Raw genomic sequence first — 46,612 nt, forward strand, 5'->3', positions numbered from 1 at the left:
CGTGATGCGCGACGGCTCTAGCCTGCCTTGGTGGCAAACCTCCTCGCGTACATCGTCGACCCAAGCGTCTGGCAGCAGCGACGGCTGCGGAAGCTGCAGGCGCTTGGCAAGACTGAGTGCGGTTTGCGAGTCGTGGCGGGAAGCCAGGACGGCCTCAATGAGAAGTGGACTTGGGGGTTCGCCGTCCTGCATCCGGGTTCTCTTGAGTTCCTGCCGCGACTCGGCCAGACGCGGTTTCCACGCCCTGGTCAGTAGTGGCTGCGGATAACGGTGAGCGAGGCGAGCCGCGCCCATGAACGGACGAGCGAGGGCCGCGAGGCCTGGTCCGTGCCTCCCAGCCTCCGCATTGTCACGGTGCGAACCCCGGATGGGGAGTTGGAGTGTGCGCTTACGCCCCCGCAGCGGGACTGGGCGCTGGACCGCCTCAACGGAAGGTCCGACGTCAAGGGCGACGGATAGCGATGTTGTTCGGTGAGGCAATGTGGTGGAGTTCAGATTCAACGTTTGACTCAGCAACCAGGCACAGGAGGACACGTGGCGCACGTCGTGAATTTCGAACACGTCTCCACCGCCGGCTTGGAGTCCTCGCCGGTGGCCGAGGCGCTCGCCGGCCTGCGCGCCAACGAGGCGCGCTACTTCAAGAACAAGTACGACCACACCTTCGCCGTCGAGCCTGCGTCGAAAGCCAAGGACGTCGTCGCCTACGTCAATCGCGTCCTCAAGGAGGAGCGGGACATCGTCATCGGCTCCAAGCCGCTCGAGGTAACGTCCTTAGAGGTCGAGGGCATCCGCTGGACCTACGTCTTCTACGAGTCGGGCCTGTCCATCAACGTGCTCTACAGCCTTGCGGACAGCGGGAAGCGCGCCGTCGGCTTCAAGCTCTCCGACGGGATGGACGTCCCGGCCGAACTCGCCGACCGCTTCAAGTTCGCCCGCCAGAAGTCCAAGCTCGCCGGCACCATCCGCGGCTCGTACTTCGTCATCAAGGGCGAGTACTGATCGAGACCCGGGCTGCGAGCTGTCAGCTCCGTTTCAACGTTGGTCGCCAGTGGCCTCGAAGGTGACCAGCACGCGCAGGATCTCCGCCTGCCTGACCAGGAATGCACCCTCGTCGAGCTTCTTACGGCGCAGCCACGCGGTCACCTCGGTGTTGCACTTGCTGGCGTTGCACGAGCGGCAAGCGGGCACCACATTGGTCAGCGTGTAGCGGCCGCCGACGGAAATCGGCAGCGCGCAGTCCTTCTGCAGGTGCGCGTCGGCGGCGTGGCAGTAGGCGCACCCATCCCACGCGGCCTTGAGCGCCATCCACTGCGCCTCGGTCAGGTCATGCTCGACGCGCGCCATCCGCCGCTTGCGGCGGCGAGCGTAGACGGCGGTTCGGCTCCGGGAGACCACGTTGCGAGCGTATGGACGCCCGGGCGCCATTTCGCGGACCGACATGGCCCGTCGCGTACCTGTCAGGTCGTCGTCCGCCTGTTGATTGGGGATCGACGCCGTGTCCGGCTGGGGCGCCTGACCCGGCGCGGAGTCCCTAGGCAGCAGAATCTGCTTCGTGTCGAACGTGTCCGAACCGGTGGTCATCCACACCGACGGTGGCTGCACGCCGAACCCCGGCCCGGGCGGTTGGGGCGCGGTGCTGCGGTACGGCGAGCATGTCCGAGAGATCTGCGGCGGCGAGCCGGGGCTGACCACCAACAACCGGATGGAACTGACCGCGCCGATCATGGCGTTGGAAGCGCTGACCCGACCGGTCGCGGTGCACCTGTACACCGACAGCACCTACGTCCGGAACGGCATCACGAGATGGGTGCTTGGCTGGACGCGCAACGGGTGGCTGACCGCGGCGAAGCAGCCGGTGAAGAACGTGGACCTGTGGCAGCGCCTGCAGGCCGCGTGTGCACCGCACGAGGTCGTGTGGCACTGGGTGAAGGGCCACGACGGCGTGGCCGACAACGAACTGGCCGACCAACTCGCGACCCGCGGGATGGTGGCCGCGATGGCGGGCGCCGATGGGAACTGACTCGGGGCCGGATGCGCTGCGCCCTCAGGTTGCGGCTCGGTAGCTATCCGAGCGACCTGGTCCCCGGCTGCGCGACGGCCGGCACGTGCGAGGCTGATGCCATGTGCCAGGACGTGGGGACGGTCACCGAAGCGCGGGCGAGTGCGCCCCGACCGATTCGCGGTGCCGCCGTTGATCCGATCGCGCTGGAACCGGTCGACGAGGTCACCATCACGGTGCTCGTCGACAACGTCTATGACGGCCTGCTCACCAACGCCGGGCCGGCGAGACGAACGCCCTTGCCGCGTACTCCATCCATGCCCGCATCGGTGTTCGAGAGCGGCCGGGTGACGGCCGGGTTGATCGCCGAGCACGGGTTCTCCGCGCTGGTGCAGGTGCGGGTGGGGGAGCGGCAACACATGCTGCTGTTTGACACCGGCATCTCACCCACCGGCATGGCCGACAACATCGAACGGCTGGGCATCGACGTCGGCGGCATCACAGCGGTGGTGCTCAGTCACGGGCACTTCGATCACGCCGGTGGCCTGGAAGGGTTGGCCCGCCTGCGCGGGCGCAACGGGCTGCCGATAACTGTGCATCCCGAGGTGTGGACCCGGCGACGCATCCTGATGCCGGGCAACAACGAATGGCCGCTGCCCACGCTGTCCCGAGCCGCGCTGGAGGGCGAAGGCTTCGAGGTGATCGAGCGGCGGAGCCCGTCCTTGCTGCTCGACGGCGCGGTGCTGATCACCGGCGAGGTGGACCGCACCACCGAGTTCGAACACGGCATGCCGAACCACCAAGCGTTCCGCGACGGCGCGTGGTCACCGGACCCGCTGATCGTCGACGACCAGGCGCTGGTGGTGCACGTGCGCGGCCGCGGTCTGGTGGTGTTGACCGGCTGCGGTCACGCGGGCGCCATAAACATCGCCCGGCACGCCTGCCGGCTGACCGGTGTCGATCGCCTCGATGCGTTGCTCGGCGGCTTCCATCTCAGCGGCCCGGCATTCGAGCCGGTCATCGAACCCACCGTCGCCGCGCTGACCGAGATTGCGCCGTCGCTGCTGGTGCCCGCGCACTGCACCGGGTGGCGGGCTCAGCACCGGCTGGCCGCAGCCCTCCCGGACGCCTTCGTGCCCAACTCCGTCGGCACCAGCTACACCCTGCAGGCGGCTTGACGTTGCGTCTCAGCCGGGCAGGCCCGCTCCGCCCGCCGACGCGCTGCGCGCCACGCAGGCCTGTGCCTCGGCGACCCCATCGGCATCCGGCGTGACGCCCTGTTTGGTGGCCTCGCCCAGCGAGCTGTACTCCTGGGCGAAGCCGTCGACCGCCAAGGTCTGGCCCTTGCCGTTGAGCGAGTCGGTGGCGAACACGGCGTTGTAGTTCGTTCCGATGCCCTTACCGGTCAGCCGCACGGCCACCATGTAGACCTGATCGAAGTCCGCGGAGCGCACCGCGGCGAATTTGGTCCCCTTCACGCCTGGGGTCAGCAACGCGGTCAACGCTTTTTGCTCGGTCTTGCTGACCGAGACGCAGCGCGAAGCGGAAGCGGGCTTGGGGGTACCGGACGGCTTGGCCGTGGGTGCGGCGCTGGGGTCGGGCAGCGGGTCGTGCGCCGCGTACGCGCGCAGCCCACCGCATCCGGACAGCATGCCGACGCCGGCGATGGCCGCGACGGCGACAATGGTGCGTTTGATCATCAGTCCCCCGAGGGTGTTGGGACTGTGACGTTCCGCCCACCGTCGCCGGGGGCGTACTTACGGACAGTTCCGCATCCGACGTTCGGTTACTTGGCGTGCTTGCCCCGCCGGTGCTCCGCGACTTTTCCGTGGGTATGCCCGTTGCGGTCCGCCGCGTGCTTGGGTGCCCGGTGGCTGTGATGCGCCGCGCGAACACCGGCTCGATGCGGGACGCAGAGCAGGTTGGTGGTGCTCACCTGGCCTGGCCAGAAGCGGGAGACCAGATTCGCTGATGACTCCTCCCAGCGGGCGTAGGCCCAACCGAACGCGGAGACCTCCACCGCTTGGGCGGCCACCGTGACCGGGACGTGCTGCCAGTTGGGGACCTTCGCCAGGAGCACCCGGTAGAACTTCCGCGAGGCGTAGGCCGGGTCGGTCACCTGGCGGTAGCTGCCCCAACCGGCCGAGGGCCGCATCTGGAACAGCCCGGCGGAGTCCAAATCTCCGCCCCGCATGTTGTTCAGCTTCGATTCCTGCTCTGCCGCGGCGATCGCGATCACCGCGGCCCGCGGTGGCAGCTGCATGTCGCGGGCAACCGAGATGATCGTGCGGGCGTTGCGCACCTGGCCGGCGTTGTGGTCGGGATGGCGTTGCTGCCCCGGGTAGTACCCGCAGCCGCGCTGCAGGGCAACCAGGCGCGCCCGGGCGGCGGCCGCCTCCGCTCGGGCCACGGCAGCCGCTCTGGTCGCGGCCTTGGCCTCGATCGCCGCGATGCGTGCGGCGAGCAGATCCCGGGCAGTGCCGCGGGCTGCCCGTTCCGCCCGCAGCAGGTCGTCGGCCGGTGTGGTGTCGACCCGGGCCTTGGGTCCGGCCCGGTCCGCGGCGCTGATTGCCCGCGCCTGCAGCACCCCGTCACCGGCCTTGGCCGTGAGGCCGTTGGGCAGCACATGGTGGGAGACGCCCACGGTGGCAAACCCGGCCGTGGTGACCGCCGCGGCGACGGTGCCCACGAGCGCGGGTGAGACGGCCCGGGTGCGGACCGGGATCTCCTGCACTCGGGCATGTCGGGCCATGCCCGGAGGGTCACCGAACGTCGGGAAGGCACCAACCAAGCACTCGCGTGCATTGTGCAAGGACATGTGCCGACCTGCCGGACATGCCGCCCGGCCCGCTTGCAGCGGGGCGTACAAGCGTGACGTTTGTGCATGGTCCGACGGGGGACAATTGCTACATAGTTCACGCGGCGTTAAAGCTGGATACTCGCTGTGAGCCGTTCGTCGCTGCATGCGTACAGGTCGGCGCCCATAACTTCATGAATGCTTGACAACCTGGCTATCGTTTGGTTGTGGCGACCGCCCCACCCGGTCGCGACGGCAGCATTCGACTCCTTGGGCTGCCTTGGTGGAGTCAGGCACACCACGTGCGACGGTTCTCGACTTACCGCTGTTGTGGGGGCGCCTCTCGGCTCGGCCGGTCTCGGTCCGGCTTGCCTGACGCCACCGCGCCATCGTGCCGCGACGGCGAGCGCCGGTCACGGACGGGCGACCAGCTCGAATTCCTTCGCGTTCAGCCGGCGCACCGCCGTGCGGTACTGCGCCATGTAGCCGGGCCAGTTCGCGACGTTGCGGCCGCGGTCCAGGTACCAGGAATCGCAGCCCCCGGTCCACGCGGTGTTCGCGAACTTCGCCTGCAGCGCGCGGTCGCCGGCCGCCTCGACCTCGCGACGCACCTCGATGGCCGCGGCGCCGCGGGCCCGCACCAACTCCAGCGCCTGCCGCACGTAGCGGACCTGTTGCTCCAGGTACCAGATGATCGACCCGCCGGAGGTGTTGGTGTTCGGCCCGTAAAGCACGAACATCGACGGGAAGTCCGGCACGGTCATGCCCAGGTGCGCGTGCGCGCCGTCCTCCCACACCTCACGCAGGCTCAACCCGCCCCGACCGGAAATGGCCAACGGGAACATGAACTCGTTGGCGGCGAACCCGGTCGCCCAGATCAGGCAATCGGCCGCGTGCAGCTCACCGTCACCGGTACATACCCCGCCCGGTGCGAGGCCGGTGACGCGCTCGGTGACCAGCGAGACGTTCGGGCGCAGGAAGGTCGGCAGGAAGTGGCTGGAGAACAGCACCCGCTTGCAACCGAAGGGGTAGTCCGGGGTCAGCTTGGCGGCCAGTTCCGATGGGGCTTTGCGCAGCTGCCAACGCATGAACGCAGCGGACCGCGCTGCCGCCACCCGGCCCACCGTGCCGGGATTGCGGATCGCCGCGGTCAGCGTCTCGCTGTACTCGAACAGGAAGCCGCGCCGGAAGTCCTGCACGCCGGGCAGGCGTTGCACGCCGTCGCGGATCACCCGCGGATACGGCGTGTTCCGCCGCGGCATGAACCAGTTCGGCGTGCGCTGAAAGACCGTCAGATGTGCTGCCTGCTCAGCAACCGGGGGCACGAACTGGACGGCGCTGGCCCCGCTGCCGATCACTGCGACCCGCTTGCCGGTCAGGTCGTAGGAGTGGTCCCAGCGCGCGGAGTGGAAGATGTGGCCGGTGAAGGAGTCCAGGCCGGGTAGCTGCGGATTCCTCGGATTGCTGAGCTGGCCGGTGGCCACGATCAAGGCGTCGGCCGACCAGCGGCGTCCGTCCTGCGCCGTGATCGTCCATCGTGTCGTCTCGGCATCCCACGCGGCGTCGCAGACCCGGGTGTTGGCCTGCACCAGGCGGGCCACGTCGAACTCCCGGGCGACCCCCTGCAGGTAGGCCAGGATCTCCGAGCCGTACGCACACAGGTGCGCCCAGTCGTTGCGCTTGGCGAAGGAGTACGAATACAGCGGACTGGGCACATCGCAGGCCGCGCCGGGATAGGTGTTGAACAGCCAGGTACCACCGATGTCGGGGCCGGCCTCGAGGATCTCGACGTCGGAAAAGCCGTGCCGCATCAGCTCGATCGCGGCGCCGATACCCCCGAAGCCGGCGCCGATGATCACGATCCTCACGCGCCCAGCCTGCCACGCCTGTCGGAATCCCCCAGAAAGGACTGCGACGACTGTCAAAGAACGTCTTGACGCTCGTCCACTGGGCCGGATTGGCTGAACGCACCCGCTTGCCGAACGTGCCAAGGAGGCCCTTTCATGACCAATTCCACGCTGCTCGCCGGACGCCACGCGATGGTCACCGGAGGGGCCCAGGGCCTGGGTGCTGCCATGGCGCACGCGTTGGCCAAGGCGGGCGCCGCCGTGGTGATCGCCGACATCAACTCCGACCTCGGCAAGACGACCGCCCAGGAGATCCGCGACGCCGGCGGGACCGCGGAGTTCGTTGAGCTGAACGTGACCGACGAGGCCGCCTGGGAATCCGCGGTGGCGCAGACGATCTCGAGCATCGGCGGGCTCGACATCCTGGTCAACAACGCCGGCATCGAGCTCACCGGCCTGGTCATCGATATCAATCCCGATGACGTGCGCCGCATGTGCGACGTCAACATCGTGGGCACCGCGCTGGGCTGCAAGCACGCCTTCCGCGCGATGAAGCCCGGCGGCGCCGCGGGCAACGGCGGCGCGGTCATCAACGTCGCCTCGGTGGCCTCGCTGATCGCGTTCCCCAGCATCGCCGGTTACTCCTCCACCAAGTCCGCGGTGGATCGCTTCACCCGCGTCGCCGCGGTCGAGGCGGGCAAGCTCGGCCTGGGCATCCGGGTCAACTGCATCGCCCCCGGCCTGGTGCCCACCGCGATGGGCGCCAAGCTCGCCCAGGACATCGTCGACCTGGGCCTGGCCCCCGACGTGCCCGGCGCCATCCAGGGTGTCGTCGAGCAGACGCCGCTGGGCCGACTGGGCAGCCCCGAGGAGATGGCCGACGCGGTCGTGTTCCTCGCCTCCGATCAGGCGCGCTTCATCACCGGTGTCTCGCTACCCGTCGAAGGTGGCATGGGCACCTGATCTGACGCTACGTCACTTCCCACCGTCCTGACGAAAGGCAATGTCTATGAACAAGCCCGTGGTCGTTTACGGCGCTTCTGGCTACACCGGTCGACTGGTTTGTGAGTACCTGCGTGAGCTCAATCTGCCGTTCGTGGCCGCGGGCCGGGACAAGGGTCGGTTGCAGGTCGGGCTGGACACGGTGCCCGGTCTGGAGACCGCCGAGTACGAAATTGCCGAGGTCACGCACAGCGTCGAGGAGCTGACCAAGCTGCTGGCCGGGGCCAAGGTGCTGTGCAACACCGTCGGCCCGTTCATGGAGTTCGGCCCGGCCGCGGTAGAGGCCTGCTACAACGCCGGCGTCCACTACACCGACACCACCGGCGAGCAGGACTGGCTGATCTGGTGCAAGGAGAACTGGGGCGCCCGCTTCGCCGAGAAGGGCCTGCTGCTCACTCCCGGCATCGCGCAGATGTACACCGTCGGTGAGATCGCGGCGAACTACGTGCTGGAGACGCCGGGCATCGACTCACTGGACATGGCCGTGTTCTGGAAGGGCACCCCGACGGTTGCCTCCACCGCGACCATCGTGCAGAACGCGATCCTGTCCAAGGCCTACTTCCTCGAGGAGAACAAGCTCGTGGAGTGGCCGGTCGACGCCGGTCTGTACGAGCTGACCGTGCCCGGTCAGCACGAACTCGGTCTGGCGCTGCCCTGGGGCGGTACCTCGAGCCCGATCTGGTTCGCCGACGACCCGCGGGTGAGCAGCTGCAAGGTGCTCGGCGGCGTCATCAACCGGGCGCTGATGCTCGGCGTGCCGCAGATCATCGCGGCGCTGCTGCCCGCGGTGGAGGGTAAGTCGCTGGAGGAGACCCGGGCGATCCTGGCGCAGACGTCGGCCGGTATCCGCAGCGAATACCCGCCGCGGGAGAACCCGCGGATCAACATTTCCATCGACTCGGTGCACGGCACCGGCCCGTTGGCCCGCGCGCACTGTGTCATCTACGGCAACTGCAACTACAAGCAGACCGGTCTGCTGCAGGCCTACGCCGCCCGTCAGCTCATCGCCGGTGAGACCCGGAAGGTCGGCTTCGGCTCGGCCTGCCAGGCCTTCGGCCACCGCGAGCTGTTCGCCACCCTCAAGGCGTTCGGTCTGGTCTTCGACCCGGTGGTCACCGTCAACAGCTGAGTCACCAACGCCGCACGGGCGTCGGTCTGCCGGTCAGCACCGGTCGATCGGCGCCCGTCGCTGTTGCGGCAGGGTGACCCGCCGCGGCTCCTGCGCACTGCGCTGGGCGGGGATCTTCACCGGGGTGAGCAGCTTGATGATCGCGCGGCGCTCCAGGTAGTTGCGGGTGGCCCGCGCCGCGACGCCGAGTATCGCCAACAGGGCCAGCGCATGCAGCAACACGACCACCGCCAGGGCCACGAACGCCCAGTGATGCGACGCCGCGTAGTGCGCGGTCGCCGTAATGGCGATGAATGGGTCGACGTTGCCCATGTTTCCCCCTGACGACCGGGTCTGTCCCCGTGCACTCTTGGACGTCGGGGGGCCAGCGTGTCGGCTCGTCCGAGCGGGCAGAGCGACCCGGGCCGAACGGAGGATGCCGGATATGCGCCGGCCGGCAATCAGTCCAACGCCTTACCAAAACAGGTCGACCCGGCGTGATCGCGGTATACCCCGAACTTGTCGATGCGGGTGTAGCCGCTGGTCTCATAAAGCCTGATCGCCTCGGGCTGGGCGTGCCCGGTCTCCAAGCGCAGCCGGCGCAGCCCGGCCGCCCGCGCGGTGGCCTCCAGTTCGGCCAGCAACACTCGGGACAGGCCACGTCGGCGGTGCGCGTCCACCACGTACATGCGCTTGATCTCGCCCAGGCCTGGCTCCACCAACCGCCAGCCACCACAGACCACCGGTTCAGTGTCCAACCGACCGACCAGGAACAACCCGTGCGGCGGACTGAACTCGGCCGGGGTCACCGCAGTGATGTCGCGGCCGCCGTAACGGACCTCGTACTCCCGTTGCACAGCCTCGATCAACGCGGCCGCGACGGGGTCGTCATAGGCGGCCGCAGTGAGCTCCAGCCTCAATTCAGCCTGCGGCCGCGTCGATGCGTTTGGCGAGGTCGATGTCCAGCGAGGTGACGCCGCCGGCGGAGTGGGTGGACAGCCCGAAGGTCACGTCCCGCCACCGGATGTCGATGTCCGGGTGGTGGTTCATGTCCTCGGCCATCCGGGCCACCTCGACCACGAGGTCGATGCCGGCCGGAAAACTCGCGGCCTTGACGGTGCGACTGATGCCGCTGCTATCGCCGGACCACTCGGGTAGCTCGGCGAGTGCGGCGGACAATTCGGACGGATTCAGTGGTGCGACCATGATTCGACCGTGGCCCGCCGGGCCGGGCAATGTCAACTCACGGAGGTGTCGGTGTCCGGCCATCGCGTGGTGGTCGGCGCGGCGCTGCTGCGGAACGGTCGGGTGCTGGCCGCCCGACGACGCGCCCCGGAGGCGGTGGCCGGCGGGTGGGAGTTCCCCGGCGGCAAGGTCGAGGCGGGGGAGTCCGAGGCAGCCGCGGTGGTCCGCGAGTGCCGCGAGGAACTCGGGGTGGACGTGGTCTGCGGATCTCGGGTGCCCGGGGAGTGGCAGGTGAACGCGGTGCTGGTGCTGCGGCTGTTCCTCGCCGAGATTGTCCGGGGCGAGCCGCTGCCCGGTGCCGATCACGATCAGCTGCGCTGGTTGTCCGGCGCCGAGTTGTTCGACGTTGACTGGCTGCCCGCGGATCTGCCCGCGGCGATGTCACTGGCCGGGCTGCTGCCCACCTAACGTTTCTGATTGCCGGTCAACGTTTTGCGGCGCTCCCGCGTCGTGGCTCGACAGCTAATTACGTCCAGGGGATCACATGCACACGACGGTTCTGACGGTGGCTCTGCTGGCGATGCCGGCGGGCTGCGCCCAGGGTGGTACGGCTGGTGAGGCCCCCGTCGACGCCTTCCGGGCCTCCGCGGCCCAGCTCGGCTAGCGGGCCGTCACCGCGCACGCGCTCAGTTCGGCGGCCGTCAGGGGTATCCGGCCGGTTCGCATTCCCGGGATACTCCCAGCTACCTGATCAAGGTGGTAGCCGCGGGGTCCAGGCACTGTCCGCGGCCGAAAAACGTGAAGCACGGGTCGTGTCGATGATCTTTGCGTAGCCGGATTACGTACTTGTACGGCAGACGTCGCAGCGGCTGCACGCCTAATTTCAGAGCCATCCCGCCGGGTGCCGACCCGGTGGGCGCCGAGGAGGCGTGATGACCCATCAGTGGAGTCCCGAAGCCCATATCGACCGCCGCACCCTGTTCCGTGGCGCCGCCGGGTTGGGCCTAACCGCCGCTGCCGGAACGCTGCTGCCCGCCTGCGGCTCGGGGGGCCGCGACCAGATCGAGAGCCGGGCAGCCGGGACGACGCCCGTGACGCAGGCGGGGGCCGGACCGACGCTGGAGACGACCAGCGTCCGACTGCACGCCTCCGCCCCTGTCACTTGCGTCGCCGCCCAGTACATGGCGGAGCCGTTCCTGCGGGAGCAAGGATTCACCGACGTGCAGTACCCGCCGGGTCTTGCCAAAGACCTGCCTGAGCGCTTCCGCTCCGGGGATATCGACATCGGTCTGGGATACGCCGCCTTCTTCCTTCCGATGATCGAGGCCGGCGCGCCCCTGGTGCTGCTCGGCGGGGTCCACGTGGGCTGCTGGGAGATCATCGCTACCGGTGACATCAAGTCGTTGCGCGACTTCAAGGGCAAGACGGTGTCCATCGGCGGCCTTACCTTCACCGACGGCATCTTCATGGCGATGACCCTGGCCAGCATCGGCCTCGATCTGCACAAGGACGTCAAGGTGGTCAACTACCCACCGACTGAGCACGCCCGGCTCCTCTCCTCCGGTGAGGTCGACGCGGTGGTGGCCTTCCCGCCGCTGTCCAACGACCTGAAGGCCAAGAACATCGGCCACGTGGTGATCAACTCCATGACCGATGCGCCCTGGTCGAACTACTACTGCTGCACCGTGGCGGTGCAACGAAGCTGGATGGAGAAGAACCCGGTGGCCACCAAGGCCGCGCTGCGGGCGATCCTCAAGGGCGCCGACGTGGTCGCCAAGGACCCCGACGGGACCGCACAATCCATGGTCGCTCATGGCTACACCGCCAACGAGGCCTACGCCCGGCAATCTCTGCACGAGATGCCGTACGGCATCTGGCGGGACTTCGAGCCTGCCGACAGCGTGCGGTTCTACGCGCTGCGCCTCAAGGAGGCGGGACTCATCCACAGCACCCCGGAGCAGCTCATCAAGCGGGGAACGGACTTTTCCTACCTGGCGGAGCTGAAGCAAGAACTTGGCCCAGCGCCCCAAGGTGGCGGAACCCATGTCCACCACTCCTGAGCAGAGCTGGGTCAGCCGCCGCAACCTGCTGAAGCGGCAATTAGGTCCTGTGCCTTGACCAAGTCGGGCTCATCACCCGGGCTCGTCATTGTCATTGCGTACCTGCGGGCCGTATTTGTACGGCAGACAGCCGGACGGCTTCCCGCCTAGCTTCACCACCATCGATCACGACTTCTGCCGCTTCTCCCACCTCACGGAGCGAGGCACATGATGACGCAACAGTGGAATCCCGATGCCCGTCTCGACCGTCGCACCCTGCTCCGTGGCGCCGCCGGGTTCGGCCTGGCAGGTGCCGCCGCGACGCTGCTGCCCGGCTGCTCCTCGAACGGCAAGGACCAGGTTGCGAGCCGGGCGGCGGCGGTGATCCCGGGGAAGCAGTCGGCGGCCGGGCCGGCCCTGGAGACGACCAGCATCCGCCTGCACTCCATCCCGCCGGCCATCTGCATTGCCGCCGAGTACATGGCGGAGCCGTTCCTGCGGGAACAGGGGTTCACCGACGTGCAGTACACGCCGTATGCGTCCAAGGACCTGCTCGCGCACTTCGCCGCCGGGGACATCGACTTCGGCATCGGGTACGCCGCGGCCTTCATCCCCCAGATCGCCGCCGGCGCACCCCTGGTGATGCTCGGCGGGGTCCACGTGGGCTGCTGGGAGGTCTTTGCGACCGGCGACATCAAGTCGATGCGCGACTTCAAGGGCAAGACGGTTGCGATCACTGGCCCGACTTTTACCGACGGCATCTTCATGGCGATGACCCTGGCCAACGTCGGCCTCGACCTGCGCAAGGACGTCAAACTGGTCACCTACCCACCGACCGAGTTCGCCCGGCTTCTGTCCTCGGGTGAGGTCGACGCGGTGGTGGCCTTCCCGCCGACCTCCAACGACCTGACGGCCAAGGGCATCGGCCACGTGGTGCTCAACTCCATGACCGATGCGCCGTGGTCGGGCTACTACTGCTGCACCGCGGTGGTGCACCGAAGCTGGATGGAGAAGAACCCAGTCGCCACCGAGGCCGCGCTGCGGGCGGTGCTCAAGGGCGCCGACGCGGTCGCCAAGGATCCCAGCGCAGCTGCCCACACGTTGGTCGCCCACGGCTTTACCCCCAACGAAGGCTACGCCCACACGGCCCTCCACCAGATGCCGTACCACATCTGGCGGGACTTCGACCCTGAGGACAGCGTGCGGTTCTACACCCTGCGCCTCAAGGAGGCGGGAATCATCGACCGCACCCCCGCGCAGATCATCAAGCAGGCAACGAACTTCTCGTACCTGGCGCAGCTGAAGCTTGAGTTGGGGGGCTAGCCATCCGCGCTCGGGAAGGCCTTGAACGCTCGGCGCGAGGCGGCGCCCTGGTACGCCTCGTGGCGCGCGCGGCCGTTCCCATCCGCCGCAAGCTGCAGGTGGCCTTCGGGGCGGTAGTGGCGCTGCTCATCACTATCGGAGCCATCGGCCTGTACTCCCTGGGCCAGGCCAACCATCGCGCCGAAGGGCTGAGCGACCTGCAGGGCAAGGTCTCCATCTACCGCCAACTACAGAACGACATCAACATCAAGCTCTACGGCGGGGCCTCCGTGCTCTCCGATCCTGCCCCCGACGCCCTCGACGCCGCCCAACGCGCGCTCAACCAGTCCTACGACTTCAGCCGGCTCCAGTTCGTCGCCCAGGACGACGGTCAGCTGCTCACCCGGATCGAGGCCACCTACAACCAATTCGCGACGGTGATGACGAAGGGGATCAAGCTGGCGCGACAGGGAAAGCTGGCCCGGGGTCAGGAACTGCAGCGCGCCAGCGCCAAGCCTCTTGCCGACCAGCTCGAACGCCTGACCAACCAGCTGGTGAACAAGGCGGAGGCGGATATCGCCAACCTGGTCGAGGACAACCAGCAGGCCTACCGAAGCTCCCGGCAAGCCTTCATCGCCATCGCCCTCGGCGGCGTCGCCCTCGCCCTGCTGCTCGGCTTCGCCATCTCCTGGTCGATCATCGGGCCGATCAAGAAGATGGGCCTGCGCTTCGACGAGCTGGCCGCAGGCGACTTCTCCAGTCACGTCGACGTGGCCAACAGGGACGAGCTGGGCACGCTCGCCGCCAACCTCAACCGGATGAACGACGAGCTGGGCCGCCTCTACCACGACCTGGAGACGACCAGCCGGCACAAGTCGGAGTTCCTGGCCAACATGAGCCACGAGCTGCGCACGCCGCTCAACGCCATCATCGGCTTCTCCGAGGTTCTGGGCGAGCAACTGTTCGGGCCGCTGAACGAACGCCAGGCCGACTATGTCGCCGACATCGTTTCCTCCGGGCGCCACCTGCTGCTGCTGATCAACGACATCCTCGACCTGTCCAAGGTCGAGGCCGGGAAGATGGAACTGGAGCTGTCCACCTTCCGGTTGGGCGAAGTACTCGAGGTCGGCCTGACCATGGTGCGGGAGCGGGCGATGGCCCACGGCATCACCCTCGACCTGCACATCGGCGACGCGGTGGACGACATCGAGGCCGACGAGCGCAAGATCAAGCAGGTCGTGTTCAACCTGCTGTCCAACGCCGTCAAGTTCACCCCCGACGGCGGGACGGTGGAAGTGCTCGCCGCCCATGACGGCGATCGTGTCCAGGTGGCCGTGCGCGACACCGGGTTCGGCATCGCGCCCGCCGACCAGGCCCGGATCTTCGAGGAGTTCGAGCAGACGGGCCAGCGGGAAGGAACTGGGCTCGGGCTACCCCTGGCGCGCAGCTTCGTCGTCCTGCACGGCGGGGAACTGGAGGTCGAGAGCGAACCAGGCGTGGGCAGCACCTTCACGGTGACGTTGCCGGTTCGTCAGACGGGGCCGGCCAGGCCCACGGTGTCGGTGGCGAGCGCGGTGCTCGCTGCATCCGCGGACTCGGTCCCGGTCGCGGGGGAGTCGAACGGCGGCCGGGCCAATCGCACGACCGTGTTGGTGGTCGAGGACGACGAGCACTCCGCCGCGTTGCTCAGCCTCCACCTGGAACAGGCCGGCTTCGACGTGGTGGCGTGTGGGGACGCGGAAGCGGGGATCGAGGCTGCGCGGCGGTTGCGACCGACGGCCATCGTCCTGGACATCGTGCTCCCGCGGCTGTCCGGGTGGGATTTCCTGGCCCTCGCCAAGGGAGACGAGGCCATCGCCCACATCCCGGTGGTCATCGTCTCCTCGCTCGACGAGCGGGGTAAGGGATTCGCCCTCGGGGCGGCCGACTGGTTGGTCAAACCGGTGGACCGGGAGCACTTGCTGGCTACCCTGCGTCCGCTGGTCACCCTGCCGGGATCCGGGCCGTGCCGGGTGCTCGCCATCGACGACGACCCGATGGCCCTGCGGCTCATCGAGACGGTGCTGGCGCCGGAGGGGTTCACCGTAGTGGTGGCCGGCTCGGGGGAGGAGGGAGTGCGAACCGCCAAGGCAGAGCGCCCTGACCTCATCATCCTCGACCTGCTCATGCCGGGCATGGACGGTTTCGCCGTGGTGGAACAACTGCGGGCGGAGGAGTCCACGGCGGCGATTCCGGTGGTCATCCTGACGTCCAAGACGCTGGATGCGCGCGAGCGGGAGCGTCTCGCTGCCCAGTTGACCCACCTGGCCACCAAGGCGTCGTTCTCTCGGGCCGAGTTCGTGGCTCTGGTGCGCCGCACGTGCGAGCGCGGGGTGGAGGTGACGCGGTGAGCGAGATGGATACGACCGGTGCGCTGGTGCTCATCGTGGAGGACAACGTCAAGAACATGAAGCTGGCGCGTGACCTGCTCACCTACCACGGGTTCCGCACCCTGGCGGCCGGTAATGCAACCGACGGGATCGCGCTGGCCCGGGAGCACTGCCCCGACCTCGTGTTGATGGACATCCAACTCCCCGACATGGACGGCACGGCGGCGCTGAAGGAGCTGAGAGCGTCGCCCGTCACTGCCGGGTTGCGGGTGGTGGCCCTCACCGCCTTCGCCATGCGCGAGGATGAAGAGCGCCTCCGCTCCGCCGGCTTCGACGGCTACCTGGCCAAGCCGATCGACGTGCGTGAGTTCCCCGGCCAGATCCGCCGGTTCTGCGAACGGGGTCTGCCGACCCGAGACGAGGAGCAGAGATGAAGGCGATGTCCCGCATCCTGGTGGTCGACGACACCCCGGCGAACGTCAGGCTGTTGGAGGCCGTCCTGCTGCCTCGGGGGTACGACGTGCTCTGCGCCGGCTCTGGGGAGGAGGCACTCGAGTTGGTGGCCAAGGAACGACCCGACCTGGTGCTCCTCGACCTGCTGATGCCCGGCATGAACGGCCACGAGGTGTGCCGGCGGCTGCGGGAGGACCCGGCCACCGCCACCCTGCCGGTGGTCATGATCACGGCCAGCGGGGCCGGGGAGAAACTTCAGGCCCTCGAGTCTGGGGCCGACGACTTCGTCACCAAGCCTTTCGACCAGGCCGAGCTGCTGGCCCGGGTCCGCTCCCTGCTGCGGGTCAAGGAGTACCACGATCTGATCGAGGCTCAGGGTGTCGAACTGGCCGATCTGAACCGGACGTTGACCGCCCGGGTGGCCGATCAGGTGGGAGAACTCGAGCGCCTGGGCCGGCTGCGGCGCTACCTCTCGCCGCAGGTGGCCGAGCTGTTGGTGTCCTCGGCCGACGACACTGTGACCCGCAGCCCCCGCCGCGAGGTGGCGGTGCTCTTCTGCGACCTGCGGGGGTTCACCGCCTTCTCCGAGCAGTCCGAGCCCGAGGAGGTGATGGCCGTCCTGGCCGAGTTCCACGAGGCGGTCGGGCCGGTCATCAATAGCTTCGGTGCCACCGTCGGGTTCTTCGCGGGTGACGGGCTCATGGTGTTCTTCAACGACCCACTGCCCTGTCCGAACCCGTCCGAGGCGGCCGTGCGCCTTGCGCTGGCCATGCGCGAGGCGACCGCGGAACTGGTCCGGAGCTGGGATCGGCTCGGCCGCGAACTCGGCTTCGGCGTGGGCATCGCCTTCGGCTTCGCCACCCTCGGAGAGGTGGGTTTCGACGGTCGCTACGACTACACGGTCGTGGGCAACGTGGCCAACCTCGCCGCCCGACTCTGCGACGAGGCCGCCGCGGGCGAGATCCTGGTCAGTGGACGGGTCCAGCTGGCCGTGGGATCCCTCGCCCGGACCGAGCCGGCCGGCGACTTCACCCTGCGGGGCTTCCAGCGACCGGTGCCCGCCCACCGGGTGACGGGCCTGACCGAACCTGAGGGCACGGCGTCGGGCAAGGTCGGCGCTGCGACCGCGCCGGGTCTCGGGGCGCTCACCACCCGGGAGCGGGAGGTGGCCCGGCTGGCCGTCCAGGGCCGGACCGCCCCCGCCATCGCCCGCGAGCTGTTCATCGGCGAACGGACCGTGGAGAGCCACTTGGCCCGTACCTACGCCAAACTGGGCGTCGACTCCAAGCTGGACCTCATCCGGCGAGCTGTCGAACTGGGCCTCGCTGACTAGGCGTTAGCCGTTCCTCTTCTTCTTGCTCAGCCCGAGGGCCTTGAACACCGGGTCGTACTTGCGGTCGGCCACCCGCTCCTTGAGCGGGATGATGCCGTTGTCGGTGATCTTGATGTGCTCGGGGCAGACCTCGGTGCAGCACTTGGTGATGTTGCACATGCCCAGGCCGTGCTGCTCCTGGGAGATGGCCTGCCGGTCGTTGGTGTCCAACGGGTGCATGTCCAACTCGGCGAGCCGGATGAAGAACCGTGGGCCGGAGAAGGCCGGCTTGTTCTCCTCGTGGTCGCGGATGACGTGGCAGACGTTCTGGCACATCCAGCACTCGATGCACTTGCGGAATTCCTGACCGCGCTCGACATCGATCTGTGCCATGCGGTACTTGCCGTCGGGGTCCCGCGGCTGTGGTTTGAAGGCGAGGACCTCCTGCGCCTTCTTGTAGTTGAACGAGACGTCGGTAGCCAGGTCCTTGATTACCGGGAAGGTGCGCAGTGGGGTGACCACCACGGTCTCGCCCGGCGGCAGCGCGGACATCCGGGTCATGCACATCAGCCGCGGCTTGCCGTTGATCTCCGCCGAGCACGACCCGCACTTACCGGCCTTGCAGTTCCACCGCACGGCCAGGTCGTTGGCCTGCTCGGCCTGAATGCGGAAGATGATGTCGAGGACGACCTCGCCCTCGTTGACCTCGACGGTGTAGTCGCGCAGGTCGCCGCCGGAGGAGTCGCCGCGCCACACCTTGAACTGCGCGGTGTAACTCTTGGACTTGTCGACGCCCGGCTGGATGGCCTTCGGGTTGTTCGACGAAACAGTCGCGGTCACTTGGGCTCCTCGAACAGTTCCTTGAGTTCGTCCGGCATGACCGGCAGGGGCCGGTGGGAGAACGTCACGGTCCCGTCCTTCTCGGACAGGATGATGTTCTGCGAGCCCCAGAACGGATCGGCGGTCGGGTAGTCGTTGCGGGTGTGCCCGCCGCGGCTCTCCTTGCGCTCGATCGCGGCCACGGCGACCATCTCCGAGCAGAGCAGCATGTTCTGCAGGTCGATGGCCAGGTGCCAGCCGGGGTTGAACTGGCGGTTGCCTTCCACGGTCAGGTTCTGCGCGCGGGCCTTGAACTCCTGCAGCTTGGCCAACGCCTCGTTCATCTCATCGGCGTCGCGGATGATGCCGACGAGCTCGTTCATGGTCGCCTGCAGTTCCTGGTGCAGCTGATAGGGGTTCTCGCCGTTCTCCCGCTCGAACGGGGCGAGCGCATCCCTGGCGGCCACCTCGATCTGACCGTCGCCGACCTGCGGTCGATTGCCCGTAGCCACGTATTCCGCCGCGTACCTGCCGGCACGTTGGCCGAACACCAGTAGGTCGCCCAGGGAGTTCCCGCCCAGCCGGTTGGAGCCGTGCATGCCGCCGGCGACCTCGCCGGCCGCGTACAGCCCGGGCACCAGCGCCGCCTGCGTATCGGCGTCCACCTCGACGCCGCCCATGATGTAGTGGCAGGTCGGGCCGACCTCCATGGGCTCCTTGGTGATGTCCACGTCGGCCAAGTCCTTGAACTGGTGGTACATCGACGGCAGCCGCTTGTTGATGTACTCCGGCGTGCGCCGCGAGGCGATGTCCAGGTAGGCGCCGCCGGCGGGTGACCCGCGGCCGGCCTTCACCTCGGCGTTGATGGCCCGGGCGACCTCGTCGCGGGGCAGCAGCTCCGGTGGGCGGCGGTTGTTCTTCTTGTCCTCGTACCACCGGTCGGCCTCGGCCTCGGTGTCCGCGGTGTCGGCTTTGAAGAACTCCGGGATGTAGTCGAACATGAAGCGCTTGCCGTCTTTGTTCTTCAGGATGCCGCCGTCACCACGCACCGATTCGGTGACCAAGATGCCGCGCACCGACGGCGGCCAGACCATGCCGGTCGGGTGGAACTGGATGAACTCCATATTCAACAGCGTCGCGCCGACCCGGGCGGCCAGTGCGTGGCCGTCGCCGGAGTACTCCCAGGAGTTCGAGGTGACCTTGAAGCTCTTGCCGATGCCGCCGGTGGCCAGGATGACCGCGGGCGCCTCGAAGGCGACGAACCGCCCGGACTCCCGCCAGTAACCGAAGGCGCCCGCGACGGGACCCCTGTTGGTGCCGTGCGCGGCCCCCCCGGTGCCGTCGGTGAGCAGCCGGGTGATCGTGCACTCCATGTACACGTCGATACCCAGGGCCACCGCGCGCTGCTGAAGGGTGCGGATCATCTCCAGGCCGGTGCGGTCACCGACGTGCGCCAGGCGGGCGTAGCGGTGGCCGCCGAAGTCGCGTTGGGAGATCAGGCCGTCGGGGGTGCGGTCGAACAGCGCCCCCCACTCCTCCAGCTCCTGGACGCGCTCGGGGGCCTCCTGGGCGTGCAGCTGGGCCATCCGCCAGTTGTTCAGCATCTTGCCGCCGCGCATGGTGTCCCGGAAGTGGACCTGCCAGTTGTCATCCGGCCAGACGTTGCCCATCGCCGCGGCGATGCCGCCCTCGGCCATTACCGTGTGGGCCTTGCCCAGCAGGGACTTGCAGACCACCGCGGTGCGCGCGCCCGCCTCGTGCGCCGCGATCGCCGCGGACAGTCCGGCGCCGCCGGCGCCGATCACGAGAACGTCGTAGCTGTGCCTTTCCAGATCGGTCATCTACTCGGTCCTTTAGAAGAAGCGGGGGTCATGGAAGGCGCCGGATGCGACCAACGACACGTACGCGTCGGCCAATGCGACCCCGAACAACGAGACCCACGCGATCTGCATGTGACGGGTATTCAGCTTCGACACCTGCGTCCATGCCCAGTAGCGGATCGGGTGCTTGCTGAAGTGGTTCAGGCGCCCGCCCATCGCGTGCCGGCAGGAGTGGCAGGACAGGCTGTAGAGCCACAGCAGCGTCGCGTTGGTGAGCAGCACCAGCGAGCCCAGGCCCATGTGGCCCCAGCCCGCGCCGCCGTGCGCGTGCGCCAGTCCCGCCTCCTGCTTGAACGAATGAATCGCGTCCCAGGACAGGATCACGTTGAGGACCAAGCCCAGGTAGAAGAAGTACCGGTGGAGGTTCTGCCCGATCAGCGGGAGGCGGGTCTCGCCGGTGTACTTCGCGTGCGGCTCGGCCACCGCGCAGCCGGGCGGCGACTGCCAGAACGACCGGTAGTAGGCCTTCCGGTAGTAGTAACAGGTCAGCCGGAAGCCCAGCGGCACCACCAGGATGATCAGCGCCGGGGACAGTGCCCACCAGTGCCCGATCGGGGTCCCGAAGTCATCCGCGCCCGACCGGCAGCGCTCGACGACGCACGGCGAGTAGAACGGGGAGAGCAGGTGGCTCTTCTCCTGGACGTACGCCGTGTTGATGAACGCCCGAATGGTCGAGTAGATGACGACCGAGACCAGGACCACGACGGTGATCAGCGGCTGCAACCACCAGCGGTCCCGGCGTAGCGTCCGGGCGGCGATCTGCGCGCGTCCCGGCGAAAAGACTCCGGTACCAGCCATGAATTCGGCACTCCTGCGAAGGGATCCGGTCGGTGCACCCGATGCCGGTCGTGGCGGCATCATCCCGCACTTGATGACCCGCCAGTAAAGCGGGCTGTGTGCCAGTTGTCACATGGCGGCAACACGATTCCGAAACGTGCGGACACCGCCCCGTCGTGTGCGCAGCGTCACGGCGCCCGGACCCCCGAATTGCCTCCCTGGACCCCCTCCCGGACACTTGGTGGATGGGGAGTTCTCCAGCGATGGATGCCGGTCACGCGCAGCGGGTGGCCGCGCTGGTCGAGCAGTACGCCGCGATCCCGCCGGACGCCCCGGTGCGCCTTGCCAAGCGCACCTCGAACCTGTTCCGCGAGCGCGCCCGTAACGAAGGGCCGCGGCTGGACGTGCGGCCCTTCGAGCACGTGCTGGCGGTCGACCCGGCGACCCGCACGGCCTCGGTCGAGGGCATGGTCACCTACGAGGCGTTGGTGGACGCCACGCTGCCCCACGGGCTGATGCCCAAGGTGGTGCCGCAGCTGAAGACGATCACTCTCGGTGGCGCGGTAACCGGGCTGGGCATCGAGTCCAGCTCGTTCCGCAACGGCTGCCCGCACGAGTCGGTCCTCGAAATGGAGATCCTCACCGCCGACGGTCGGGTGATCATCGCGCGGCCCGATGGGGAGCACGCCGACCTGTTCCGCGCCTTCCCCAACTCCTACGGCACGCTGGGTTACGCGCTGCGGCTGGAGATCGAACTGGAGCCGGTCAAGCCCTACGTGAAGTTGCGCCACGTCCGCCATCGGGACGCGGCGACATTCTTCGCGGCGATGGATGAGGCGTGCCGCACCCGCAACCACGACGGTGAGGGGGTGGACTTCGTCGACGGCACGGTGTTCTCCGATACCGAGATGTACCTGACGCTAGGTCAGTTCGTCGACGAGGCACCGTTTCTCTCCGACTACACGTGGATGCACATCTACTACCGATCTCTCCAGACCTACGGCGAGGACTACCTGACCACGCGGGATTACCTGTGGCGCTGGGACACCGACTGGTTCTGGTGCTCGCGTGCGTTCGGGGTGCAGAAGCCGTGGGTGCGTCGGTTGATGGGCCGTCGCCTGCTGCGCTCGGACGTCTACTGGCGCATCGTCGCGCTGGAGCGGCGGACCCACCTCAACGCCCGCATCGAGCGCCTGCGCGGCAAGCCCGCGCGCGAGGAGGTTGTGCAGGACGTCGAGGTGCCGATCGGCCGGGCAGCGGAGTTCCTGGACTTCTTCCTGCGCGAGATCGCGATCGAACCGATCTGGGTGTGCCCGCTGCAGCAGAGCGCCCGGGATGTGGAGTGGCCGCTGTACACGTTCACTCCCGGCACGCTCTACGTGAACTTCGGCTTCTGGTCCGCGGTGGATCTGGAACCGGGCGAGCCGGACGGCACGCACAACCGGATGATCGAGGCCAAGGTCAGCGAGTTGGGCGGGCGCAAGTCGCTGTACTCCACCGCGTTCTATACCCCGGAGGAGTTCTGGCGGTTGTACAACGGCCCGGTCTATGAGGTCGTGAAGAAGAGCTACGACCCCGGTGGTCGGTTGCTCGATCTGTACGCCAAGTGCGTCGGCAGACAGTGAGGAGGCCGCTGTGGCCCGCACGGGCATAGCGTCGGTGTTCGCCCGGGTGCTGGACCCGAGAACGCCGGTCCGGGTGATCGCGTTCGACGGCTCCACCGCCGGGCCACCCGACGCCGAGGTCACCCTGGAGCTGTGCAACCCCACCGCGTTGAGCTACCTGCTGTCCTCACCCGGCGAATTGGGTCTGGCCCGCGCCTACGTCACCGGGCATCTGAAGGTGCACGGCGACCTGTACCTGGCGCTGACCGCGCTGTCCGCGGGCGGTGAGGCGCTCAGCCGCCGCGACCGCATCGACCTGCTGCGCGACTTCGGCCTGCGGCACCTGCGCCCGGTGCAAGCACCGCCCGAGGAGGTCATCAAGCGCCCGGCGCTGGACTGGGTCGGGCGGCACACGAAACTGCGTGACAGCAAGGCGATCAGCCACCACTACGACGTGTCCAACCGCTTCTATGAGTGGGTGCTCGGGCGGTCGATGTCCTACACCTGCGCCTGCTTCGGAAAGCCGGACTCCTCCTTGGAGGAGGCGCAGTGGAACAAGCACGATCTGGTTGCGCGCAAGCTCGGTCTGCAATCCAGCATGCGGTTGCTGGACGTGGGCTGCGGCTGGGGCGGCATGGTCATGCACGCGGCCAAGGAATACGGGGTGCAGGCGCTGGGCGTCACGCTGTCCGCCCAACAGGCTGCCTGGGCGCAGCGTGCCATCGCCGACCGCGGCCTGTCCGACCTGGCCGAGGTGCGCCATCTGGACTATCGCGATGTGCCCGAGGACAACTTCGACGCGATCTCCTCGATCGGACTCACCGAGCACATCGGCGCCAAGCAGCTGCCGGGCTACTTCACCTTCCTGCGCGGCAAACTGCGTCCACAGGGACGCATTCTCAACCACTGCATCACTCGCCCGGCGACGTCCTATCCGGCCAGGGCCGGCAAGTTCATCGACCGCTACGTGTTCCCGGACGGGGAGCTGGAGGCGGTCGGCGAGATCGTCTCGGCGATGCAGGGCAGCGGGCTCGAGGTGCGCCACGAGGAGAACCTGCGGGAGCACTACGCGATGACGCTGCGCGGCTGGTGCGACAACCTCGTCGACAACTGGGACGACGCGGTCGCCGAGGTCGGCGCCAACCGCGCCCGGGTGTGGCTGCTGTACATGGCCGCCTGCCGGGTCGGCTTCGACTCCCGGGTGATCGAACTGCACCAGGTCCTCGGCGTGCGCTGCGATGACACCGGCAATGCCAACATGCCCCTGCGCCCGGACTGGAGTAACTGAGTCCGGGCGCAGGGGTGGCGCTGCCCCGCGCCGCTCAGGTGGTGGCCGGCTCCAGGGCCTCGGCACGCCGGTGCCGAATTACGGCCGGTGCCGGCTCCTCGGCCTGACCGGGCCGTGCGGGCGCCGCGATCAGGTAGGGGATCGCGACGAGTACGGCGCCGCCCACGATGTTGCCGGGAACGGTCAGCAGGAGGTTGTGCCCGAGATCACTCCACTGCGCCGTGCCCTGGAAGATGGCCAGGGAGAAGATCGTGACATTCGCGATCGAGTGGTCGTAGCCGGTCGCGATGAACGCGAGCAGCGCCCAGAAGAGCACGATGCACTTGGCCGAGTCACTGGTCGCCCGCGAGGCCATCCACATGCCCAGGCAGACGAGCATGTTGCACAGCACCGCGCGCCAGAACAGCTGCCCGTCGGTGGCGGCGATCTTGCCGTGCGCGATGGTGTTGATCATGGCCGCGCCGGGTGCCGGCTTGCCGGGCTTGCTGCCCGCCGCGAGGGCCCCGGAGCCGTAGACCATCGCGGCGAAGCCGATGGAACCGGCGATGTTGCCGACCAGCGAGGCGACGTTCACGGCGATCGCGTCGAGGAGGCTGACGCGGCCGCGGAGCCAGCCGATGGTCATGATCATGTTGTTACCGGTGAACAGCTCCGCGCCGGCGAACACCACCAGCGTCAGCGCGATGCCGAAGACGGCACCGCCGGTCAATTTGGTGGCCGGTGAGTTCGCGGCGGCTAGGGGTCCGGCGGCAGCGGCGAGCAGGACCACCGCGACCCCGACGTAGGCACCGGCGAGCATCGCGCTGATCAGGTAGCGGGGCAGGTTGCGGGCCGCTACGGCCTTGTCTGCGGCCAGTTCGGCGGCGTCGTCGACAGATTGGGGGATGGGCTGAGGCACGAGGACGGTCCTCCCGGACGAGCGATAAAAGACTGGCTGGTCGTTTTACTGTGAGCTCGACCGTAGGCAGCCGGTGTTTCCGTCCCGCGGAATTGGCGTTACGAGGTTGCTACCGCGTTCTACCCGGATGGCGGGGCAGGGGTGCGGGAAGCCCGAAGGCCCCCCGCAACGCTGGTGCGGAGGGCCTTCGAGGTGGTGCAGGAACCGCTTACTTCCAGGTGTTCGCTTCGCTCAACCCTGTTCGATCGCTCTGCGCTCGGCTCACTTCCAGGTGTAGATAACGAACTGCTTGTCGTCCGGGGCGAATCCGTTCGGCGAACCATCGGGGTTCGACGTGGTGTTCGTGCCCGTGTACTTGTAGATGAATTCCCGGCCCTGGCCCATGTCGTGCGACCAGTTGTCACCGTTGCGCTCGGAGTTGGCGTAGGAGAAGCGCTGATCCAGCGAGGCATCGGCGGTGTAGACGTCACCGTTGTTCAGCTGGGCCATCAGTCGGTCACGGGTCAGGTTCGGACCCACTTCCTTGGCGGCGCGTTCGAAGATGTTCACGCCGACGTAGGAGGCCTGCACGATGTGGTGGTTGATGCCGCGGTTGCCCTTGGCGTACTTGTTCATCGTGGCGATGAACTCCGGGCCCCACAGCTTGTAGGTGGTGTTGGTCCAGTAACGACCCACCGGCCACTTGCCGAACAGCGAACCGAGCACCTCGGCCGCGAGGTGGTTCCCGGAGATACCCAGCGGCGGGTAGTAGCCCTGCTGGGCCGCCTCGACCATGAACTTCGCCATGGTCGCCGGGTTGATCACGTAGTGGATGATGTGATCCGGGTTAGCCGCGCGCATCGAGAGCACGTAGGCCGACATCGAGGTCTCCGAGATGGAGACGTCCGCGCGCTTGACCAGCTTCGAGCCCGCGGCGTCCATGATCTTGGTGACGTTGTCACAGGCCAGTTGCATCTCCGGCGAGGTCAGGCAGACCAGGCCGTAGGTCTTCGGCTGGATCACGTTGACCGCCCAGTGGGCGTTGGCCATCGCCTCGTGAATCATCGACATGTGCGTCGGGAACATGAACGGGTCCTGCCACTCGGTCTGGGAGTAGGCCCAGGTCCCGATCGCCGGCAGGTGATACTGCTTCAGATCGTCGTGCACCGAGGCGCTGCCCCAGCTGGAGACGCTGAGCAGGGAGAAGACGTGGTCGGAGCCGACCAGCTTCTTGATGCAGGCCTTGGTTCGGGCGACCTCACCGGGGCCGTCGTCGCAGTCGGTGAGTGAGACTCGGCGGCCCAGGATGCCGCCGCGGTCATCGATCGCCTCGATTGCGGCCTCGATGCCACGCACCAGGGGAGCGGCCAGCACGTTGCCCAGCGCCATGCCGTGCATGGTCACCGTGCCGAGCTTGATCTGGTCCTTGGTGACGCCGGCGTCGGTGGCGCCCGCCTTGTCGTCGTACGCCTTCTGGTTGGCGTCCGCATCCGCGGCGCTGTCGAGGGAGTGCAAGCCGCTGTCGCCGCCGGCTGCGCCGGCGACGGCCTTGGCCGTGGTTTTGCCACCCTTGGTCTTGGTGGCGGTCGCAGCCTCGGCCGGCTTGGCCGCCTTGGCCGCCTTCGCGGGTGCGGCGGCCGGAGCCGCGGGTACCGCGGCGGCAGCTGCCGCCCCCTGGGCAGGAGCAGCAGCCGCGGGGGCGTCTGCCGCCGGTGCGGCCGGTGCCGCCGCCGAGGTGTCCGAGGCCGGAGCAGCGGGCTGCTGCGCCACGGACGAGTTACTCGAACCGCCACCACAGGCCGCGAGCACCAGCGCCGCACTCGCGACGACTGGCACGGCCGTCATGGCTCTACGGGAGAACTTCACAAAACCTCCAAAATGCATTTCCAGGGACCGCGGGTGCGGTCAGTTGACCGCTCTCGTGCGGCCGCCCCAGTACTGCTTGCGGAGGGCGGGCTTGTCGTGTTTGCCCACCGCGGTAAGTGGAATCGAATCGACAAAGTCGACAGTTTTAGGGGTGTTGACCGATCCCTTCTGACCCTTCACCCAGGTGATGAGGTCGTCGGCCGAGACGGGCGCCGCCGGGTCAAGCACGACCACGGCCTTGACCGCTTCGCCCCATTTGTCGTCCGGGACGCCGATCACGCAAGCATCGCGCACAGCGGGGTGGGTGAAAAGGGCGGATTCGATCTCTTTCGGATACACGTTGTAACCGCCAGAAATGATCATGTCCTTCTTGCGATCCACGATGTACAGGAAGCCGCGCTCGTCCGCGCGGGCCACGTCACCGGTGCACAACCAGCCCTCGCGCAGCGCCGCGGCGGTTTCCTCGGGCCGATTCCAGTAACCGGTCATCACATGCGGGCCCTTGGCGCAGATCTCACCCTCCGCGCCCGGCGCGACCTCGTTCAGGTCGTCGTCCAGCAGCGCGACCTCGGCGATGGCCACCGGCCGGCCGCAGGAGGACAGCGGGGTCAGGTCGCCGGTGCGGATCGCCTCAGCGTGGTCGTCCTTACGCAGCGTGGTCAGCTGGTTGGGCGCCTCGGTCTGGCCGTAGAGCTGGGCGAACACCGGGCCGAACCGCTCCAGGCCCTCGACCAGCCGCTCGGTGCCCATCGGCGCCGCGCCGTAGACGATGGTCTGCAGCGAGGAGGTGTCCGCGGTCGTGGTGGCCGGGTCGTCCAGCAGGACGTAGATCATCGTGGGCACCAGCAGGGTGGCGGTGACCCGCTCCTTCGCGATCGAGGCCAGCAACTTGCTGGGGTCGAACCCGCCCATCACCACGTTGGTGCCGCCGCGCATCCAGACCGGCAACACGAAGCCGCCCGAGGCGTGCGTCAACGGTGCGCAGTGCGCGAACACGTCGGCCTCGCCCAGCCCCAGCTCGAGCAGTTCGCTGAACAATGCCGCGGAGAACGTGCGGTGGGTGTGCACCACGCCCTTGGGCCGTCCGGTGGTGCCGCCGGTGTAGTAGATGCCGAACATGTCATCGGGGCTGACTGCCGGACGGCCCGGTTCGGCACTCTGCGCCGCGGTGAGCTTGGCGAACGGGGTTCCACCGTCCAGCACGGCGTTGGTGTCCACGGACAGCCGGTGTTCGACCGCGGTGGCATCGATGATGCCGCTCAACCGCTCGGCGTAGGCGGCGTCGTGCACCACGGCCCGCGCGCCGGAATCGGACAGGATGTACTGCTGGTCCTCGGCCCCCAACCGCGCGTTGATCGGGACTGCACCCAGGCCCGCCCACAGCGCGCCGTAGAAGGCGTAGAGCACCTCGGGGCGGTCCGGCATGAGGATCGCCACCCGGTCGCCGGGGTTCAGCCCGGTGCCGAGCAGTGCCCGACCGGCCCGGCGGACCTCGGTGATCATCTCGGCATAGCTGATCCGCCGGTCCCCGGCGATGATCGCGGTACGCGGCGCGTAGGCACGCGCGGATCGCTCCAGCAGACTGCCGATGGTGGTCTCGAACAAGGCCGCACCGCCCTCAGTAAGCCGGCTAACCTCGGGATTGAATCAACATTACCCGCCAGTAGCCATGGTGATTTCGGCTCAATCGTCCGCAACAGGCTGGTGGAAACCCACTATTGCCCGAACGGGCGATTTCACATAGGCGTGGGTGGGCGCAGCGGTCCGAACAGTTGCGCCAGGCGGAGCGCAGCGAGGATCTCGGCGCGCCGGTCGGCCAGTCCGTCGGCCAGCACCTCCTCGGCGTACCGGATGCGCAGCCGAACGGTGTTCTCGTGCACACCGAGCCGCGTGGCGGCTCCCGCCTGGGAGCCGGTGGTGAGCCAGGCGAGCAATGTCTCCCGGGTGCGCACGGCGCGTTCGTCCGCGCCCGCTACCTCGCCGAGTTCATCGGCGACGAACTGCCGCGCGGTGGGTTCGTCGCTCAGCATGAGCAGTTCCAGCCGGACGTCGGAAAACCACAGCACGTCCCCGAGCCCGTCGAACCGGCGGCGCAGCCGGGTCGTGTCCAGGGCCTGCAGGCCGGTGCGGCGCAGCCCGGCCAGGCCCTCGCCCGGCGCGCCGACCGCCAGCGGGATCTCCGCTGCCCCGGCGACCTCGGCCACCGCCGCGCGCACCTTGCCGTCGGGGGTGGCCGGAAACCCCAGCCAGGCCAACCAGACGCCCGGTGCGTGCAGGGTCAACAGCGAGCCGACAGCCCCGGTACGGGTGAACAACTCGGCGCGCACCCGCTCGGCCCGGGCCCGCTGGTCGACCTCCATCGCCAGCGCGACATGCACGCCGCGCAGTCGATAGCCCAACGTGTTCTCCACGTCCTGGCCGCCCGTGGTGAGCCGGCCGTCCAGGATGTCGGCGAGCACCGCCCGGCGCCGGTCCTCCTGGTTGCGCAGGATCTCCGCGCGGGTGGCGTCATAGCGGCTGACCACGGCGCCGAGGATGTGAATGATGTATTCGAACAGCAGGTGGGTGGCCGGCCCGAGCAACTCGGCCAGGCTGCCCTCGGCGCCCGCCTCGCGGCGGGCCTCGGCGAACCACAATCGCCAGAACGACTGCACGCCTACCCAATAGCCGCTCTCCAGTTCGCTGACCGGAATGCCCAGTTCGGCGGTGAGGTCGGCGAAGCCGAACGCACCCTGCGGGTCGGTCTCGGCGATGATCAGCCGACCAGCGAACAGCGCGACGATGGCCCGCACGTTGTCGCGCACGGACAGGCGCAGCGCCTCCCGGAAATCCGGGTCGCGGGTGTGCACCGGCCAGACCCGCTCGGCGATGTCCGCGGTGACGATCTCCGCCATGGCATCGGCGTCGATGCGCGCGGCCAGCGACCGCATCGCGTCCATGTTGATGCCCTCGGGCGGAGGGAGCTCCACACGTCGATCCTAGGCGGGTGCGCAGACCCACCCGAAAACGCATGACGTGCGCAATCGATGGTGGTCAGCCCGCGGCGCCCGCCTCGCGCAGTGCGGCGCCCAGTTCCTCGCTGACCGGATGCTGCTCCGACCAGGCGGCGAACCGGGCCAGGTCGGTGAGGCTCGCCTCGGGCACGCCGAGTGGTAGCTGCCCGGCGTATACCCGGCCGGTGGCCCCGTCGACGGATAGCCACGTGCCCTCGTCGTACTTGGCGCCGTCGACGCCGAACACGCCGGCCCCGGGATCCACCTCCAGGCCGGTGCAGCCGCACACGCACGGCTTGTGCACGGAACGGCAGACGACGGCGGCATGTGAGGTGGCCCCGCCCCGGGCGGTGACCACAGCCCTGGAGACCAGCATGCCGGGCAAATCCTGCGGGCCGGTGGTGGGCCGGACCAGGATCACATCCTCGCCCGCGCCGGCCCGGGCCGCGGCCCGGTCGGCATCCAGCACGGCAATCCCGACGGCGTGCCCCGGCGCGGCGCCGATGCCGGTGAGCAACGCGCCGGCGGCCTCCGCCGCGGCCAGGCCGTCGGCGGTGAACACAGGCGTGAGCAGGGCACGGACGTGCTCGGCGGTGAGCCGGCGCAGCGCGGTCGCCGGGTCGATGAGGCCCTCGTCGACCAGATCCAGCGCGATGCGCACGGCCGCGGCCGCGGTGCGCTTGGCCGCGCGGACGCCGAGCAGGTACACCGCGTCGTCCTCGACGGTGAACTCGATGTCCAGGGCGTCGGTGTACTCCCGCTCCAGCCTGCGTCCGTGCGCCTCGAGCTCGGCGATGGTGGCCGCCCAATCGGGCCGCGAATCGGCCGGGAATTCGCCGCACAACACGTTGTTTCCGGTCTTCGGGTCGCGGGTGTGCGCGACGCCGCTGCCGGACGAACCGCCGGAGTCGATCACCATGGCCTGCACGACCACCGCGGTGCCCGGGTCGTCGGGGATGTCGTGCTGCCTGCGGTACGCCGTCGCGCGCCGGGAATCCCAGGAGGCGAACACTGCCCTTATCGCTGCGAGAAGGTGGTCGTGCGTATCCACCGTGTCCATCGTGCCGGGCATCGAGATCCCGGAGCGCACCGAGAGCAACAGCGGTCGGCCGTGGGCGGCGGCAAATGCCTTACCGGTGAGCGATTCCAGCCGCGCCACGGCCGCCCGCACGGCGTCGGCGAGGCCGTCCGGCAGCGCGCCGCCTTGGTGCCGGTAAACCCGGCAGGCCTCGGCGTCGACGACGAAGGCCGGGGACACCGGTAGCCCCAGGCGGTGCATGCGTGCCAGGTCCGCGCCCCGGTCACCGAGCAGGGTGGTGTCGGACGGGTCGAGGTCGCCGAGGTCGTGCACGTGTGCGTCGGCCATGGCTCAGTTCACCGCGGCACCGGCCAGGTGGCCGATGAAATAGGTCACCGCCAGGCCGATCGAACCGCCGATCAGCACCCGCACCATGGCCCGACCCGGCCGCCCGCCGCCCACCTGGGCGCCGGCCCAGCCGGTGATGGCCAACGCGACAAGCACCACGGCCACCGCGATCGCAACCCGCCGGTCCCGCGGCGGCAGCACGATGGCCAGCAGCGGGATCAGCGCACCCAGCGTGTAGGAGATCGCCGAGGCCACCGCCGCGCCCACCGGGTCGACCAGGTCGTCGGGGTCGATGTGCAACTCGACCTCGGCGTGCGCGGCCAGCGCGTCGCGGGCGGTGAGCTCCTCGGCTACCTTGCGGGCGGTCTCCTGGCTCAGCCCCTTCTCCCGGTAGAGCATGATCAGCTCGGTCAGTTCGCCGGCCGGGTCCTCGCGCAGTTCCAGGCGTTCCTTGGCCAGTTGGTCGCTCTCCGCGTCCCGCTGGCTGCTGACCGAAACGTATTCGCCCAGCGCCATGGACACCGCGCCGGCGGCCAGGCCGGCCACCCCAGCGGTGATCAGTGGGGCGCGGGCGGTGCTCGCCCCGGCCACCCCGATGACCAGGCCCGCCTCGGACACGATGCCGTCGTTGGCGCCGAGCACGGCCGCGCGCAGCCGGTTCAGCCGGGCGGCGAGCCTGGCCTCGTGGGCCTCGCCGGGGTGGGTGGGCGCCGTCATGCGCACATCGTGGCGTGTCCGCTGCCGGGTCGTTGGGTTAGGCACGCCTCACGTTGGTCCGGGGCACCCGCCACATGCGGGACAATGGGGTATCCCCGATTGACTGTCAGGAGTTCCGCCGTGCCCGTCCGTTCCGATCTGCGCAACGTGGCGATCGTCGCCCACGTCGACCACGGCAAGACCACGCTGGTCGACGCGATGCTGTGGCAGGCAGGCGCCTTTCGGGAGGGCCAGGACGTCAACAAGCGCGTCATGGATTCGATGGACCTGGAGCGGGAGAAGGGCATCACGATCCTGGCCAAGAACACGGCCGTGCAGTGGATCTCCGACGCCGGCGCCCCGATCACCATCAACATCATCGACACCCCGGGCCACGCCGACTTCGGCGGCGAGGTGGAGCGCGGCCTGGAGATGATCCACGGCGTCGTGTTGCTGGTCGACGCCTCCGAGGGTGCGCTGCCCGGCACCCGGTTCGTGCTGCGCAAGGCGTTGGAGAAGAAGCTGCCGGTAGTGCTGTGCATCAATAAGGTGGACCGCTCCGACGCCCGCATCGCCGAGGTCGTCGACGAGGTCTACGAGCTGTTCCTGGACCTTGATGCCGATGAGCACCAGATCGAGTTCCCGATCGTCTACGCGTGCGCCAAGGCGGGCCTGGCCTCGCTGATCCGCCCGGCCGACGGGACCATGCCCGAGGCCACCGATCTGCGCCCGTTGATGACCACGATCATGAACACCATCCCGGCGCCGGAGTACACCGAGGGCGCACCGCTGCAGGCGCACGTGACCAACCTGGACTCCTCGCCCTACCTGGGCCGCCTTGCGCTGTGCCGGGTCTACGAGGGGGAGATCCGCAAGGGTCAGCAGGTGGCCTGGTGCCGCACCGACGGCTCCGTCGAACGGGTCAAGATCACCGAGTTGTTCCTCACCGAGGCGTTGGAGCGGCTCCCGGCCGAGCGGGCCTGGGCCGGGGACATCATCGCCATCGCCGGCATCCCGGACATCACCATCGGGGAGACGCTGGCCGACCTGGAGCACCCGGTCCCGCTGCCGCTGATCACGGTGGACGAACCGTCGATCTCGATGACCATCGGTATCAACACCTCGCCGCTGGCCGGCCAGTCCGGCACGAAACTGACAGCCCGTCTGGTGAAGAACCGGCTCGAGGCCGAGCTGGTCGGCAACGTCTCCATCCGGATGCTGCCGACCGAACGGCCGGACACCTGGGAGGTGCAGGGTCGCGGTGAGCTGCAGTTGGCCATCCTCGTCGAGATCATGCGGCGGGAGGGTTACGAACTCACGGTGGGCAAGCCGCAGGTCGTCACCCGGGAGATCGACGGCAAGCTCTGCGAGCCGATGGAGCACATGACCATCGACGTGCCCGAGGACTACGTCGGCGTGGTCACCCAGCTGCTCGGCCTGCGCAAGGGCCGGATGGAGCAGATGGTCAACCACGGCACCGGGTGGGTGCGCATGGAGTACCGGGTGCCCGCGCGTGGCCTGATCGGCTTCCGCACCGAGTTCCTTACCGAGACCCGGGGCACCGGCCTGCTGCACCACGTCTTCGACCGCTACGAGCCCTGGCACGGCGAGCTGCGTACCCGCCCGTCCGGCTCCCTGGTCGCCGACCGCAAGGGCCCCGCCACCTCCTTCGCGCTGTTCAACCTGCAGGAGCGCGGCGTCATGTTCGTCGCCCCCGGCACCGAGGTGTACGAGGGCATGATCGTCGGCGAGAACGCGCGTTCGGACGACATGGACGTGAACATTTGCAAGGAGAAGAAGCTCACCAACATTCGCCAGTCCACCGGCGACGAACTCGAGCGACTGGTGCCGGCCCGCCAGCTCAACCTGGAGCAAGCGTTGGAGTTCTGCCGCGAGGACGAGTGCATCGAGGTCACCCCGGCCGCGGTGCGCATGCGCAAGGTGGAACTGGACGCCAAGATCCGCGAGCGGCTGCGCGGGCGCGCGGCCAAGGGAGGGTGACGGGAGCGGGGAGCGCCATTCATTTTGCTTGCAGAGATGGGAAATCCGCGAGATACTGAACGCATGTTCGAGTCGGGTGAGACCACGTGGTGTTCCGCGGAGGACATCGCCCGCTGGTGGTCACTGTGTTCGGACGAGGACATTGCCGCCGCCGAGCGCGACGACCCGGGTCCGGGGTATGTCGAGCCGGACCCGTTGGATCTGATCGCACGCGAGGAACGCAACCAAGCCATCGCGTTGGGCCACCAGATGCGGGCCATGGCCGCGCACATCGACCGGGTGGTGGCTACTGCTGGGCCGCGACGGTGCCGAACCCGCCCGGATGGCCGACGGCTCCCCCATCCCCGACGACCTCGCGCTGGCCATCGCCACCGACGCCCGCCGGCCATCGCCACCGACGCCCGCCGGCGTCTACTGCTCACCGACCCGCTGACCCGCCACCTGCTCGACGTCGGGGCCAACACCTACCAACCACGCAAGAGACTGGCCCGGTTCCTGCGCCTACGCGACCGGCGCTGCCGCTGGCCCGGCTGCGGCCAACCCGCGCGCCGCTGCGAGATCGACCACCAGATCAAATTCCGCTACGACGGACTGACCATCGCCATCAACACCGCCAACCTGTGCCGACGCCACCACCAGGTCAAGGACATGCCCGGCTGGTCAGCCATCCAAGACCCAGCCACCGCAGCGATCACCTTCACCACCCCACACGGTGACCGCTACACCACCCGACCACCCACCATCGACGGAGACACCCACCCCGTCGTCACCGTGCTCGACGCTGACCGCGCCGAGGCCGGCATCCCACCGTTCTGACGCGGTCCGGCATGCTACGGCGCCATGACCCGCTACTTGATGGTGACTGTCGACGGGGCGGGCAACCTGGTTCCGACCCTCGGCCTGGCGGCCCGACTCAGCGCGCTCGGGCACGACGTCCGGTTGCTCGGGCATCCCTCGATCCATGAGCGGTGCGGCATGCACGGCTGGCGTCCGGTCTCCTTCAGCCGGGCTGCCCCGTACGACAGCACCTGGCCGATCGATCAGGCCGAGGAGATGGCGAAGTTCGCGGAGCTGATCTTCTTCGACGCCGGCATCGGAATGGACACCCTCGCCGAACTCGAGCGTGAACCCGCAGACGTGCTCATCGTGGACTGCCTAGCCTGGGGTGCTGGCGCGGCGGGCGAGGTCGCCGGTATTCCCACTGCCCTGCTCATCCACACCCCGCCGTCGCTGTTCCGGCAGGGCCCGCTGGTCGAGATGATCGAACCGGCGCTGCCGCTCCTGCATCGCATGCGCGCCGAACTCGGGGCGCCGCCGGTGCAGAGCCTGGCCGAGGCCCACGACGCCTGCGCGCTGGGCCTGGCGACGCTGCCCGCGGAGTTCGACGTGCCGGTCCCGCTGCCGCCGCAGTACCGCTACGTCGGGCCGATCCTCGATGGCCCAGCGCTGGGCGAGTTCGAGCCCACCCCGGCGAGAACGGCGGATCCGCTGGTTCTGGTCAGCTTCAGCACCAGCTTTCAGGACCAGCGCGGCGCGCTGCAGTGGGCGATCGATGAACTCTCCGGCCTGCCCGTCCAGGTCGTGGTCACCACCGGGCACGCCGTCGACCCGGCCGACCTCGTCGCCGCCGACAACACCGTCGTGGCCCGCTTCCTCGCGCACAGCGAACTGTTGCCGCGGGCGACGGCGCTGGTGACGCACTGCGGGCTGGGCACGGTGTTGAACAGCTTGGCGCACGGCGTGCCCATGGTCTGCGTCCCGATGGGCCGGGACCAGATGTTCAACGCGGCGATGGTCGTTCGACTCGGCGCGGGACATCCGGCAGAACTGCTGAAGCCCGGCGCGATAAGCCGGGCTGTGGAGCACGTGATCTTCGATACCAGGACGCAGGGCGCCGCCACCTACATCGCCGGGGTCATCGCCGGCTACCGCGGCGCGGAGGCCGCGGTGGAAGCGCTGGAGGAGTTGGCGCGTTAGTCGAACTCCAGGCGCTTGTTCAGGGCCTGGCCCGCGGGCAGGGTGTCGATGAGGTTGTGCAGGAACGCGAGGACCGCGTCGGTCTCCAGGCCCTCGGTAGCAGCCTCGATCGAGGAGTAGAGAAACTCTTCGATCGCGGCGACCGCGGTGGCCAGACGCTCACCCTCGGGAGTGAGGCTCAGTTGGAGGTAGCGGCGATCGCCGGCATCGCTGCGGCGCTCGACCAGCCCCGCCGTGACGGCACGTTCGACCAGCCTGCTGGGGTTGGTGCCGCTCTCGCACACCAGAAGCTGTCCGAGGCCGTTGAGGCTCAAGGTGCCGTGCCGCTGGAGCAGGCGCAGCACCTCGGCCTGTGACGGGGTGATGCCGTGCGGTTTGAGCGCCCGGGTCAGCAGCCGGTTGCCTTCGCGTTGGGCTGCCAGGATGGCGAATCGCAGATGTTCGGCCTTACGCATCGGCGCATTCTGGGGTGGCCGGCGGAGCGACGGCGAGGAAGTCCTTGGCCGCGGCGGCGTAGGTGACCGGATGGGTGAAGCGGAACATGTGGCCGGTCCGCGGCAACACGACCTCCCTGGCGTCGGGGATGCCCGCGAGCATGATCGTGGAGGCGTTCTCGCCGATCAGCACGTCGTGCGAGGGGGTCAGGATCAGAGTCGGTACCTGGATCCGGCCGAGCACGTCGACGTAGTCGGCGGTGAGGACGGCCTGCACGCGCGCGCCGAAGGAGGCCGCCGGGGTGCTGGTGAGAAACAGCTCGCGGCTGCGCGCCTCGCTCCAGGGCACCTGTCCGTCGCCGTCGAAAGGGGAGGCGAGGCGGTGGGCATGGGCTCGCAGCGTCAGCTGCCGGTAGAACGGGCCGCGGGTTTTGCCGATCACCCGCATCAGGGCCCTCCACGGCTTCGAGTCGATCGGGTTCGCCGCGAATCCGCCGGACAGCACCAGGGCGCGTAGGCCCGGCGGGCGGCGGGTGGCGAGCGCGAGCGCGATGTTCGCGCCGAAGGAGTCGCCGACCAGCACGTAGTCCTGGAGGTCTGCGATCGCCTCCTCGACGAAGTCGGCGTAGCGCTCGATGTCGTTCACGCCCTCGGGCAGCCGCAGGGAGCGCTGGGGCGCCTCGCCGTAGGGCGCGAGTTGTTCGGCGCTCCACGGGGCGCCGGAGAAGCAGGGGATGAAGACCAGGGTCGGGTTCTTCTCGGTAGTGTCCATAGCAACATGTTACACAACATACATGTCGTATAACATGTTATCTGGCTCACACCAGTCTGCGTCGCATGGCCACGCCCGGCATGACCACCCCGTCCGGCATCACCAGGTCCTCCGGCTGCTCGCCGGAAAAGCCCCACGATCGGTACAGCGGCATGCCGGGCATGGTCGCCATCAACGACAGCTCGGAGAATCCCTCGACGCGGGCGGCTGCGGCGCAGGCGTCGAGGATGCAGCTGCCCAGCCCGCGGCGGGTCCAGTCGCCGTGTACGAACATGGCCCGGACCCGGGCAGGTTCCCGGGCCGGGTCGAGCAGGCGGGCCTCCCGGCCGCTGGGCGCCTCGCCGCTAAACAACTTGTCCCGCCGACTCCACCCCCCGCAAGCCGCGAGGCTGCCGTCCGGCGCGAGGACGACGAAGTAGGTGCCGTCCTCGATCAGCATCCGGTCCAGCGCGCCGATGTACCGCACGCCGCTCGCGGTCTGCGTCGCGTCGTAGAACGCCGGGAAAATCGCCTGCACCGACGCGGTCATCAACGCCTGGATCGCCGCGGCGTCAGCCATCGTCGCGACGCGCAACTCCATCGACGTCAGGGCCGCACCAGCTCCAACTTCGGCGAGTTCGCCAGGGTCTGCAGCACCACGCAGTACCGCTCGGTCAGCCGCAGCAGGGTGTCCACCTGGTCGGCGGGAGCGTCGGTGTCCAGGTCGACGTGCAGCCGGATCGCGGTGAAGCCCACGGACGCGTCCTTGGCCACGCCCAATGTGCCGCGGAAATCGAGGTCGCCCTCGGCGCGTAGGGTGCCGCCGCGGATCGGGACCTCCAGCGAAGTGGCGACCGCGCGCAAGGTGACACCGGCGCAGGCGACCAACGCCTGCAGCAGCATGTCGCCGGAGCACGCGAGCGCCCCGGTGCCGCCGGTGGCCGGATGCAGACCCGCCTCGACGAGCGCCTTGCCGGTCTGCACCGAACAGGCGATGCCGTCGTCCAGGGATCCCTGCGCGGACAGCGTGATCAGCGCCGCGTCGGGCTCGGTGCGGTATTGGTCCTTCAGCGGCGCCTGCAGCGCCTGCAACTCGGTCTTGTCCATGACCCGAACGCTAGGCCAGGCTGACCGCGTGCGTGAGGTGTGGGTGGAGGCTGCGGTCAACGGGCCGTGGACGCGGGCACGGCAACCGAAGATCCCGATCACGGTGGACGAGATCGTCGCCGACGGCATCGACTGCGTGCGGGCCGGCGCGGCGATCGTGCACGTGCACCCCTACGACCCGGTGACCGGACTGCAGCGCGAGGACCCGGACGTCTATCAGGCGATCATTGACGGCATCCGGGCCGAGGTGGACGCGATCGTCTACCCGACGTTGGCGCTGCTGGGCGACCCCAACGGCGAGCGCCCCATGTCGGCCGCGGAACGGTTCGCCGCTGTCGCGGAACTCTGTCGCCGCGGGGTGCTCGAGTGGACCGTGGTCGACCCTGGCTCCGCGCACATGACCCACGTCGAGACGCCGGGCGAGGGCTTCCTCTATCTCAACCCGGACGACCACATTCGCTACGGGCTCGACCTGGCCGCGGCCAACGGAGTGCGTCCGGCCTACGCCTGCTACGAACCCGGCATTACCCGCCTCGGCGCGCTGCTGGCCCGCGCCCGCCCCGGACTGCCCGAGCCTGTCTACCGGTTCATGTTCTCCGACGACCTGAGCTTCGGCTTCCCGCCGCGGGACTGGGCGCTGGACGCCCACGTCAAGTTATTGGCAGAGGTCGCGCCGGGCGGCGCGTGGATGGTCGCCGGCCTGTGCGTGGACATCTGCCCGTTGATCCCGCACGCCGTGACCCGCGGCGGTCACGTCCGAGTCGGCTTGGAGGACCAACCGTTCGGGTCGGGGCGGACCAACGTCGAATTGGTCACCGACGCGGTCAACCGCATCAGCGACGCCGGCGGGCGTCCGGCCACCGCGGCCGAGGTCCGCGCCGCGTTGGCCGGCCGCTAACCGACGCTCAGCGCCCGGCGCAGGAAGTCGAGCTGGAACAGCAGCAGGTTCTCCGCCACGACCTCCTGCGGCGTCATGTGGGTGACCCCGGACAGCGGCAACACCTGGTGCGGCCGACCGGCGGCGAGCAGCGCCGCGGACAACTGCAGGGTGTGCGCGGCCACCACGTTGTCGTCGGCCAGCCCGTGCACCAGCAGCAGCGGGCGTTCCAGCTTCTCGGCATCGGTGATCAGGGAGGTAGCGGCGTACACCTCCGGGTGCGAGGCCGGCGTGCCCAGGTACCGCTCGGTGTAATGGGTGTCGTACAACGCCCAGTCGGTCACCGGCGCCCCGGCGATCGCGGCATGGAACACGTCCGGGCGACGCAGCACCGCTAATGCGGCCAGGTACCCGCCGAACGACCAGCCCCGGATGCCCACCCGGCTCAGGTCCAGGTCCGGGCAGACGGCGGCGGCCGCGTGCAGCGCGTCCACCTGGTCGGCCAGCACCGGCGTGGCCAGATCCAGGTGCACCGCGCGCTCCCATTCCGAGCCGCGGCCCGGTGTGCCGCGACCGTCGGCGATGACCACCGCGAAGCCCTGGTCGGCCCACCACTGGGATTCCAGGAAGGCGTTGGCGGTGGCCAGTACCCGCTGCGCGTGCGGGCCGCCGTAGGGGTCCATCAACACCGGCAGCGAGGTGCCCGGCCGATGCCCGGTGGGTAGCAGCAGCGCGGTGCGGATCTCGCCGGGGCCGGCCAGCAGCATCCGCGGCTCCGGGCGCAGGCCGGGGTCATCGGCGGAGTCAGCCACGGCGCCCAGCGCCACCCCGTCCCGCAGCACCGTCGAGCGGCGGCCCGGCCGGGTAAGCACGGCCGAGGTGACCACCATGGTGGCGCCGGCCGCGGTGGCCGAGTGCACACCGGCGCCCTGGGACAGCTCCACCGGGCCGGCCGGATCGGTCCGGTACACCCGCACCTCGGTGGGCTCGTGCGCGGATGCGGTGAACAGCACCTCGGTCCGGTCATGGCCGGGCACCGTCCCGGCCACCGCGCGGACCTGCAGTTCGGCGGAGACCATGGCCTCCCCGACGAACAGCCGGCGCCGCCCGTCGGCGTCGGCCACCCGGACCAGCTCGCCGTCCGGGGTCCAGGCCGGCACCCCGTCGACCAACTCCACCCACGCCGGGTCGTGATCGGTGTGCAGCACGCCGGTGGCCCCGGTGAGCGGGTCCATGGTCAGCGTCTGCACCCGGCGCTGGTCCCGGCTCTGTACGGACAGCAGCGGCGGGCCGAATCGCGACCAGTGCACGGCGCACAGGTATTCGAAGGCCTGGCTGTCCCAGTGGGCGCGCACCGGGCCACCGCCGTGGAGCGGCAATACGTGCAGCTCGACCTCGGCGTTGGCCGAGCCGGCCGCGGGATAGGCGATCTCGTGCGGGGCGCGGCCGGGGTGCGCCGGGTCGGCGATCTGCCAGCGGGACACCGGTGAGGTGTCCACCCGGGTGGCCAGCAATGCCGAGGAATCCGGGGACCACCAGTATCCGCGGGAGCGGCCCATCTCCTCCGCGGCGATGAACTCGGCCAGTCCCCAGCTGACGTTCGGCGCTTGGTCCTGCCCCGGCACCGCTCGGTCGTTTCCGGTGGCGACGCCCACGAGGCGCAACATATTGTCGGCCACGTAGGCAATCTGACGGCCCGTCGGGTCCAGCCGGGGGTCGAACACCGGCCCGGCCACGGCCAGCTCGCGTACCCGCGGCTCACCGGTCAACTCCGCGACGTACAACCGCCCGGACAACACGAAGGTCGCGCGGCTGAGCGCGCGGTCGGTGGCGAACGAGACGATCCCGGCCGCCCCCTCCCGGGCCCGTTCCCGCCGCGCCCGCTCGGCGTCGGACAGCGTCTCGTCGTCCGCGGTCAACGTGTGCGGGTCGGCGATGACCCGTTCCCGAAGACCGCCGCCGGCCAGGTCGGCCACCCACAGCATGGTGCGTCGGTCGGTGCCCGACGGGGTGCGCAGGAACACGACGCGACTGCCGTCGGCGGAGACCACGAAGTTGCGCGGCAGCCCGAGGCTGAACCGCAGCGTCCGTGCGCTGCGCCGGGGGAAGCTCAGCTGTGGCTCCGTCATGGACGAATCCTGACACCGCGGCGACCGGCTTCGCTTATCGGCCGGGCGAAGTCCCGGGCAGGCGCCCGGCGTCGACTAGATTTCCCGTCATGTGCGCCGCCCCCGCCGCGTCGTCCGCCACCCACCGGATGGTCGTCGTGCACGCCCATCCGGATGACGAGGTGATCAACACCGGCGCCACCATGGCCATGTATGCCGCACAGGGCGCCGGGGTCACCCTGGTGACCTGCACGTTGGGCGAGGAGGGCGAGATCCTGGTGCCCGGGCTCGCCCACCTGGCCGCCGATCGGGAGGACGGCCTCGGGCGGCACCGCATTGGCGAACTTGCCGCGGCCATGGTGGCCCTGGGCGTCGGTGACCACCGATTCCTCGGCGGCCCCGGCCGTTACCGGGACTCCGGGATGATGGACACCCCGGCCAACCGGCGCGCCGATTGCTTCTGGCGGGCCGAGGTGGACACCGCGGCGGCCGACCTGGTCGCTGTGCTGCGCGAGGTCCGCCCGCAGGTGCTGATCAGTTACAACGAGAACGGCGGGTACGGCCACCCGGACCACATCCAGGCCAATCGGGTCATGCGCCGCGCCGCGGAGCTGTCCGCAGACCCCGCGTTCCGCCCGGATCTGGGCGCGGCGTGGGCAGTGGCCCGGATCTACTACACCGTGGTGCCCTACTCCTTCCTGCAAGCCGGCATCGACGCGCTCGCGGCAGCCGGGCAGAGCGAAATTTTCGGCAACGCCACCCGCGCAGAGGAGGTCGGCTTCGGGGTGCCCGACGAGCTGGTCTCGGTGATGATCCAGGCCGAGGAGTTCGTCGAGGCGAAGATGGCCGCGATGCGGGCGCACGCCACCCAGATCACCGTCGACGGCCCGTTCTTCGCGCTGTCCAACCACCTCGGGCAGAAGATCTGGGGCACGGAGTGCTTCCAGTTGGTGCACGGGGAACTCGAGTCCGTCCGCCCGGCGTCCGATCTGTTCGCCGGCCTGTGAAGCAGGGCAGGGGCACTGCCCGGCCCGGTGCGACGCCGCAACGGCGGCCGCCGCCCGGTCCGTCCGCCGTGAAACGACCGACCGCGACGCCGGCCGCCCCGGCCTGGCACGCGCTGTTCGCCAAATCCGAGGGTGTGGCCGATTGGGTGGCCCGTGCGGGTCTGCCCCGGGTGATCGCGGTGTCCGTCGGTGTGGCCCTGCTCGGCTTCGTCGTCGCGGTGGCCGGTGCGTTCGAGCACGCCGAGAAGGCGCCGGTGGGACTCCTCGTCTCGCTGCTCGCCGAAGGCTCGGTGGCCTTCGCCGCCGGGGTGCACACCCGCAGCCGGTTCGGTGCCGCACTGCCCGTGCTCGCCTGGGTGGCCGCCACCCTGCTCGGGGCCACCGAACGCCCGGAGGGTGACCTGGTCATCCCGGCCGATTCGCTCGGATATGCCTACCTGCTGGGCGGTTTGGTGCTGTTGGGACTGTTGACCCTGCTGCCATATGGCGGATCTCTCCTCCCCGACCGGTAGCAGTGCGCGTGGTTGCCCTGCGGGCGCGTGTTCGTTTGATGTACTGAGCGCGGAAGGATTCGGCGAGCTTGCGAGCCGATCAATGAGCGCCGCCGAAGGGGGACTGGGCGTGGCCGCACCGACGCCTCTGCCGCACCGGCGGGCGGTGCGACCCGGCATGGTCGCTGGGGTCGTGGGCGCCCCCGTCGTACTGCTGATCGGTCTTTACCTGATCGGCGTGGCGCTGACCGGGTCCAACGTGCCGCGGGGCACCGAGGTGTTCGGGGTGAACATCGGCGGGAACTCATCGGCCGCCGCGCAGGCGAAATTGGCCAGGGATCTGCCCGCTGTCATGCCTGCCACGTTCACGGTGAACGCCGGTGACAAGAGCTTCCCGTTGGAGGCCACCAATCTGGGGCTGTCCGCGGACCCGGCGGCCACGGTGACGGCGGCCCGGCATGGCGCGCACCGACCGTTGAGCGCCTACAAGTCCCTGCTCGGCATAAACCGCCGGATCGCCCCGGTGCTGGCCGTGGACACCCCGAAGCTCACCGACGTGCTCAACACCCTGTCCACCAACATCCACCAGGACCTGGTCGAGGGCAATCTGGTGTTCACCGACGGGGTGGCCTCGGCGGTGGAGCCGGTGCCCGGCCGGGTGCTGGACGTGCCCGGCACCATCGCCGCAGTGGAGCAGGCCTACCGGGTCGGCTTCGACCAGGTGCCCGCCGCGTTGACCCTCACCAAGCCGGCCGCCACCGCGGATGCTGTGCACCGGGCGTTGGTCGACTTCGGCGTCAAGGCCATGTCCGGCCCGATCACGGTCACCGTGGGCCCGGACTCGGTGGAGATCACCGCGCAGGAGTTGGGCAGCCACCTGTCGATGACGCCGGACGGTAACGGCGGCCTGCGCCCGGTGCTCGGCGGGGTCGGGCTGGCCGCGGACATCATGGCCAAGGCCCCGGACCTGGGCACCAAGGCACGCAACGCGACCTTCAAGATCGTCGATGACGAACCGGTGATCGTGCCCAGCCAGGCCGGTGCGGCCATCGACCCGGACAAGTTGGCCTCCGGCGTGCTGGACATGCTCGCCGGCACCGGACCCCGCGAGGTCACCGCCGCGGTCGCGCAGACGCAGGCCAAATTCACCACCGAGGACGCCCGGGCCCTGGGCATCGTGGAGAAGATGTCCACGTTCAAGACCTACTTCCCGATCGCTCCCTACCGGCTGACCAACATCGGGCGGGCGGCCAAGTTGATCAACGGCTCGATCGTGAAGCCGGGCCAGACGTGGAGCCTGAACAAGACGGTCGGCGAGCGCACCGAGGCCAACGGCTTCGTGAAGGGCTTCATCATCAAGGGCGACAAGTTCGCCGAAGACCTCGGCGGTGGCGTCTCCCAGTCCGCCACCACCACGTTCAACGCGGTGTTCTTCGCCGGTCTGCAGGACGTCGAGCACCACCCGCACAGCCTCTACATCTCGCGCTACCCGGCCGGTCGGGAGGCCACGGTGGCGTGGCCGGACAAGGACCTGCGCTGGAAGAACGACTCCGGGCACGGCGTCTACATGCAGGCCGTGATGAAGCCGGGCTGGATCTCGGTGACGCTGTGGGGCACCAAGTTCTGGGACAAGATCGAGTCGATCTCCGGCCCGCGGCACAACATCAAGCACCCGGGCGACCCGATCATCTCCACCGATCCGACGTGTCACGCCACCGAGCCGGTCGACGGCTTCGACATCGACGTGACCCGGGTGTTCTACCGGGACGGTGCCGAGGCCAATCGGGAGACCTTCCACACCCACTACGACCCCACCTTCAAGGTCATCTGCAAGCCGGCGCCGACCGCATCGCCCACGCCGGGTGCCACCGACAGCCCGGACCAGACATCGGCGCCGGATCCCGGTAGCCAACCGGACCCGGGCATGACTGCGGACTCCACGCCGGCCCCGACCTCCAAGCAGCACTGAGCCCGTGGACCCGCTCGACGCGCAGATCATTGCCGCGTTGCGGGTCGACGCCCGGACTTCTTACGCCGATATCGGTGAGGTCGTCGGCCTGTCCGCGCCCGCGGTGAAGCGTCGAGTGGACCGCCTGCGCACCAGCGGCGCCATCAAGGGGTTCACCGCGGTGGTCGATCCCGCCGCGTTGGGCTGGACCACCGAGGCGTTCGTGGAGTTGTACTGCGTGGACCGCACGACCCCGGCCACCATTCGGGCGGCGGTGTCCCGCTACCCGGAGGTGGTGGCCGCCTCCACGGTGACCGGCGAACCGGACGCCCTGCTGCATGTACTGGCCGCCGACATCGGCCATCTTGAACGGGTGGTCGAACAGATCGGCGCGGAACGCTTCGTGGCGCGTACCCGTTCGCACGTGGTGATGTCCGCGTTGCTGCGTCGGGAGCCGGGTAGCACGGGCTGATGGTCCGTCAGCGCGCGAACGCCCAAAACCGAGTGAAATACCGCGATCTGCGCCACGGGCCCATCCTTCCCGCAGCAACTCGCCGCCACGCCGGCAGGACACGCAATGATCCGTCGGCCGCGCGCAACGTTTTCGCCTGCCGGGCCCCTGTGTGGGTTCCACCATGGAGGTATGACGATGCCTCAGCCCGCCGCTCGCGAGACCATGGCGTCCGCCGCGCCACAGCGTCCGATCCCTTCGGCCGCCACGGTCACCGCACTGCCGACCGTGCGCACCGCGCGGACGCGGCACTACCTGATGTGCCGGCCCACCTACTTCGAGGTGAGCTACGCGATCAACCCGTGGATGGACCCGGAAGTGCCGGTGGACCCGAAGCTGGCCATGCGCCAGTGGGAGGGCCTGCGCGACACCTACCGGAGCCTCGGTCACACGGTCAGCTTCATCGAGCCGGTGCGCGGCTTGCCGGACATGGTGTTCGCGGCCAACGGCGCGCTGGTGGTGGACGGCAAGGTGCTCGGCGCCCAGTTCCTCAACCCGCAGCGCGGCCCCGAGGGCCCCGCATACCTGCGCTGGATGGAGGAGGACGACACCTTCGCCGAGTTCGCCACCACCGAGTCGGTGAACGAGGGTGAGGGCGACTTCCTCGACCTCGGCGACGTCATCCTGGCCGGAACCGGGTTCCGCACCGAGCGCACCGCACATGCCGAGGCGCAGGAATTCTTCGGTAAGCCGGTGATCTCGCTGACCCTGGTCGACCCGCGGTTCTACCACCTGGACACCGCGATCGCGGTGCTCGGCGACCACGACGTCGCCTGGTACCCGCCCGCGTTCTCGCCGGGCAGCTGCGCGGTGCTCACCCGGATGTTCCCGGACGCCATCATGGCCACCGACCATGACGCCGTGACCTTCGGGCTGAACGCGGTCTCCGACGGTCGGCGCGTGGTGATCCCCGAGGAGTCGGTGGACATGATCGAGGCGCTGGTCGCGCGCGGCTACGAGCCGGTGCCCGTGGCGATGTCGGAGTTCCGCAAGTCCGGCGGCGGCCCGAAGTGCTGCACCCTGGAGCTACGGACATGACGCTCTCGCTACCGCTCGAGCGTGCGGCCACCCTGGACAGCGCGACCGAGCGCTGTGCGCACAACTACCACCCGCTACCGGTAGTGGTGGCCTCGGCCAAGGGTTGCTGGGTCGTTGATGTGACTGGTCGTCAGTACCTGGACTGCCTGGCCGCCTACTCCGCGCTGAACTTCGGCCACGGCCACCCGCACCTGCTGGCCGCCGCCCGCGCACAGCTGGGCCGGGTCACCCTGACCAGCCGCGCGTTCGACCACGACCAGCTTTACGAGTTCTGCGCCGAACTCGGTGACCTGGCCGGCAAGCAGATGGTGCTGCCGATGAACACCGGCGCCGAGGCCGTGGAGACCGCGATCAAGGTGGCCCGCAAGTGGGGCTACACGGTCAAGGGCGTACCGGCCGGCCAGGCCACCATCATCGTCGCCGCGGACAACTTCCACGGCCGCACCACCACCATCGTGTCCTTCTCCACCGACGCCGGTGCGCGCGACGACTTCGGTCCGTTCACCCCCGGCTTCAAGGTCGTCCCCTACGGCGACGCCGCCGCGTTGGAGGCGGCGATCGACGCCACCACGGTGGCCGTGCTGCTCGAGCCGATCCAGGGCGAGGCCGGCGTGGTCGTGCCGCCGGCGGGTTACCTGCCCGCGGTACGCGAGGCCTGCACCCGCAACAACGTGCTGTTCATCGCGGATGAGATCCAGTCCGGCCTCGGCCGCACCGGCGCGACGTTCGCCTGCGAGAACGCCGACGTGGTGCCGGACATGTACCTGCTCGGCAAGGCGCTGG

44 protein-coding genes are annotated in these 46,612 nt (G+C 69.0%); 23 read left to right on the plus strand and 21 right to left on the minus strand.

The annotated features are described in order from the left end of the window. Positions 1–534: 534 nt before the first annotated feature. Positions 535–999, plus strand: a complete 465-nt coding sequence (locus VGJ14_01715; GenBank protein ID HEY2831115.1) for a phage tail protein — start codon at positions 535–537, stop codon at positions 997–999. Between the two features lie 33 nt (positions 1,000–1,032). Here the strand turns inward: VGJ14_01715 and VGJ14_01720 are convergent, their stop codons facing one another. After that, positions 1,033–1,395, minus strand: a complete 363-nt coding sequence (locus VGJ14_01720; GenBank protein HEY2831116.1) for an HNH endonuclease — start codon at positions 1,393–1,395, stop codon at positions 1,033–1,035. Positions 1,396–1,552: 157 nt separating this feature from the next. Here VGJ14_01720 and rnhA point away from each other — a divergent pair, with 157 nt between their 5' ends. Together rnhA and VGJ14_01730 are read left to right on the plus strand one after the other, a co-directional pair. Then, complete coding sequence (gene rnhA, locus VGJ14_01725; protein HEY2831117.1) at positions 1,553–2,020, plus strand: ribonuclease HI; 468 nt, start codon at positions 1,553–1,555, stop codon at positions 2,018–2,020. A 101-nt stretch (positions 2,021–2,121) separates the two neighbouring features. Then, positions 2,122–3,177 carry an MBL fold metallo-hydrolase gene (locus VGJ14_01730; GenBank protein ID HEY2831118.1) on the plus strand — a complete coding sequence of 352 codons (1,056 nt, stop codon included), beginning with the start codon at positions 2,122–2,124 and terminating at the stop codon, positions 3,175–3,177. A gap of 9 nt (positions 3,178–3,186) precedes the next feature. Here the strand turns inward: VGJ14_01730 and VGJ14_01735 are convergent, their stop codons facing one another. The 3 genes from VGJ14_01735 to VGJ14_01745 all read right to left on the minus strand — a co-directional run bounded on the left by VGJ14_01735 (position 3,187) and on the right by VGJ14_01745 (position 6,664). Next, entirely contained in the window at positions 3,187–3,699 is a 513-nt protein-coding gene (locus tag VGJ14_01735; GenBank protein HEY2831119.1) for a hypothetical protein, read from the minus strand. Positions 3,700–3,785: 86 nt separating this feature from the next. Continuing rightward, positions 3,786–4,751, minus strand: coding sequence for a hypothetical protein (locus VGJ14_01740; protein HEY2831120.1), 966 nt, complete (start codon positions 4,749–4,751; stop codon positions 3,786–3,788). A 458-nt stretch (positions 4,752–5,209) separates the two neighbouring features. Further along, on the minus strand, positions 5,210–6,664 hold the full coding sequence (locus tag VGJ14_01745) for an NAD(P)/FAD-dependent oxidoreductase (protein HEY2831121.1): 1,455 nt from the start codon (positions 6,662–6,664) through the stop codon (positions 5,210–5,212). A gap of 135 nt (positions 6,665–6,799) precedes the next feature. Here VGJ14_01745 and VGJ14_01750 point away from each other — a divergent pair, with 135 nt between their 5' ends. Beyond that, a complete protein-coding gene (locus VGJ14_01750) occupies positions 6,800–7,606 on the plus strand; it encodes a glucose 1-dehydrogenase (protein HEY2831122.1) in 807 nt (268 codons plus the stop codon). A 46-nt stretch (positions 7,607–7,652) separates the two neighbouring features. Continuing rightward, a complete protein-coding gene (locus VGJ14_01755; protein HEY2831123.1) occupies positions 7,653–8,774 on the plus strand; it encodes a DUF5938 domain-containing protein in 1,122 nt (373 codons plus the stop codon). Positions 8,775–8,807: 33 nt separating this feature from the next. Here the strand turns inward: VGJ14_01755 and VGJ14_01760 are convergent, their stop codons facing one another. From VGJ14_01760 to VGJ14_01770, 3 genes are all read right to left on the minus strand, one after another. Further along, on the minus strand, positions 8,808–9,086 hold the full coding sequence (locus VGJ14_01760; protein HEY2831124.1) for a hypothetical protein: 279 nt from the start codon (positions 9,084–9,086) through the stop codon (positions 8,808–8,810). A gap of 128 nt (positions 9,087–9,214) precedes the next feature. Further along, positions 9,215–9,673 (minus strand): GNAT family N-acetyltransferase, encoded by a 459-nt coding sequence (locus VGJ14_01765; GenBank protein HEY2831125.1) that lies wholly within the window; start codon positions 9,671–9,673, stop codon positions 9,215–9,217. 1 nt (position 9,674) lies between these two features. Continuing rightward, a complete protein-coding gene (locus VGJ14_01770) occupies positions 9,675–9,959 on the minus strand; it encodes a 4a-hydroxytetrahydrobiopterin dehydratase (protein HEY2831126.1) in 285 nt (94 codons plus the stop codon). Between the two features lie 51 nt (positions 9,960–10,010). On the opposite strand from VGJ14_01770, the gene VGJ14_01775 reads away from it, so the two are divergent. The 6 genes from VGJ14_01775 to VGJ14_01800 all read left to right on the plus strand — a co-directional run bounded on the left by VGJ14_01775 (position 10,011) and on the right by VGJ14_01800 (position 17,434). After that, entirely contained in the window at positions 10,011–10,406 is a 396-nt protein-coding gene (locus VGJ14_01775; protein ID HEY2831127.1) for a (deoxy)nucleoside triphosphate pyrophosphohydrolase, read from the plus strand. 464 nt (positions 10,407–10,870) lie between these two features. Beyond that, positions 10,871–11,998: an ABC transporter substrate-binding protein gene (locus VGJ14_01780; GenBank protein HEY2831128.1), complete on the plus strand. Its 1,128-nt coding sequence runs from the start codon at positions 10,871–10,873 to the stop codon at positions 11,996–11,998. A 207-nt stretch (positions 11,999–12,205) separates the two neighbouring features. Then, positions 12,206–13,300, plus strand: coding sequence for an ABC transporter substrate-binding protein (locus tag VGJ14_01785; protein HEY2831129.1), 1,095 nt, complete (start codon positions 12,206–12,208; stop codon positions 13,298–13,300). Between the two features lie 59 nt (positions 13,301–13,359). After that, a complete protein-coding gene (locus tag VGJ14_01790; protein HEY2831130.1) occupies positions 13,360–15,669 on the plus strand; it encodes a response regulator in 2,310 nt (769 codons plus the stop codon). Between the two features lie 5 nt (positions 15,670–15,674). Then, positions 15,675–16,082 carry a response regulator gene (locus VGJ14_01795; GenBank protein HEY2831131.1) on the plus strand — a complete coding sequence of 136 codons (408 nt, stop codon included), beginning with the start codon at positions 15,675–15,677 and terminating at the stop codon, positions 16,080–16,082. Beyond that, entirely contained in the window at positions 16,079–17,434 is a 1,356-nt protein-coding gene (locus VGJ14_01800; protein HEY2831132.1) for a response regulator, read from the plus strand. Before VGJ14_01795 ends, VGJ14_01800 begins: the two co-directional genes overlap by 4 nt. A 3-nt stretch (positions 17,435–17,437) precedes the next feature. On the opposite strand, the gene VGJ14_01805 is transcribed toward VGJ14_01800, so the two are convergent. From VGJ14_01805 to VGJ14_01815, 3 genes are read right to left on the minus strand one after another with little or no spacing between them, the layout of a single operon-like run. After that, a complete protein-coding gene (locus VGJ14_01805) occupies positions 17,438–18,253 on the minus strand; it encodes a succinate dehydrogenase/fumarate reductase iron-sulfur subunit (GenBank protein HEY2831133.1) in 816 nt (271 codons plus the stop codon). After that, positions 18,250–20,073, minus strand: a complete 1,824-nt coding sequence (locus VGJ14_01810) for a fumarate reductase/succinate dehydrogenase flavoprotein subunit (protein HEY2831134.1) — start codon at positions 20,071–20,073, stop codon at positions 18,250–18,252. The genes VGJ14_01805 and VGJ14_01810 overlap by 4 nt, the downstream gene beginning before the upstream one ends. 12 nt (positions 20,074–20,085) lie before the next feature. Further along, positions 20,086–20,910, minus strand: a complete 825-nt coding sequence (locus tag VGJ14_01815; GenBank protein HEY2831135.1) for a hypothetical protein — start codon at positions 20,908–20,910, stop codon at positions 20,086–20,088. Between the two features lie 224 nt (positions 20,911–21,134). Here VGJ14_01815 and VGJ14_01820 point away from each other — a divergent pair, with 224 nt between their 5' ends. Together VGJ14_01820 and VGJ14_01825 are read left to right on the plus strand one after the other, a co-directional pair. Further along, entirely contained in the window at positions 21,135–22,514 is a 1,380-nt protein-coding gene (locus tag VGJ14_01820) for an FAD-binding oxidoreductase (protein ID HEY2831136.1), read from the plus strand. A gap of 10 nt (positions 22,515–22,524) precedes the next feature. After that, positions 22,525–23,781, plus strand: a complete 1,257-nt coding sequence (locus tag VGJ14_01825; GenBank protein HEY2831137.1) for a cyclopropane-fatty-acyl-phospholipid synthase family protein — start codon at positions 22,525–22,527, stop codon at positions 23,779–23,781. A gap of 34 nt (positions 23,782–23,815) precedes the next feature. Here the strand turns inward: VGJ14_01825 and VGJ14_01830 are convergent, their stop codons facing one another. From VGJ14_01830 to VGJ14_01855, 6 genes are all read right to left on the minus strand, one after another. Continuing rightward, positions 23,816–24,679 (minus strand): formate/nitrite transporter family protein, encoded by an 864-nt coding sequence (locus VGJ14_01830; GenBank protein ID HEY2831138.1) that lies wholly within the window; start codon positions 24,677–24,679, stop codon positions 23,816–23,818. Positions 24,680–24,940: 261 nt separating this feature from the next. After that, positions 24,941–26,503 carry an ABC transporter substrate-binding protein gene (locus VGJ14_01835; GenBank protein HEY2831139.1) on the minus strand — a complete coding sequence of 521 codons (1,563 nt, stop codon included), beginning with the start codon at positions 26,501–26,503 and terminating at the stop codon, positions 24,941–24,943. Between the two features lie 60 nt (positions 26,504–26,563). After that, positions 26,564–28,129 (minus strand): AMP-binding protein, encoded by a 1,566-nt coding sequence (locus VGJ14_01840; GenBank protein ID HEY2831140.1) that lies wholly within the window; start codon positions 28,127–28,129, stop codon positions 26,564–26,566. 131 nt (positions 28,130–28,260) lie between these two features. After that, entirely contained in the window at positions 28,261–29,493 is a 1,233-nt protein-coding gene (locus tag VGJ14_01845) for a helix-turn-helix domain-containing protein (protein HEY2831141.1), read from the minus strand. Positions 29,494–29,557: 64 nt separating this feature from the next. Continuing rightward, a complete protein-coding gene (locus tag VGJ14_01850; GenBank protein HEY2831142.1) occupies positions 29,558–30,883 on the minus strand; it encodes a PEP/pyruvate-binding domain-containing protein in 1,326 nt (441 codons plus the stop codon). Positions 30,884–30,886: 3 nt separating this feature from the next. Continuing rightward, on the minus strand, positions 30,887–31,600 hold the full coding sequence (locus VGJ14_01855) for a VIT family protein (protein HEY2831143.1): 714 nt from the start codon (positions 31,598–31,600) through the stop codon (positions 30,887–30,889). A gap of 120 nt (positions 31,601–31,720) precedes the next feature. Here VGJ14_01855 and typA point away from each other — a divergent pair, with 120 nt between their 5' ends. The 3 genes from typA (at position 31,721) to VGJ14_01870 (ending at position 35,557) form a co-directional block, all read left to right on the plus strand. Next, positions 31,721–33,580, plus strand: a complete 1,860-nt coding sequence (typA, locus tag VGJ14_01860; protein HEY2831144.1) for a translational GTPase TypA — start codon at positions 31,721–31,723, stop codon at positions 33,578–33,580. Between the two features lie 63 nt (positions 33,581–33,643). Then, the gene (locus tag VGJ14_01865) at positions 33,644–34,396 is read left to right on the plus strand and encodes an HNH endonuclease signature motif containing protein (GenBank protein HEY2831145.1); all 753 of its coding nucleotides are present in this window, start codon (positions 33,644–33,646) and stop codon (positions 34,394–34,396) included. Between the two features lie 24 nt (positions 34,397–34,420). Next, a complete protein-coding gene (locus VGJ14_01870; GenBank protein ID HEY2831146.1) occupies positions 34,421–35,557 on the plus strand; it encodes a glycosyltransferase in 1,137 nt (378 codons plus the stop codon). On the opposite strand, the gene VGJ14_01875 is transcribed toward VGJ14_01870, so the two are convergent. The 4 genes from VGJ14_01875 to VGJ14_01890 are packed head-to-tail and all read right to left on the minus strand — an operon-like array spanning position 35,554 to position 37,849. Further along, positions 35,554–36,012: a MarR family transcriptional regulator gene (locus VGJ14_01875; GenBank protein ID HEY2831147.1), complete on the minus strand. Its 459-nt coding sequence runs from the start codon at positions 36,010–36,012 to the stop codon at positions 35,554–35,556. The genes VGJ14_01870 and VGJ14_01875 overlap by 4 nt on opposite strands. Continuing rightward, a complete protein-coding gene (locus VGJ14_01880) occupies positions 36,005–36,763 on the minus strand; it encodes an alpha/beta hydrolase (GenBank protein HEY2831148.1) in 759 nt (252 codons plus the stop codon). Before VGJ14_01880 ends, VGJ14_01875 begins: the two co-directional genes overlap by 8 nt. Positions 36,764–36,809: 46 nt before the next feature. Continuing rightward, on the minus strand, positions 36,810–37,343 hold the full coding sequence (locus VGJ14_01885) for a GNAT family N-acetyltransferase (GenBank protein HEY2831149.1): 534 nt from the start codon (positions 37,341–37,343) through the stop codon (positions 36,810–36,812). A 5-nt stretch (positions 37,344–37,348) separates the two neighbouring features. Then, complete coding sequence (locus VGJ14_01890; GenBank protein ID HEY2831150.1) at positions 37,349–37,849, minus strand: OsmC family protein; 501 nt, start codon at positions 37,847–37,849, stop codon at positions 37,349–37,351. A gap of 28 nt (positions 37,850–37,877) precedes the next feature. Between VGJ14_01890 and VGJ14_01895 the strand changes: the two genes are divergently transcribed. Further along, positions 37,878–38,747: a 3-keto-5-aminohexanoate cleavage protein gene (locus VGJ14_01895; GenBank protein ID HEY2831151.1), complete on the plus strand. Its 870-nt coding sequence runs from the start codon at positions 37,878–37,880 to the stop codon at positions 38,745–38,747. Here VGJ14_01895 and VGJ14_01900 read toward each other — a convergent pair. Next, positions 38,744–40,855: a prolyl oligopeptidase family serine peptidase gene (locus VGJ14_01900; GenBank protein ID HEY2831152.1), complete on the minus strand. Its 2,112-nt coding sequence runs from the start codon at positions 40,853–40,855 to the stop codon at positions 38,744–38,746. The two genes, VGJ14_01895 and VGJ14_01900, sit on opposite strands and share 4 nt — an antisense overlap. An 89-nt stretch (positions 40,856–40,944) precedes the next feature. Between VGJ14_01900 and mshB the strand changes: the two genes are divergently transcribed. The 6 genes from mshB to VGJ14_01930 form a co-directional block, all read left to right on the plus strand. Next, positions 40,945–41,841, plus strand: a complete 897-nt coding sequence (gene mshB, locus VGJ14_01905) for an N-acetyl-1-D-myo-inositol-2-amino-2-deoxy-alpha-D-glucopyranoside deacetylase (protein HEY2831153.1) — start codon at positions 40,945–40,947, stop codon at positions 41,839–41,841. 68 nt (positions 41,842–41,909) lie between these two features. After that, positions 41,910–42,353, plus strand: a complete 444-nt coding sequence (locus VGJ14_01910) for a DUF6113 family protein (GenBank protein ID HEY2831154.1) — start codon at positions 41,910–41,912, stop codon at positions 42,351–42,353. 82 nt (positions 42,354–42,435) lie between these two features. Further along, positions 42,436–44,301: a VanW family protein gene (locus tag VGJ14_01915; GenBank protein ID HEY2831155.1), complete on the plus strand. Its 1,866-nt coding sequence runs from the start codon at positions 42,436–42,438 to the stop codon at positions 44,299–44,301. Between the two features lie 4 nt (positions 44,302–44,305). Beyond that, positions 44,306–44,752 carry an Lrp/AsnC family transcriptional regulator gene (locus VGJ14_01920; GenBank protein ID HEY2831156.1) on the plus strand — a complete coding sequence of 149 codons (447 nt, stop codon included), beginning with the start codon at positions 44,306–44,308 and terminating at the stop codon, positions 44,750–44,752. Between the two features lie 171 nt (positions 44,753–44,923). After that, positions 44,924–45,829, plus strand: coding sequence for an amidinotransferase (locus VGJ14_01925; GenBank protein ID HEY2831157.1), 906 nt, complete (start codon positions 44,924–44,926; stop codon positions 45,827–45,829). Beyond that, positions 45,826–46,612, plus strand: a 787-nt coding sequence (locus VGJ14_01930) for an aminotransferase class III-fold pyridoxal phosphate-dependent enzyme (protein HEY2831158.1), incomplete at its 3' end; no start/stop codon positions are given. The genes VGJ14_01925 and VGJ14_01930, both read left to right, overlap by 4 nt.

The sequence above is a fragment of the Sporichthyaceae bacterium genome, assembly GCA_036493475.1.
GTDB lineage: Bacteria > Actinomycetota > Actinomycetes > Sporichthyales > Sporichthyaceae > DASQPJ01.

Coding starts and splice junctions, on each gene's coding strand:
- VGJ14_01875 (HEY2831147.1), bottom strand. CDS start 36,012: ATGCGTAAGGCCGAACATCTGCGATTCGCCATCCTGGCAGCCCAACGC.
- VGJ14_01835 (HEY2831139.1), bottom strand. CDS start 26,503: ATGACGGCCGTGCCAGTCGTCGCGAGTGCGGCGCTGGTGCTCGCGGCC.
- VGJ14_01850 (HEY2831142.1), bottom strand. CDS start 30,883: ATGGCCGACGCACACGTGCACGACCTCGGCGACCTCGACCCGTCCGAC.
- VGJ14_01855 (HEY2831143.1), bottom strand. CDS start 31,600: ATGACGGCGCCCACCCACCCCGGCGAGGCCCACGAGGCCAGGCTCGCC.
- VGJ14_01870 (HEY2831146.1), top strand. CDS start 34,421: ATGACCCGCTACTTGATGGTGACTGTCGACGGGGCGGGCAACCTGGTT.
- VGJ14_01900 (HEY2831152.1), bottom strand. CDS start 40,855: ATGACGGAGCCACAGCTGAGCTTCCCCCGGCGCAGCGCACGGACGCTG.
- VGJ14_01925 (HEY2831157.1), top strand. CDS start 44,924: ATGACGATGCCTCAGCCCGCCGCTCGCGAGACCATGGCGTCCGCCGCG.
- VGJ14_01810 (HEY2831134.1), bottom strand. CDS start 20,073: ATGACCGATCTGGAAAGGCACAGCTACGACGTTCTCGTGATCGGCGCC.
- VGJ14_01755 (HEY2831123.1), top strand. CDS start 7,653: ATGAACAAGCCCGTGGTCGTTTACGGCGCTTCTGGCTACACCGGTCGA.
- VGJ14_01740 (HEY2831120.1), bottom strand. CDS start 4,751: ATGGCCCGACATGCCCGAGTGCAGGAGATCCCGGTCCGCACCCGGGCC.
- VGJ14_01780 (HEY2831128.1), top strand. CDS start 10,871: ATGACCCATCAGTGGAGTCCCGAAGCCCATATCGACCGCCGCACCCTG.
- VGJ14_01915 (HEY2831155.1), top strand. CDS start 42,436: ATGAGCGCCGCCGAAGGGGGACTGGGCGTGGCCGCACCGACGCCTCTG.
- VGJ14_01885 (HEY2831149.1), bottom strand. CDS start 37,343: ATGGAGTTGCGCGTCGCGACGATGGCTGACGCCGCGGCGATCCAGGCG.
- VGJ14_01865 (HEY2831145.1), top strand. CDS start 33,644: ATGTTCGAGTCGGGTGAGACCACGTGGTGTTCCGCGGAGGACATCGCC.
- VGJ14_01815 (HEY2831135.1), bottom strand. CDS start 20,910: ATGGCTGGTACCGGAGTCTTTTCGCCGGGACGCGCGCAGATCGCCGCC.
- VGJ14_01880 (HEY2831148.1), bottom strand. CDS start 36,763: ATGGACACTACCGAGAAGAACCCGACCCTGGTCTTCATCCCCTGCTTC.
- mshB (HEY2831153.1), top strand. CDS start 40,945: ATGTGCGCCGCCCCCGCCGCGTCGTCCGCCACCCACCGGATGGTCGTC.
- VGJ14_01730 (HEY2831118.1), top strand. CDS start 2,122: ATGTGCCAGGACGTGGGGACGGTCACCGAAGCGCGGGCGAGTGCGCCC.
- VGJ14_01890 (HEY2831150.1), bottom strand. CDS start 37,849: ATGGACAAGACCGAGTTGCAGGCGCTGCAGGCGCCGCTGAAGGACCAA.
- VGJ14_01820 (HEY2831136.1), top strand. CDS start 21,135: ATGGGGAGTTCTCCAGCGATGGATGCCGGTCACGCGCAGCGGGTGGCC.
- VGJ14_01770 (HEY2831126.1), bottom strand. CDS start 9,959: ATGGTCGCACCACTGAATCCGTCCGAATTGTCCGCCGCACTCGCCGAG.
- VGJ14_01795 (HEY2831131.1), top strand. CDS start 15,675: ATGGATACGACCGGTGCGCTGGTGCTCATCGTGGAGGACAACGTCAAG.
- VGJ14_01800 (HEY2831132.1), top strand. CDS start 16,079: ATGAAGGCGATGTCCCGCATCCTGGTGGTCGACGACACCCCGGCGAAC.
- VGJ14_01735 (HEY2831119.1), bottom strand. CDS start 3,699: ATGATCAAACGCACCATTGTCGCCGTCGCGGCCATCGCCGGCGTCGGC.
- VGJ14_01750 (HEY2831122.1), top strand. CDS start 6,800: ATGACCAATTCCACGCTGCTCGCCGGACGCCACGCGATGGTCACCGGA.
- VGJ14_01760 (HEY2831124.1), bottom strand. CDS start 9,086: ATGGGCAACGTCGACCCATTCATCGCCATTACGGCGACCGCGCACTAC.
- VGJ14_01785 (HEY2831129.1), top strand. CDS start 12,206: ATGATGACGCAACAGTGGAATCCCGATGCCCGTCTCGACCGTCGCACC.